Here is a 53,993-nt window from a genome sequence, read left to right as displayed (position 1 = left end):
GATCCTTGAAGGAGAAACAACGATCGATGAGTCGGCAGTTACCGGTGAATCCAGACGGGTACCTAAAACCATCGGCAGTACTGTCATTGGAGGATCTGTCAACGGCAATGGTACCATCACGATGGAAGTCACAGGAACTGGCGAAGACAGCTACTTAGCGAAAGTCATGGAAATGGTGCGAAAAGCCCAAGCTGATAAATCCCGCTTAGAAGCACTTTCGGACAAAGTGGCAAAATGGTTGTTTTATATTGCGTTAGTTGCTGGTGTCTTGGCCTTTGCTGTGTGGCTGTTTGTTGCTGACCTACCGACTGCTCTTGATCGAATGGTCACGGTATTCGTCATTGCCTGTCCCCATGCGTTAGGCCTAGCGATTCCCCTCGTGGTGGCTCGTTCAACATCGATCGCTGCCAAAAATGGCTTGCTCTTAAAAAATCGCAACGCACTGGAGAATGCGCATCATGTTGATTACCTGATCCTCGATAAGACCGGTACGTTAACAGAAGGAACGTTTACCGTAACTGGCATCGAGGCGACAGGTAGCCTTTCTGCATCAGAAGTACTCGCTTACCTAGCAGGTCTTGAGAAAACCGCCAATCATCCGATCGCAGAAGGCATTTTAGCCCAAGCTGAAAAGGAAAACATCACGGCCAAAAAGGCGACTGATGTTCAAACAAGGACGGGGATTGGTCTGGAAGGCGTGATCGATGGACAGAAGTGGTTGATCGTCAATCAAAAAGGATTGGAGCAATTAACCATTCAATATCAAGGGAACTCTTTGAAAAATTATCAAGAACAGGGCAATACCATCAGCTATTTGGTTCATGACGGCAAAGTGGAAGGGATCGTCGCATTAGGGGATAAGGTGAAACCAGAAGCGAGTCAATTTATTCAAAAAGTGAAAGAATTAGGCATCACGCCAGTTATGGCTACTGGGGACAACCAAGCAGCGGCGCAAGCCGTAGCCGATTACCTAGGAATCGAAGCCTCCCACGCGGCAATGTTGCCGGACGATAAAGAACGTCTAGTCAGTGACTATGTCAAAGAGGGCAAGCGCGTCGTAATGGTAGGCGATGGGATCAATGACGCCCCAAGTCTTGCAAGAGCGACGATCGGGATTGCGATCGGAGCGGGTACCGATGTAGCGATCGATTCAGCCGATGTCGTTTTGACGAATAGCGAACCTCAAGACATCTTGCACTTCTTGACTTTGGCGAAAAAAACACGGCGCAAGATGATTCAAAATCTCTGGTGGGGCGCAGGATACAATATTTTTGCCATTCCTTTGGCAGCTGGCGTCCTCGCACCGATCGGAATCATTTTGAACCCAGCAGTCGGAGCTGTCTTGATGTCTATGAGCACGATCATCGTTGCCATCAATGCAATGACCTTATCAATTGAAAAAAGCGGCGATTAGCCGCTTTTTTGTTTCTTTTCCTAGGAGCAGTGAAATACCTCTATAATCTGCTTCTGGATTTATGCTATAATGTGTTCGTTGAGACAAGGAGGACGTTGATTATGGAACTGAAGAAGTTGGATGTTCCCACTACTTCAATTACTGAAGTAAAAAAATCTCCGATGGATGTATTTAATCAAGCGCGAGAAGCAGGAACAGCAGTATATGTATTCAATCGTGAAAAAGTGGCGGGGGTCATGTTGACACAAGAACAGTATGAAACGTTATTGCAGGAATTAGATTATTTGCGTCAGCGACCGCTGATGGAAGAAGAACCCGAACAGCCCCCAGTGGCAGGGCTAGAGGAATTCTTACAAATCATGCGACAAGCACTGATCACCGGTGCCAGCATCTCGGCAAAAAATTTAGATGAGCGGATGGTGGCGTTAGGCTTCATCACTCGTAAAACAGGTTTTGGCGGTGTCGTCGATATGGTGAACGAATTGAAAGAAACAGGCAAGATTGTTTATCAGTTGCGCAAAAAACAAGACGGCAAATCGGTGACTGCTGAAGTCATTGGGGAACAAGACAATCAAACGCAATTATTTGATAAATTGATCATCAAAAAAATCTTTCTAAAAGAAAAATAAACGCTGGAACTTGTCCCAGCGTTTCAGACAGTAGACAAAGTACGGGTGTTTTCGTACTTTGTCTTTTTTTTGTAAAAAAATGGAGCTTTTTGACTTTTTAACACTGTGAAAGATACTGTCCATCCAACCAACAAAAGTTCCATCCAGTTACAGACTAGGTTTTAAGTCAGCCAGTAAGTTTTCCCGTCTTTCGTCCGTTGCATAAATCCGTATTCGATCAAATAACGTCGGACAGTGACGTAATCGGTGATCGCTTGTTTTAATACATCGTTGACGGCAGCTTCTGAATAATTTTTCTTCGGATCAAATTTTTGTGCCAGTACACTCAAGACAACGATCTTGCGCTTTTCTTTGCTGGGAAACTGTTTGATAAACCCCGTTTCATCAAAATAAGTAGCAATGATCTTTTCTCTTTCACTAGCCGTAATGGCATAGCGATCATCAAGCATCGTTGCCCCTTTGTGAGGCGGCAGCAACGGGGGATCTTGCAACAAGGACATGATACTTAGAAAAACAGTCGCTTGTCGCTGCTTTTCTTTTAGTTTAAAGCGATGATTCCTGACAGTCGAAGAAGAGATACCTAAGCGCTGGGCAATCACAGTATCGCTAACATCTTGAGCAAACAATTGTAAAATCTCCTGTTGGCTCTCTGATAAGCCTGTTTGTTCTTTGGGTAAAGCCAACAATGCGGATAAAACGGTTCCGTGATGCTCATTGATATGCTGTATCATTCGTTTTTTTGCCGTAAAAAAGGCGCCATCAACGGGATAGATTTCTTCTTTGTCGAAGGTCTCCTGACAAAATACGCAACAATAATCCGTTGTTGTTTCGACATATCCTTGCTGGTAATCAGAAATGGTAAACTCTTGATAAGGTTTCATTTTAGGTTCTCCTTTTATTGTTTATATATATGCTAACATAATTTGATTTTGTTTGTAAATAAGTAAATGAATTTATCGTTAGTAGATTAATTTCATCCGTTGCTTAAAATCGTCGCCTTTTTGTGTTAGGATTAACAACAATAGCGAATGAATTTGCTTAATTCAAAGGAGTGATACTATGGCAGACGTAAGCCAACGCTTCAATCACGAAGTGTACAATATAGCTGTTTCATTGATTCGTAAATTTGATGAACGGGTTTCTTCAATTCCTGATATTTTAAAGTTAACGTTAGGCGAGCCGGATTTCAACACACCGGAGCACGTGAAAAAATCGGGTGTCCAAGCAATTGAACAAAATTTCAGCCACTATTCTGGAATGGCAGGCTTAGCAGATGTTCGGCAAGCAGCCAGTCTCTTTTTGAAAAATAAATATCAGCTTGATTACGACTTTCAATCAGAAGTATTAGTGACGATCGGTGCAACGGAAGCAATCTCAGCTTCGTTATTAGCCACGCTGGAACCTGGTGATAAAGTAATTCTACCAGCACCAATTTATCCAGGCTATGAACCAGTCATCCATTTAGCTCATGCCCAACCGATTTATCTTGATACGACGAACAATGACTTTGTTTTAGCGCCAGAAGTTTTAGAAGCAGCCTTAAAAGAACATGGGGAACAAGTCAAGGCAGTCATTTTGAATTATCCCAGCAATCCAACAGGGGTCGTTTATACCCGAGAACAAGTCAAAGCATTGGCAGAAGTTTTAGAAAAATACCCCGTTTTTGTTATTAGCGATGAAATTTATAGTGAGTTGACTTATGATGAAACCCATGTATCCATTGCCGAATACTTGCGTGACCAAACGATCGTGATCAACGGCTTGTCGAAATCTCACGCGATGACTGGGTGGCGCGTCGGCTTCATTTTTGCACCAGAAGCCTTGACTGCTCAGATCATTAAGGTCCACCAATACTTAGTGACTGCGGCATCAACGATTTCTCAAAAAGCCGCAGTGCGGGCATTGATCGAAGGCATCAATGATGCAGAAGTCATGAAAGCCGATTACCGTGAACGCCGAGATTACTTGTTTGAAAAAATGACTGCCCTTGGTTTTGAAATGGCGAAGCCATCTGGTGCATTCTACATTTTTGCCAAAATACCAGCAGGTTTCAACCAAGATTCAATGGCTTTTTGTGTCGACTTAGCCGAAAAGAATCAATTAGCAATCATCCCGGGTATCGCCTTTGGTCCCGAAGCAGAAGGCTATGTTCGTTTAAGCTATGCGGCAAGTATGGAAAACTTGGTGGAAGCGATGGATCGCTTGACACGCTATATGCAAAGCAATTGATTCTACAAACGTTTCTTTCGTTTTTAGATAAAGTAAGCCCCCTCTGATGGATGCAGCGGGGGCTTTTTTAGGCAATCGACGAACTTTACAAAAGATTTACATCGCTTTATCGATTCTTTACATGAAATCCATCAAGGGTTTACACCGCCTTGCTAAACTAAGCATATAACGAAAGGAGATTTACTAAATGAAAAAATTGGGACTTTTATTTTTTGCAACTGGTTTATTATTAGCTGGCTGTGGGAGCGGTGGCGCAAGCACTGAGAGCAGTCAAGCATCAGGCGGATCTTCATCAGGTGCCGCATCAAATGAAAATGTAGAAATTTTAGCGGTAGGCTCAACTGCATTGCAACCCTTGGTTGAAGCAGCAGGTGAAAGCTTCTCAGCAGACAATCCCAATTATACAATTACTGTTCAAGGTGGCGGTAGCGGAACTGGCTTAAGTCAAGTAGAAGCAGGCGCTGTGACGATCGGTAATTCCGATGTTTTTGCGGATGAAAAAGATGGTGTGGATGCCAGCAAATTAGTTGACCATAAAGTAGCTGTAGTTGGTATGGCACCAGTGGTGAATAAAGACGCAGGCGTTACGGATCTTAGCCAACAAGATTTAATCGATATCTTTACAGGCAAAGTGAAGAATTGGTCTGAACTAGGTGGAGCAGATCAAGAAATCTCTGTAATCAACCGCGCATCAGGCAGCGGTACGAGAGCGACCTTTGAAAAATGGGGCTTAGATGGTGCAGAGACGATCCAAACACAAGAACAAGATTCTTCTGGAACAGTCCGTAAAATTGTTGCTGAAACACCAGGAGCAATCAGCTACCTTGCTTTATCCTATTTGGACGATTCGATCCAAGCGCTATCTCTTGATGGGGTAGAAGCGACTCCTGAAAATATTGCAGATAACAAATGGCCAATCTGGTCTTACGAGCATATGTACACGAACGGCGAGCCAGATGCTAACGTCAAAGCCTTTCTTGATTACATCATGACAGACGATGTCCAACAAGGAATCGTTATCGAATTAGGATATTTGCCAATCACTGATATGAAAGTAGAACGCAGTGTAGACGGCGAAGTAACGAATGTTGAATAGTGAAATGACCGAAGAAGGAGAATGCTCCTTCTTTTTTTTGTTTAAAGCATCAAGAAGATGGTATTGGCTGGTGCTTCATTAGGTAATGAAAAACAATGACAAAAACAGCCGATAACAATTATTCACCTGTTATCGGCTGTTTTTTATCAATAATCATCTTTTTCATGAAGTGGCAAAGTCACCGTAAAGGTAGAACCAATTTTGGGGAAACTGTCAACCTTGATGCTGCCGCCTAATAATTTGGTATAGTCTTTGACGATAGCCAGTCCGAGTCCAGTGCCGCCAGAATTGCGGGCGCGGGCTTTGTCTACCCGATAAAACCGTTCAAAAATCCGTTCTTGATCTTCTTCATCGATGCCGATGCCTTGATCCTGCACTTGGAATAGCAGCTGGTCATCTTGCTCGGAAAAGGATAATTTGATGGTTCCATCAGGTTTTGAATAGGTGACCGCATTTTCAACTAGATTTTTTATGATGGGCTGCAGCAGCTCTTTTTTGGTAGACAAAATGTAGTGTTCTGGTCCTTCAAATTGAAAGGTCAATTGCTTCTTAGCAGCTGCGGGACCATAGGTTTGAAGGACTTGTTGCAGCAGTTCGGAAAAGTCGATTGGCTGATTGATATACTGGAAAGAATCGCTGTCTTGAGACAATTGGATGATATCTTGTATTAGATTTTTCAAGCGATAGGCATCTTTTTGGATGATCTCCAGAAAGGTTTGTAATGTCTCAGGATCTTCTTTGGCACCGTCCAGCAATGTTTCAGTAAACCCGATCAAGGAAGTTACCGGCGTTTTTAATTCATGGGAAACATTGCCGACAAAATCTTTTTGCATCTTTTCTAATTGTCTGATGCGCGTCAAGTCATAGGAAATACCAATCAACTGGTTTTCTTGGAAACTCCGCAAGGTAACATCCAGGACTTTTGAACGTTCTCCGCTAAGGGTAGTCTCCGCATGGAAAATAGGGGTCTCGTCATTAAATTGATAGATCAACTGGATCAATTGTGTGTCATGAATCACTTCAGTAAAAGGTTGCGGCAAGGTGGGCACAGTTTCCATCCCCAACTGATCTTGCATCGTCGGATTCAACAGCAGCAGTTGATTTTCTTCATTGATGATAAAGACACCGATCATCAATTCACTGAGCAATCCGTAAAGTTGTTGTTCAGATGCTGCATAGGCACGATAGGTCTGGCTCATTTGTTCGCTCAGCTGATTGATCAGTTGATACAACTCATCATGTTCAGGTGTTTCTTGCATAATGATTGCTTGTTGATCGGGCGAGCTGATCATTTTCTTTACGACGGGCAGAATCGTTTGGATCGGACGATTCCGCTGACGCAAGGTATGGAAAATCAGTAGGCTGATCAAGAAACAAAAGACAAGATAGACAATCAAGATCGACTGCTTAATTCCTTGGTTTTTTGCAAAAAAAGCAGCAGTCGGTTCGGCGATTCGTAAGATTTGCGTCAGATTTCCTTCCTCTTTGACAGGGACTGCCACGTAGAGCAATTCTTCATGTAAAGTATCACTTTCCCTCAGAGACTGACCGACGGCGCTTCCGCGCAAAACGGCTTGGACTTCTGGACGATCGGAGCGGTTTTCATGCAGTGTATGATCATAGGTATCGAAAATAATCTGACCTTGATCATCTAACAAAGTGATGCGACTATTGCTATCTTCCACATAGGTATCTGCAAATTGTTCGAGCGCTGCGGTTTGGTTATCTGAGAGATTCAAAAAAACGGTAGCTTTTTCTTGAAGGAAATCCACTTGTTGAGCAATGACTTGTTGACGGTAAAAACTGCTAAGAACTTGCCAGCTTAGAAAAAAAATCAGCAATAGGCCAATCGACCATAAACCATAGCCATAGCGTTTTTTCATTAGACTGGCTCCTGAAATTTATACCCGAATCCCCGAACCGTTACTAAGTATTCCGGCCGTTTTGGATCAGCTTCCAATTTTTCTCTTAAATGACTGATGTGAACATCCACGATGCGACTTTGTCCATCAAAGTCGAAGTTCCAAATGCGATTGAGCAAGGTATCGCGATCGATCACGCGGCCTTTTCGTTTCATAAAGTAAACTAGCAGCTCGAATTCTTTTGGCGTTAGGAAGATTTTCTCACCATCCACACTGACTTGGAAATTCGTCAGGTCTGTTTGGATCCCACCGACTTGCAGAATCTCTGCAGGTTGATCTTCTTCTCGTGTTTGTTGACGGGGTTCTAAACGACGGAAGATGGCTTTCATTCGAGCCAATACTTCTCGAGGGCTGAAAGGCTTCGTCAAATAGTCATCGGCGCCGATTTCTAAGCCTAAGATCCGATCGATTGGATCATCTTTTGCGGTCAAAACGAGAATTGGGGTCTCGATTTTTTCTTGGCGCAATTTCTTCGTGATCTCGATACCGTCCATATTTGGCAGCATGACATCTAAGATGATAAAGTCAAAAGGCTTAGACAAAGCTAATTCGTAAGCTTTTTTTCCATCTGCGGCTGAGACGACTTGGTAGCCTTCTTTTTCTAAATTAAAGGTTAAAAGTGTGACGATGGAAGGTTCATCATCGACAACGAGAATTTTTTTCATGATACACTCCTTTCGTTTCTTTTTTTCAAGAAACGATTAAATTTCAACGAACAAGTCCTATTTTAGCATGAATAGACAATTGGTACTATTGCAACCACTAAATAAATGCTATAATAAAGGACGATTTCATAGGAAAGCTGAGGGTGCGAAATGATCGGAATCAGTGCGTGTCTAGGCGGTGCACTTTGCCGCTATGATGGAAAACACCAAGCAGTGCCACAATTGATCGAACTGGTAAGAGCAGGTCAAGCCATGATGGTCTGTCCAGAAGTTCTTGGCGGTTTGCCGATCCCACGGGAACCGGCCGAAATCGTCGGTGGTGATGGGGTGGATGTTTGGGCACAACGGGCGAAGGTCGTCACCATCTCAGGAGAAGACGTGACCGAAGAGTTTACTACCGGCGCGAAAATTGCTTATCAAAAATTACAAGAGCAAGGCATCACCCAACTGATCCTAAAGGAGAAAAGTCCCTCTTGTGGCAGTCAGACGATTTATGATGGCAATTTTTCTGGAATCAAAAAAACAGGGGTCGGTGTCGCTTGTGCGTATTTTCGACAACAAGGCATGACTGTTTTGTCCGATGTCGAATGGCTTGCAAAACAGGAGGAAGCAAATGGAAATTGAAAAGACCAATCGCATGAATGCGTTGTTTGAGTTTTATTCCACGTTATTGACGGAAAAACAGATGAATTACATGGAATTGTATTACGCAGATGATTTTTCTCTAGGAGAAATCGCTGAAGAGTATCAAGTAAGCCGTCAAGCAGTCTATGACAACATCAAACGCACCGAACGTATTTTAGAAGACTATGAAAAAAAACTACATATGTTTTCGGACTATATCATGCGGGAAGACTTGCTGGATCAGCTAAGCGAGTATACGAAAACTCACTATCCAAAAGACGAAACCTTACAGGGGTTTATTCAACAGCTCCAAGAAATTGAAGAATAAAGGAATGAAAAAAAATGGCATTTGAAAGTTTAACTGAACGCCTCCAGCAGGCAATGAGCAAACTGCGCAGAAAAGGAAAAGTATCTGAAGCAGATGTAAAAGAAATGATGCGTGAGATTCGTCTAGCTTTATTAGAAGCCGACGTCAATCTCCAGGTTGTAAAAGAGTTTACCAAAAATGTTCGTGAACGAGCAGTTGGGGTAGAAGTATTAGAAAGCTTATCTCCAGCGCAACAGATCGTTAAAATCGTTGATGAAGAATTAACTAAAACATTAGGATCAGAAACAGTTGGGATCGAAAAATCACCGAAGATTCCAACGATCATCATGATGGCTGGTCTGCAAGGGGCAGGGAAAACCACCTTTGCTGGAAAATTAGCCAACCATTTGATCAAAACCGAAAACGCTCGCCCATTAATGATCGCTGGTGACGTGTATCGTCCAGCCGCGATCGACCAGTTGAAAGTATTAGGGCAGCAATTGGATGTACCTGTTTTTGATATGGGAACAGATGTCAGTCCAGTTGAAATCGTGCGTCAAGGACTGTCTTTGGCTCGGGAAAAGAAAAATGACTATGTTTTGATCGATACGGCAGGTCGTTTGCATATCGATGAAAACTTGATGGAAGAGCTAAAACAAATCAAGGACCTGGCACAGCCAAATGAAATTTTACTGGTAGTTGATGCGATGACCGGACAAGATGCTGTCAACGTGGCAGAAAGCTTTAATCAACAACTGGGGATCACAGGGGTGGTCATCACCAAACTAGATGGTGATACTCGTGGCGGGGCGGCATTGTCGATTCGTCAAGTTACTGGCGCTCCAATCAAGTTCACTGGTACCGGTGAAAAATTGACCGACCTTGAAGTATTCCATCCAGATCGGATGTCTAGTCGGATTCTCGGTATGGGTGATATGCTGACTTTGATCGAAAAAGCACAGCAAGATTACGACGAGAAAAAAGCAGAAGAACTTGCTCAAAAAATGAAGGAAAACTCCTTCGACTTCAATGACTTTGTCGAACAGATCGATCAAGTCATGGGCATGGGCCCAATTGAAGATCTCTTAAAAATGATTCCGGGAATGAGCCAAATGCCTGGTATCGAAAATGTCAAAGTTGATCCGAAACAAATTGCTCGGCAAAAAGCCATGGTTTATTCTATGACCCCAGCTGAACGGGAAAATCCAGATTTGTTGAATCCAAGCCGCCGTCGTCGGATTGCCGCCGGTTCTGGAAACAGTGTCGTTGAAGTCAACCGTATGATCAAACAATTCAAAGAATCTCGCAAAATGATGCAGCAAATGAGTAAAGGGAATATGAACATTCCTGGCATGGATCAAATGTTTGGCGGTGGGGTCAAAGGGAAACTTGGAAAAATGGCCATGAACCGCATGGTAAAAAAACAAAAGAAGAAAAAGAAAAAACGCAAATAACAATTCTGATGCTAAAAAGGATTGCGTAAAAGACCTGATTAGCGAAGGATTCCAAAAGACATGACCGAAAAAAGGCGCTCAGAGAAAGCTCCTTGCTAGAATCAGCAAGAACAGCTTCTCGAATCAAAGCCTTCGACGGTCCTGTTTTTTTATGCAAGCAATGTTTTTTATGGCCTCCTAAAAGGGGAAGCACTTTTTATCGTGTGAGTATGATATCTATGAAAGGCCAAAAATTTTCCACGATTTAAAAGAAACTAGCACCTGTAAAAATAGTAGAAGCAGAACATTCGTGCTTTCTGTCAAATGATGCTACTATTAACTTATAGCAAGTATGAAAGGAGTTTTTTACGATGACAAACAAAGATCGCATTGAAGGAAAAGTAACCGAAACAAAAGGGAAACTTACAGGAGATGACTCCGAAGAATTAAAAGGAAAAACCCAAAATAAATATGGGAAAGCCAAAGATAAGGTTGAAGATTTTGCGGATGATGTTTCTCGCAAAGTAAATGACTTCTTTGACAAAAAAGACGACGACAAACCTAAACATTAAATATAAAAGCGTCCCTACAACAAGAAATTGTTGCCGGGACGCTTTTTTAAATATTGCTGACCTGTTTGTTTTTTCGTTTGTACCACCAATTCATCAGTGCTTTAGGATAGACAAGCAACAAACTGATGAATAAGCAAGCAACCAGCAACAAACCAAGCCGGAGGGCGATATTCCAAAGACTGACATCATATCCTTCGTAAAGATCACGGTAAAAAATTTCTAACGGGTAATAAGATATCATGGATAGATAGAACCAGGTTCCCAAAGAAAGCAGCCAATAAACCGGGGCGCGCAATTTAGGGATCGTTAAATAATCACCATCATTTTCTAAAGAAATTTTCGAGAACACTTTTTCGGCAGCAAGAATCAGCAAGCCGCTCAAGCCGAGGTAAAGGAGCAGCAGCCACCAAGGGTAGACATATCCTTGCGGCCAATCGATCCACGTTTGAAAAGGAAGCAGAAAATCCCCATGACCAAGAAACACAAAACTAAAAAACTCGCGGGTACATTGGAAAAAGCTATACCCCATTGATCCTAGAGAAATAGTGAAGAACACCGATAGCACGCCAGTAAACAGATTCCCCAGCAAAACGCCCAACAGGAGGCCTGTAGCAAATACGAGCAGATTCGTTGCCAAGGTACTAAGGGCAGAAAGCAGCACGTCTTGAAGCGGCACAGCGAGATAACGAGCTGGAATCATCGTGTATTCGATCAGGATATGACCTAACAGACCCAACACTAAACAAGCCGTCAAGGGTAAGCCGATAAAAAGCAGTTTCTTGCGAAAGACCTGCTTTCTGCTAAAGGGTAAAGCAAATAAAAAGCGGTTGAAATGAGTGCGGCCATCGACAAAAAAGGACAAAAAGCCTATAAGAAACAGAAAGACAATCACAAATTGATTCATGGTAGTCATATAAGGGTGATTGTAATAAATCTCATCAGAGTACTCTTTGTTGACCGTCAATGCCGCATCGCGGTACTCTGCCGCCGAATCAAAGTAAACCGGGGTTTCACCGTTGTAGCTTTTGACATAGTACTCTCGATTTTCGTTGAAATCTTTGATAAATTCTTCAGACGCCAAATAGCGTTCTTGCTGATGCCAGGCTTTTTGTGATTGCCAGCCAGCACTAATATACATGAAGAGCACGACAAAACAAAAGCCGATCAGCAGCTTGCCGTAGCGTTCTTTAAATAAATTGCTTAACATCGTTTTTCACCTCTATCCTTCCACCAATGCTTCTTGTCGTAAATTTGCTTCAAACAGATCTTCCAAAGTCAAAGGTAATTCTTCAAAAACCAAAGGATCAAGTTGCTGAATCTCAGCCGCCAGCTCCTCTGTGTAATTGTCAAACAAAGCGGTCAAGACTCGGCCTTGCTTTTGAATCAGCTTGGAGTGCTGCTTGATAAGGGGAGGAATCTGTTTGCTGCGAAAGACGAGTTGGAGTTTGCGAGATTGCTCGCGAATCGTTTCCAAACGGTAGTCTCCTTCAATCGTTTTCCCTTTGATCAACAAGGCACGATCAATAATATGTTCTAATTCATTTAGATTATGAGAAGCGATCAATGCGGTACGATTCGATTCGCTGAGGCTTTCCAGCAATAGTCCGATCACTTTTTTACGGACGATCACATCAAGCCCATCAAAAGGTTCATCTAAAAGTAAGAACGTCGCATTTGAGGCAATCGCAAGAATCATTTTATAAAGACCTTGCATACCTTTTGACATCCGTCGGTAGGAAAGCGTCAGAGGAAGACCGTGACTTTGCATCAATTCTAAGTAAAGATTTTGATCGAAATTTGGATAAGCAAGCCGATAAAATTGATTGAGCTTTTTCAAAGAGTAGGCCGAAAGAAAGTTTTCTTTTTCATCAATATAAAAAAGTTGTTCTTTTAATTGCGGGTGCTGATCTAGGCGTTGGTTATCGATGGAAATTTCGCCATCATCTAATAAATAATGTCCAGCGATCGTTCGAAACAACGTGGTTTTCCCAGAACCATTGCGGCCGATCAATCCTACGATTTCTCCTTTTTCCAAGGAGAAGTTCACGTTTTCTATGATAGTTGTTTGCTCCATTTTCTTGGTCACATGTTCGATCTTCACTGTGGGTCGCCTCCTAACTCTTGTTCAAAGCCATTCATCCAATCGGTCAACTCGCGTATGCTGATCTGTAAATGGCGTGCTTCAATCATCAATTCTTTCAAACGTTCTTTCACTTGTAAGATCCGAATCTCATCGCGAGGCAAGTCCTCGGTGACTTTCACAAAAGTGCCTTTTCCTTTGATGGTGACAAGGACTTGCTCATTTTCCAATACTTTGTAAGCTTTGCTGACGGTATTTGGATTCATCAACAGGTGCTTGGCCATTTCACGAACTGAAGGCACTTGGTCTCCGGCGGTTAGAACACCGTTCAGAATATCTTCTTTGATACTTAAAACCAATTGCTCATAATAAGGTTTGCTGCTGGCTTTGTTAATGCGAACCACAAAATCAGCTCCTTTCATTTATGTGTACTAGTATACGTAGTACACTAGTGGAAGTAAAGTCTTTTATGATAAAATAAGCAAAAAGGAGCTGATGAGAACAATGAAGCGATGTGAGTGGGCCAACAGTACGCCAGCAATGCAAGAGTATCATGATTCGGTCTGGGGAAAACCTGAGTATGAGGATCAGCAGTTATTTCGAAAACTGGTGTTAGATATGAATCAAGCAGGATTGAGCTGGCAAACGATTTTAAATAAAATGGCAAATTTTGATGCGGCATATGATCAGTTTGAAATCACCAAAGTAGCGAACTATACGGAAGAAAAAGTGGAAGAGCTGATGATGAATCCAGGAATCATTCGCAATCGACGAAAGATTGAAGCAGCGATCATCAATGCCCAAGAAGTTTTAAAAATCCAGCAAGAATACGGCAGTTTCTCTGCATTCTTGTGGCGATATGTCAATCATGAGCCGATCATCAATGAATTTCAGCAGCAATCCGATGTACCAACCCATTCGGAAATCTCCGATCAGCTAGCAAAAGACTTGAAAAAGCGAGGCTTTAAATTTGTCGGAACGACAACTATTTACGCCTTTATGGAAGCGGCTGGTATGGTCAACGATCACTTAGTTACTTGTGTTTGTCGAAGGTCAGAAGCAATCGTAAAATAAAGGAGTGAGATTAATGGGAAAAGTGATATTTTATGGTGCAATCAGCCTAGATGGCTATTTAGCAGGGCTAGAGGATCAACTGGACTGGCTGTTTCAAACCGACACCGGTGTTGCAACGACCTATGAAGCATTTTTTGCGACTATCGACACGACCGTAATGGGAAGAAAAACCTATCAAGAAGCGAAAAAACTGATGGATGAGGGACCGTTGTATCCTGAAACGACAAATTATGTTTTTTCCCATACCCGAAAAGAACCGCTGCCGGATGCAACCTTAGTGGCATCGGATCCAGTTGCATTTGTTTCAGCATTGAAACAAGAGAAAAACGTATGGGTAGTGGGTGGGGGTTCCCTATTAAAACCCTTACTAGAAGCGGATCTGATTGATGAATGGTTTATTCAAATCGCGCCGGTGCTTTTAGGAGAGGGCAAGCCACTGTTTGAAGCGGGGGATTACGCGAGGCGCTTGACGTTTGTTGAAACAAAACAGATGGGGGAACTGACAGAACTTCATTATGTTCGAAAAGCTGAGCAAGTAAGCAAGTAAAAAATACAAACTATTTTTCTACGCAAAAAAGACCAAGAAACTCAACGCTGAGTTCCTTGGTCTTTTGATACAGATTCATGGATTAGTTGAATCGTTGAAAGAGTTCAATATATTTTGCAATGATCGTTTCAAAGAAGCTTACTGTATCTGGATTGATTTCCTTGTTTTCATCAATCAAGTTGGTGATTCCACCGATATAGGCTTCTGGTTGTTGCAGAGTAGGCATATCCAAAAAGACTAATGATTGACGTAGGTGATGGTTTGCACCAAAGCCGGCGATCGCTCCAGGAGAAACGCTGACAACCAATGCTGGTTTACCACCCCAGCTGCTAGCACCATAAGGACGAGAACCGACATCCAAAGCATTTTTCAACGCTGCAGGAACAGAGCGATTGTATTCTGGTGTAAAGAAGAAGACACCATCAACGGCGCTTAGTGCTTCACGAAATGCTGTCCATTCAGCAGGAACTTTTCCTTCAACTTCCAAATCTTCATTGTAAAATGGCAAGTTGCCGATCTCAATGAAAGATGCTTCAAAACCTTCTGGTAATAATGATGCGAATTTTTTCGCTACGAGTTTATTAAATGAACCTTCCCGTAAACTGCCGACGATAAAACCAATTTTTTTTGTCATGTAAAATTCCTCCTTGTTGTTTTCTACTCTTTTAGCTTACCAAAAGTAAGTGAATGGTGCAAATAAAACGATTTGACTTTAAAAAGTTTCTCTATTACTAATGATACGCGTCCAGATTCATTCTGGCAAAAGATAACCATGCTTAAAAAATCAGGAAAGAAAAACTTTTTTTAGCTGTAAAGAAAAAACTCTTTACACCATTGGAAAAACCTGTTAAACTAGCTCTTGTGATTAAATCAATGGAGGTGTAAATAATGGCAGTAAAAATTCGTTTAAAACGCATGGGTTCTAAAAAGAAACCTTTTTACCGTATCGTCGTAGCAGATTCACGTTCTCCTCGTGACGGACGTTTCATCGAAACAGTTGGTACTTACAATCCTTTACTAGACCCAGCTGAAGTGACAATCAAAGAAGATCTAGTTCTTGATTGGTTATCTAAAGGTGCGCAACCTTCAGATACAGTTCGTAACATCCTTTCTAAAGAAGGCGTTATGAAAAAACACCACGAAGCAAAATTCACTAAGAAATAAGGTGACTTTGGATGAAAGATTTGCAAGAATTAGTCTTAACGATCGTTTCACCACTTGTTACCAAACCTGAGGATATCAAGCTTGAGCTGGTAGAGTCAGATGATTTCTTGGAATATAATCTTACTGTGGCACCAGAAGATATTGGTCGTATCATCGGTAAACAAGGGCGGGTTGCCAAAGCAATTCGAACGATCGTTTACAGTGTACGGACAAATGGACCAAAGAAAGTTCGTTTGAATATCATTGATGGTAAATAAGCAAGAATGAAAAGCATTTCTCTTTGAGGAATGCTTTTTTTGTAAAATTCATGCTTAAGATGGAGGACAAAAAAAGGTGGTTTTGAGATAATCAAAAGGAGGAGGTGCTTGTATGTCTCAACTAATCGCATGGATCGTCGTTCTTTTGATCCTCGTCTTTATTTATAAAATTGGTTCTTTTCTTTGGCGAACGCTAGGGATCTTGTTGTTGCTCTTTTTAATTTGGGTCTATCGTGACGAGATCATGACGCAATTGAACCAATGGACACAAAACTTTCGTTGGGGCGACCTATCGACGATCGCCAATCAAGTTTGGCAATGGATCAAGGATGGCTTTCAATCACTGCAAAATTGGGTGACAAATCTTTAAAAAATCAACAAAAAAATGACAGAAAATCTGACTTGTTTGTCATTTTTTTTATTGAGGGGTATCCTTTGTATAAGGAGGGGAACATCATGAAAAAAGAACTAGGATTATTCGTTACGCTGCTGACGATGGGCGCCTTAGCTGGCTGCAATAATCAACAGGAACCAGAAACAAGTCAAGCCAGTAGTGCCGAAACAACAGCGACGAGTATGGTGGAAAGTACCCAAACGCAAGCAAGTAGTCAATCAGAAACCAGTCAATCAAGTACGTCTTCTAGTCAGGCGGCTTCTAGGGATTCTTCAAACACGAATAGTACTGCAGATATCTACGCTCAAATACAAGCGGTATTCCCTGATCTTGTCTTACCCAAGGACATTCCACTTGCTTCAGGTAAATTGTTGAATGCAGCCACAGCTGGCAGTCAAGCCGATGCCTCAATTCTTTATTATGGACTTGATCAGCAGTTGCCTCTCAATGACAAGGCTTTGAACGAGGAAACACCGATTGCTGCTTTTCAATCAAAAGAGTATCAATCAGTGGATGAAGCTGCCGCAGCGGTCAATGTAACAGCTGATGATGGCGGACAAGCCGTTGATCTCGGATATGGGATTACTGGGCATATGCAAGGAGCTGCTGGCTCCAGTTATTTGAGCTGGCAAGAAGGAAATTGGTCATTGACTGTTCGAGCAGTCAACCAAGAAGAACAAGATCCTGTGCCGGTTGCCAAAGAAGTGGTGGCGTATCTGGAAGAAGCTATGCTCCCAGCGCCTGAGGTCGGTCAAATCACCATCGATATGGGAAAAAATGACCATACAGCAACTACCGTGGTCTGGCAACAAGAAAAGACCCTTCGAACGGTGCAACATCAAGATGCACGTTCGGCATTGAAAATGGCCGTTTCTATGAATCAATAAAGCTTATATTAGGACAATGCCCCTTTGATCAAGCGTCGAAGGGGCGTTTTTCGCGCGATGATTTTGAGGAAAACATGGGGCGCTAGGAAACGGCTAGAATTCGCTACTTTGCTATGCTAAAATAGAACAGAAGTTAGAAGAAATGGGGAACGAACGTGACAGAATATTTAAACGTAGGGAAAATCGTCAATACACATGGGATCCGTGGAGAAGTACGAGTGATATCGCAAACGGATTTTCCAGAAGAACGCTACCGTAAAGGGGCTGAATTGACACTTTTTCGTGAAAATAAAGAGCCATTACCATTGATCGTTTCAGGTCATCGCAAACATAAAAATTTTGATTTGTTAACGTTTGAGGGCTATCCCAACATCAACGACGTTGAACCGTTTCGTAACGGCATTTTAAAAGTTACCAAGGATGATTTGGTGGATCTAGCAGAAAATGAGTTTTACTACCATGAAATTATTGGTCTGGAAGTCGTCGAAGAGGATGGCACAGTCATTGGTAAAGTCAAAGAGATCCTTTCACCAGGCGCCAATGATGTTTGGGTGGTACAGCGAAAAGGGAAGAAGGATGCCTTGATTCCTTATATCGAGTCGGTTGTCCACACGATCGATCTTGAAAATGGTCAGGTCACTGTGGAAATCCCAGAAGGGTTGTTAGACGATGAGAATTGATGTGCTGACACTATTTCCACGAATGTTTGAAGGGCCTCTAGGAGAGTCGATCATCGGCAAAGCACGGGAAAAGGAACTGTTAGAAATCAACGTCTCTAATTTCCGTGATTATTCTGACAACAAACATCAAACAGTGGATGACTATCCTTATGGTGGCGGAGCAGGAATGTTATTAAAAGTCCAACCTGTCTATGACAATATCAAAGCGATCGAAGAAGCAACACCAGAAACGAAAAAGCGGGTGATCCTATTAGACCCAGCGGGAAAACCCTTTGATCAAAAGATGGCGGAAGAATTCTCTACCGAAGAGCACCTTGTTTTTATTTGCGGTCACTATGAAGGCTATGATGAACGAATCCGTTCATTGGTCACTGATGAAGTGTCACTGGGGGATTACGTCTTGACTGGCGGCGAATTGGGGGCAATGGTCATGATCGATGCGACGGTCAGGCTATTACCAGAAGTTTTGGGCAATCAAACCTCCGCACAAACTGATTCTCATTCCACTGGTTTATTAGAGCATCCGCAATATACACGCCCGGCAGAGTTCAAAGGCATGAAAGTGCCGGAAGTTTTGATGAATGGCAATCATAAACTGATCGAGCAGTGGCAATTAAAAGAATCATTGCGCCGAACGTATCAGCGACGTCCAGATATGCTGGAAACTTATCCGCTGACCGCTGAAATGCAGAAGCTTTTAAAAGAAATTGAAGACGAAGCGAAGACTGGCAACTAAAATAGTGCCAGTTTTTTTGATATTCTGCGCTATGACAAGAAAATTCTCTTTACAGCCTGTGGTCGACTGTGGTAAGATATTTCAGTGAGTGTAAACTCAACTATTACGATGTTCCGCTGGAGCTTTCATGCTTTAAGAATGTTTGGGAATAAGGAGAATGATAAACATGAATCCATTGATTCAAGAACTAACTCAAGAACAATTACGTACTGACATCCCAGCTTTCCGTCCTGGGGACACTGTTCGCGTTCACGCGAAAGTTGTCGAAGGAACTCGCGAACGTATTCAGTTATTTGAAGGTGTTGTCATCAAACGCCGCGGTGCTGGTATCAGCGAAACTTATACAGTTCGTAAAGTATCAAACGGTGTAGGTGTTGAACGTACCTTCCCATTGCACACACCACGTGTTGCACAAATCGAAGTTGTTCGTTACGGTAAAGTACGTCGTGCAAAATTGTACTACTTGCGTGCATTACACGGAAAAGCAGCTCGTATCAAAGAAATTCGTCGTTAATCATTTATTATCAGATGAAGCAAAAGCCCTTGATTTCAAGGGCTTTTTTCTTTTGACTAAGGTGAAAAGAACTTTTCATTTGTTGTGATAAAATGAAGAAACGACTATACAAATAGGAGGGGTTTCATTGAATGAAAGAAGTAACAATCTTGGACGAGAAGAAATAATCATCGAAAAGGAGTTCGTCAGACGGCCAAAGGTTCCATGGTCGAAGGACGTTCAACGCTTTTTACGTTTTTTGCATGATCAGCAGATAAATTATGTGCCGAAACCATTAGGGTTTGATCAGGAAGAACATGAGTTAGTTTCTTTTGTTCCAGGGGAGGTATATGATCAGCCATTGCCGGATGAGCTTTATACTGATGAGGTTCTTTGTTTAGTAGCTGAACGATTAAGAGATTTTCATGATCGAAGTGTTGGTTTTCTGGAAAGGTTAACTGGTGAGGAACAGTGGATGTTGGATTACTCTGGCCCAATACAAGTGATGTGTCACAATGATTTTGCTCCGTATAATATGACGATCGTGGATGGGGAGCCATTTGGTCTTTTTGATTTTGACACAGTAAGGCCAGGAAGCAGGTTGTGGGATGTTTCTTATGCTGCTTATCGCTGGGTACCCTTGTATTTTGATGGGAACAGTCGTCTGAGTGAAACACAATGCCATCGATTGAAACTTTTTGTGGATACTTATCGGCTGTCCAATAATGACAGGTTACAGATTGTCGATTGTTTGACCGACCGCCTTTCAGCGCTAGCTGCTTTTATAATCAGAGAAGGAGAAGAAGGGAATGGAAATTTTCAGAAAAACATTGACGAGGGACATCTCGTTAAATACCAATATGACATTCAGCGCCTGAAAGAAAATAAATCACAAATCATCGACTTGATAAAAAAATAGAAGGATAGGGAATGATTTAAAAAAAGTTTACAAGATAGCGGAAGTCTCTCTTGATATTTCTAATTATAGAATCGTTATTTATATCGGTGATTTCACTCATTTTTTCTTCTTCATCTTTTATCTAATTCGGTATTAAAGAAAAAAACTTGAATTATTTCATTATTTTTTTCTAATAAACGATTACAGAAAAAAAGCAATATATTCCCCTTTTTTCGATGATTTCTATGGTAATCTTCTCGATAGAGAACTTTCTTTTATCTAGCTATTACTGACCTCTGTATGTTAGTTAATTACTTCACAAATAAAAGGAAGTTCTTTATTTAAACGAATTGAAAGAGGTGTCTTTGTGAAAGCAGCTGTAGTATCAAAAGATAAGGTTGTAAAAATCGAAGAAAAAGAATTGAGAGCGCTTCGGCCGAATGAAGCATTATTAGAAATGGAGTGTTGCGGTGTCTGCCACACTGACTTGCATGTAAAAGATGGCGACTTTGGCGATGCATCTGGAATCGTACTTGGTCACGAGGGAATCGGTAAAGTTGTTGCGATCGGTGATGATGTTACTTCTCTAGCAATTGGTGACCGTGCAAGTGTCGCCTGGTTGTATGAAAGCTGTGGATCATGTGAATACTGTGTGAACGGGAATGAGTCATTATGTCGTTCTGTTAGAAATGCCGGTTATTCTGTAGATGGTGGTATGGCTGAAGAGTGTATCGTTGTAGCTGACTATGCAGTGCAGGTGCCTGAGGACTTAGGTTCTGCTGAAGCCAGTAGCATTACTTGTGAAGGCGTAACGACATATAAAGCGGTGAAAGTTTCTGATATTAAACCAGGTCAATGGATCGCCATCTATGGTTTAGGCGGATTAGGAAACTTAGCCTTGCAATATGCAAAAAATGTCTTCAATGCAAAAGTGATTGGGATCGACATCAACGACAAGCAGTTGGACTTTGCAAAAGATCACGGCGCTGACCTTGTGATCAATCCTGCGAAAGAAGATGCAGCGAAAGTCATTCAAGAAGCAACCGGCGGCGCACATGCAGCTGTAGTAACAGCTGTTTCAAAAGCAGCCTTCAATTCTGCTGTCGATGCCGTTCGTGCGGGCGGTACGATTGTAGCGGTCGGTCTTCCACCAGAAAGCATGGACTTGAACATTCCTCGACTTGTATTGGACGGTATTAAGATTGTTGGCTCTCTTGTCGGAACACGAACTGATTTAGCAGAGGCTTTCCAATTTGCAGCTGAAGGAAAAGTCGTTCCTAAAGTTGTTATGCGTCAGTTAGAAGAGATCAATGATATTTTTGATGAAATGCTCTCTGGCCAAATCAAAGGGCGGATGGTCATAGATTTTCAAGAGAAATAAATGGAAAGAGAAATACCAACAGATAAATTTTAAACGAAGGAGAAAATTTCGTGTGTAATTTATTGATCATTGACAGCAATGAGCGAGGAGCAGTTAATGATATGATTCGTTTGATCGATCGTCATTTCCCAAATGTCATCTTACTTCCGACGGTTGATTCGAAAAAAGCGCTTCAGCGAACATGTCTTGAGCAAACGGTTGAAATTGCAGTGATCAATGCGGATGGCGAAGGAGACTGTTTTGAATTATACAAAGAATTGCTCTCTTTTTGCCCGAATGCAAAAGCAATTTTGTATTCTGCAGTAGAAAGCTTTGCTATCGCTCAAAAAGCGTTGCGTTACGGCTTGATCGATTATTTAGTGGAACCGATCACCAATGATTTTGTTTATGCATTGGACCGAGGGATTCAATCCATCAATCAGATTTCTTTGCTGCACGTCGAGAAAAACAATGAGGCTTCTCCTTCGCTTTCTTTAAGACATAAGATATTGCGCTATATTCATGAAAATTATAGAGAACATATTACATTAGACACTTTAGCAGATCACCTGCATTTAAGTCAGTATCACACCAGCCGTTTGATCAAGAATACCTTAGGGATGACCTTTTCATTGTACTTGATGATTTATCGTATTGAGGTTGCTAAAAAAAAACTTTCAACAAGTGATCGATCAATCAGTGAAATCTCTGTCAGAGCGGGATTCAATGATCCAAATTATTTTAGTAAGAAATTTAAAAAAGCAACTAGTTATACGCCCAAAGAGTATCGAAAAATTTATCGTGGGAAAGCTACCGTGATCGATTCAAGACTTGAGTTTTGAGTATTAAAAAAAGTAGAGCAGCTTGCGTTGAATTGATCAGCGAAAAAATGGCTTCTATGCGATGCGTATTTGGTTACTTTTTCATAGGTAAGAAAAGCAAAAAGGTCTTGCATACAAAGACCTTTTTTTACTTAAAAAAACATTTTTGGATGAGCTGATAGAAACCAAGAGCAAATGATAAGGTTTGATGTTTTTGTGAATCAACTGATAGGTGGTATAATGAGAGCGGATTCGTTAATGCAGCTTATCAAAGAAAAGAGGCAAGAAAATGGCGAACAAAATGGTGTTTATAAATTTGCCTGTCACTGATATCAAACGTGCAACCTCCTTTTATGAAGCGTTGGGATTTGTCAAAAATGAAGAGTTCTCAAACGAGACTAGCAGCGGGATGGTTTGGAGTGAATCGATTTGGGTGATGTTGTTAGAACATGAGTTTTATCAACAGTTTCTGAATGGCAGACGTATTGCGGATACGAAGAACACAAGTGGTGCATTGATTGCGTTTAGCTTCGATACTCCAGAAGAAGCGAAGAATTTTGCGAAGATTGCAGAAGAAAATGGCGGCCAATCGTTCCAAGTTGACATGGGTATTCCAGAAGACGTGATGGTCGGCTATGAAATCGTTGATCCCGACGGCAATCAGCTTGAATCAGCGTGGATGAATGGCTATTAGCAAAGTGATCGTTTAAATAAAAAGTAAAAAAGTGGTTCAGTATGCAGTTCCTTCAAGAAGTTAGGCTTTTGTGCTAACTTTTTGAGGGCTGTTTTTTCTTGACGGGATTCTTGAGTTTTGTAAGATTGATCAGTCCCCTTTGTCTAAATGCTAAAAAAGAGGTATGATACAAGAAAAAGGAGTGGAGACGAAGTGAAATATTCAACCAAATACAGCGACGCCATTCACATCCTCGCTTACATCCACCTCTTTAAAGGAACTGATCTATCAAGTGATCGGATCGCCCAGAGTGTTGAAACGAATCCTGCCTATGTTCGCCGGATTATGAGTGATTTGCGTATTGCCGGATTGATCGAAAGCCAAAGAGGAAAACCAAACCCTAAACTAACGAAGGAACCAAATGAGATTTCTTTGTTGGACATCTATGCGAGTGTTGAAAAAGATCACCATCTTTTACATGCAGACAAAAAAACCAACCCCAACTGCTTAATTGGGGGGAATATTCAAGCGGTATTAGAAGAAACCTATGATGTGCTGCAAAAGAAAATCGAGCAGGAGATGAGTGCCATCTCGTTGCAATCAATCATTGAAGGCATTCGAGGAGAAGCCAAACAGTAGATTGAACGGACACAACACAGTAAAAAGAACTTTCACCTGCTAAGCAATTTCTTGACAGGAAAGAAAGTTTCTTTTATACTCTAGTTGTAACTTGATTAGTAACAACTATTTTAGTCAAACAAAAGATGAGGAAGGATGATTATCATGAAAATCGGTGTTATTGGCGCAACAGGAAATGCAGGTTCAGCTATTTATCAAGAAGCAGTACAGCGAGGACATGAGGTGACTGCTATCGTTAGAAATGAAGCTAAAGCCAAAGAACAATTTGGTGATACAGTCAAAACACTTACAAAAGATGCTTTTTCGTTAACAGAAGGAGACCTCGACGGGTTTGACGTGTTGGTCGATGCGTTTGCGACAAGTCCTGACCAAGCGTACTTGCATGTGGATCTGGCAACAAAATTGGTTCATTTGTTTCGAGAAAAGGACACACGCTTGTTCTTCATTTTAGGAGCTGGTAGCTTGCTCAATGAAGCGGGCGAACGCAATCTTACCGAATTGAAAAAAGCCCCAGGAAGTGAAAGCTGGATCGCGATTCCAGAAAACCAGTTAGATGAGTACCTCTTTTTAGAAACAGTCAAAAGTGTCCCTTGGGTTGGGGTTTCTCCTGGAAACGTCTTTCAAGAAGGACCAGCTAAACCAGCGATTTTAGGGAAAGATCACTTGCTATTCAATGACCAAAAGGAATCAGTAACATCCAGTGGTACGTTAGCCAAAGCAATCCTTGATGAAATCGAAACAGTGCGACATGAAAATACTCGTTTTACTGTGATTGATGCAGAGTAGTTCAGCGATGATTGAGAAGGAGAACCCAATCGATTAAGATCGGTTGCTGACAAAGGTTAGTAAGTAGACTGATTCAGGCGACTTCTCTTTATTCACATTTTTTGTTTCCAGTACCCAGCAATTTAGACGAGACAAATCCTCTGTGTTTGCTTATAATCAAGGACAGAGGTGAGAAAATGAATAAAAAAATCGAAGCGTATGAATTGATGCTTCTGCAATTAAAAGGGTTGTTAGAAGCGGAGAGTAATTGGATCGCCAATCTAGCCAACTCTTCTGCTTTACTGAATGAAACATTGGAAGATACAGTATTTGCCGGCTACTACTTATTTGAAGAAGGCGAACTGATCTTAGGCCCATTCCAAGGAAGAGTATCTTGCACCAGAATCACATTAGGCAAAGGGGTTTGTGGGGAATCAGCGGAGAAAAAAACCACATTGATCGTACCCAATGTCAAAGAACATGAAAATTATATTTCTTGTGACTCAACAGCAATGTCTGAAATCGTAGTTCCCATGGTAGCTGGTAATCAGCTGCTTGGCGTGCTGGATATCGATAGTGGAAAAACAAACAGCTATGATGCGATCGATCAGAAATATCTGGAAGAATTTGCGGCGTTATTGGTAGCAATTCGCCAATAAAGCACTTGTTTTTTAATATTAACGTAAAAACAACATGATGTTTTGAAGCGAAGCGTTCATTGAATATGAACGCTTTTTTTAGTTATTATTTACAAATTACGGGCATATTGCTTTATTTAATTAAAATCAGATGATAATATGATAATACAATTAGAAAAATGAATTTTTAAGGAGAGAATTATGGAAGCAGAAACAATTGTATTAGGTAAAGCATATGAATGTAAACCAGTTGGCTTACAAAGCCGTGTGATCGGTGAAGTGGTCAGAAAAATGGAAAGGTGTGTCGTATTAAATGTGATTCGCTATGATGGAATCGATCATGAAGATATCGAAGAACGTTGCGGACGAGTAGTTGAAAAATACAATGAGATCTATCAACCAGCACTAGTTGAGTGCTTTTTTAGCTGATCCATTGGTAATCACCCAATCAAAATAAAATGAAACCATGCACGTAAACCAATTCCCTTAAAAAAGGGGCTGTTTCTTGGAAGCAGCCTCTTTTTTTGATTCTTGGACACAGCTGCGTAGAAAAATACATGCTATAATGGGCGAGAAACTAGCAGAAAGCAGGGAGCAAAATGGAATTAGAAAAAACGGTCATTGATGACAAACAGATGCTTTTTGAATTGCCGCAGGAAGCAGGGCAACTGCAAATTGTTAAAGGAAAACTTATTGAAGCAAAAGACAATACCGTCCTCTTAGCCATAAAAAAAGGCCAATTACTATCAGTAACAGATGAGAAAACATTTGATGACAAACAAGAATATGACCGCTTAATAATCCTTACACCACCTTGGGAGATCATGGCGCCATACTTAGCGGCCTACTATCAAGAGAAATACCAACTGTCCAATGCTTCCAACGCACCTATCGTGATTCCACAGGAACTGCAACAAAAGGTCGCTGTTTGTGCGGAACCATTTGATTGCTTGATCGATTTTCTGGGTTATGTATCCACCAGCAAAAAGGAAACGAAAGAGGTGAAAAAGGGGGGCAAACCTCGTCATAAATGGTCAAAAGAATTACAAGATGAACCCTTTATGGTGGATTATCAAGGAAGTACAGCAACGGTCTATTGGCAGAAACGCAACGAGGTTCGAATTGAAAAAGGCGCTACCTTGCGTCAAGAGGTTCCTTTGAACAAAGACGGCTCGGTGGGCTTTTCAGCTCGATTAGCAGAAAAGATACGGCAAGAGAATCAATCAGCGATCAAAGAGGGACGAACGATTGAAGACGTCGTATTAAAAAGTGTCAATGAGGTCGGCATGTTTCTTTACTATGGGGGGACCAATGGCTGGCTTCAATTAAAAGATCAGCAAGGAAGAACCCTGAACGAGCGAACGGTGGAATAGAAAAGAGAGATACTGAACAAGAAAGCGATCCACCAAAGCGAACGGAATCAGCTTTGGTGGATCGCTCGTATAGTTTAACTAGGAGTAGTCTCTTCATCAATCAAGACAAATTCTTGGCCGGTCTTGGACAAAACAAGGCTCGGTTTTGCAGTTCCTTCCTTTTCAGCTCGATACGCCTCTCGGTGCTTTTGCAGATGTTCGGGGCGTTTTAACCAAGCTTGAAAGGCTTTTTTCTCAGTCCATTTTGACACTAACTGGAAAACGAGGCGGTCTTTTGATTCTGAAAACCAAGCTTCAGCAGAGTGACACCCAGCAAATGTTTTCATTGAGGCGGTATCTTTTTTCATTTTAGCAAGAAAGATGTCTTTGCCTTCTGGAATGACTTCAAACGCAACGGTACGGATATACATGAAATTCCTCCTTGCTGTGAGTGATTTCATTTAGTATAGCGCTAATTGAGAATCATTGTCAATTAGCATTGAGAATTTGTACGTTTGTATCGATTTTTGCTTTTTGATTAAATCCTTCAAAAGCCTTGAACAAATGAAAAAAGTACGTATAATTAATATACGTACTGAAGAGTCCGAAGAGTATTGGAGAAAATGGATACTTGGGGAAGTCTTTCTTTTCTCACGTGCAATACTCTTCGTTTGTTTAGTGTACCACTCCCATTTTAAAATAGATACGTTTTTTTTTACTTTCTGAGGAGATTTCTTTTATTCCTTGAGTTGAAAGGCAAAAAAGTGGGAAGGTTCTGAGAAAGCGCTATGAAGACGAAATTTGTGTCTTCTTTTTTTGTATGAAAGGTAAGGAAAATTAAGAAAGTTTTTTATCCATTTTACCTGCGAAATGATGTATAAGAGAGTAGCCAAAGTACTGATCACTAGAAGATCAGTACTTTTTTGTATGCTTTCTTGGCACGACTCCTGTCAACGATATTCAGCATAAAGTCGCACTTTTCTAATTTTTACATTCAGAAGAGCGCTTCTGACACAACCATGTAACCTCTTACATTTTTTGGTCGAGTTAAATTGACAGGCTGCATAAACATGCGGTAAACTCGGTACAACAAACAGAATTTTTTGAATTATCTGAATGTTAGAAGGGGATGAGTAGAAATGGGGAAACGTAGCAAGTATGCAGTATCGCTTGTGTTACTAGGCAGCTTCTTTTTAGCAGCTTGTAAAAATGGCGCGCAAGAAAACGAGACGGATTCATCAGCAGCTTCTTCTGCAGAGCAAGTGATCAATGTGCAATTTTCAGCAGAGATGGGCAGTGCCGATATTTCTTTAGCAACCGACTCTTATAGCTTTATTACTCTGAACAATGCTTATGAAGGCCTTTATCGCTTGGATGATAACAATGTTCCTGTAATTGCTGGGGCAAGTAAAGACGCTGAAGTCAGTGAAGATGGCCTGACCTATACCATTTCACTGCGAGAAGAGGCAAAATGGTCCAATGGTGATCCAGTTACAGCGGCTGATTATGTTTTTAGCTGGCAGCGAACCGTTGATCCAGCTACAGCTTCCAATTATGCCTATATGCTAGCACCCGTTAAAAATGCATCTGCTATTTCAGATGGCACGCTAGATAAAAGCGAGTTAGGGATCGAAGCAGTCAATGATCATGAGTTGAAAATCACGTTAGAAAAACCAACACCTTACTTTTTATCTTTACTGGCTTTTCCAACCTTCTTCCCACAAAACGAACGTGTCGTGGAGGAATTTGGTGATCAATACGCCTTAACAAGTGAAAACGCGGCGTACAATGGACCATTCCTATTGACCAATTATGCTGGCCCAGGCACCGATATCCAGTGGTCATTGGAAAAAAATCCGGATTATTGGGATGCCGATTCAGTCAAACTTGAAACAGTTAATTTCGATGTCGTGAAAGACTCATCGACTGCTTATAACTTGTACGAAAGCGGGCAAGCCGATGACATTATTTTAAGCGGTGAATTGGCGATGCAGAATGTGAATCATCCTGATTACATTGTTCAGCCTAGTGCAACCACTCAGTATTTAGAAATGAATCAAGCACCAGAAGATTCGCCTTTTCGAAATGCAAATTTGCGGCAAGCCATTTCTTATAGCATGAATCGGCAACAAATCGTTGAGAATATTTTAGGCAACGGCTCATTACCGGCTGTCGGTTTTGTTCCTTCTGACCTAGCTTTCAATCCAGAGACAAAAGCTGACTTTGTTGAGGATGCGGCAACCACGTTAGCCTTTGACGAAGAAAAAGCCCAAGAGTATTGGGAAAAGGCCAAGGCAGAACTGGGTATCGATACATTGTCTTTTGAACTGCTGACCTCAGATACCGACCAATCGAAAAAAATGGCGGAATACATTCAAGGAACCTTGCAGCAAACACTGGATGGATTGACTGTCGAAGTCACAAACGTTCCTTTTTCTGTTCGTTTGGATCGTTCCAATAGCGGCGATTTTGAGATGGTCATGAACAATTGGATCGGGGACTATGCAGATCCAATCAACTTTTTGGAATTGTTCAAAAAAGACAGTTCCTACAATCGTGGGAAATGGCTAAATGATGACTACGACCAATTGATCGAACAAGCCTCCAATGAAAATGCCAACGACCCAGAAGCCCGTTGGGAAAATATGGTGGAAGCAGAAAAAATCTTAAATGAAGATTTGGGCGTTATACCGCTTTTCCAAAGTGCAGAAGCACATCTGCGGTCGCCTAAGATCAAAGGCCTCATCGTTCATAGTGTCGGTGCTGCCTATGATTATAAAAATGTGTTTGTCGAAGAATAAGTAAAAAAAACAATTCTTTCATACATCTACCGACTGACGTAGTCAAACAGTACTGCAGAAAAGAGGAACGCCAAGCGTTCAGCAACTAGAGCAAGGAATAAAGCCGTTCTTTATCTAGCAGTGAAGAGGAATGATTCATTCCAGCTAGATAAGAACGGCTTTTCCTTTTGGGAGGAACACGAATGAAAATCACAGCAGTTGAAACGAAGCTAATTCCGATCCAGCTGAATGCACCGTTTAAAACGGCGCTCAGAGAAGTGCACGCCGTCGAAGTGGTTAGAGTGCTGCTTTCTTTTGATAATGGGATCGTTGGCATCGGAGAAGCAGCACCTACCGAAGTGATCACCGGTGACACGAAAGAAAGTATTTTAAAAGATATCGAAACTGTTTTTGCCCCTTTCCTGTTAGGTAGAAAGGTAGATGCGCAATTGTCGGTAATGGATGAGCTTCATGCGTTGATCCAGCATCATACGAGCCCTAAAGCGGCGATCGATATCGCGTTGCATGATGCACTGGCAAAAGCGGCTAACTTACCGCTTTACCGTTATTTAGGAGGTTCTGTCAATACACTGACAACCGATTATACGATCAGTGTCGGCTCACAGGAGCAGATGCTACAGGATGCGCAAGCAAAAGTCCAAGCGGGATTTCGCTCCTTGAAAATCAAACTAGGGGCAGGAACGATCGAAGAGGAAGTTGCGAAAATTCGCCGCATCAATGAACGCTTGGCGGGAACGACCCCCTTTCGAATTGATGCCAATCAAGGCTGGACCAAAGAAGAAGCGGTGCAGATTTTAGACCAATGGCAAGACATTCCGATCGAGTTTGTTGAACAGCCAGTAAAAGCCCATGATTTTGCTGGACTCAGCTATGTGACTGCTCGTACGACGATTCCGATCATGGCCGATGAAAGTCTTTTTTCCTATGAGGATGCCAAACGTTTGATTGCTGAAAACTGCTGCAATTATTTGAACATTAAATTGATGAAAAGCGGCGGGATCAAAGAGGGACAAAAAATTTATCAATTGGCAAAAGAACATCAAGTGCCGGTGATGGTCGGTTCGATGATTGAAGGGTATGGTGGAATGGCTGCCGCCGCCCATTTTGCCTTAGGGATGAACGATGTCCAATTTTATGATCTGGATGTTCCTTTTATGTGGGAGACCCAAACGACTTCCCCTGAAACGCAAGGGATTCTTCAGCGTCCAGGAAGCTTGAGCGTCACCGAACGCATCGGACTAGGAATCAACGAATAAACAGTTATGAGAGGTGCAAAGATGAAACAAATTGTTCAGGCTGGCTCTTCCTTCTTATGGAAGGAACCCAAAGAAAACAAAGTACTAGCAAAAATCAAAGCATTCCCTTTAGAAGCACTGCACACTTTTTTGACTGATGAAGATACGATGCGGCTTTATCAGGAAAGCTTAGTGGACTCCGAAGTATTATATGGGACGATTGTAGAAGTCATCGACCAAACGGATGGTTGGGCCCATGTGATCGTCTTGGATCAAAAAAGCAATAAACACCCACTTGGCTATCCCGGCTATCTACCAAACGAGGTATTGAAGCCATTGCCACCAGACTATGCAACAGCTAAAAGAATGCTCGGCGTGACTGCCAAAGAAGCTTTGCTTGTTTTTGACTCTGCTACACGGATCGTTTCTTTTGGGACGGTTTTACCCCTAGTTGGGGAAACCACAGATTCCTATCGAGTGGCTACGCCTAATGGACCAGCAACGATCGCTAAATCCTTTGCTCAAGTCATTGTGGATACATGGACAAATCTGCCCGAGAAAATGATTGCACTAGCAGAACAATTTTTGAATCAGCCCTATGTCTGGGCAGGCATTAGCGGCAGTGGCTTTGATTGTTCTGGATTCATGTATTCGCTGCATCGACTTCATGGTATTTTGATCCCCCGAGATACGATTGAGCAAGCACAACAAGCAAACATTGTACCTTACAGTCAGGCACAACCGGGAGATCTGTTGCTATTTGCTTATGAAGAAGGAAAAGGTGAAGTCCATCATGTTGGGTTGTATTTGGGGGATGATGAAATGATTCATTCAAGAACACCCGGATCGCGGGTCATGAAAACCAAAATCGCTGGTTCTAATTATGAACCGGAACTAGCAGTTGTGGCGCGCTATTGGCAAGACAAACCAAATACACCAATTGAACCGGGCACATAAGCAATCCTTTACTGACTTTGAGGAAAGGAGCGTTTGATGACAAAAGATGACGTTTATTTAGAAATAAATCATATCCTAAAAAAATATCAAGCAACATTGGAAATGGGGTTATGGATTGGTACGCCAACGAAATGTCTTGTTGACTATCAGAGTCATAAGTCATTTCCAGCAGCAAGTATCAGTAAGCTTGTATTGTATGCCTATTACCTTGAACAAATCATCGAAAAAAAGATCGATCCCCAACAAGTAATTTGTGTGAGCCCCGTTGATCTGACAGGTGGCGCTGGGGTCCTCCGTCTTTTTCCTCAGAAAAAAAGCTGGGCTATCAGTGAACTGCTTACAGCGATGATCGCCGTATCTGATAATACCGCCACCAATGTACTGTTGGACTTAGCTGGGTTGCCCACACTTCAAGCATGGATCCAGGAGCCGGAGATCCAATTTGAACGGTATATGATGCGACCGATTAAAGACAAGGAGAACCGCTTGACCCCTTCGGCGGCTGCCAAACTACTACTAAGGTGTGTTAAACAAGAAGAAGCTGCCCTAGGATTTTCAGCCTTAAATCAGCAGCAATTTCAAGAGGGCATACCAGGGACTTTTGCTGAAACAACGCATCCTGCGTGCCGCATTTTTAATAAGACAGGCCGTCTTGACCGCATCGAACACGATGTAGCGTATTTACAAGCCAATGAAACGACGATCATCATTGCGGCGTTTTCCTATGATAAAACCGGTAGTGGTCAAGGGATCAGTTGGCTAAGAGAAATTGGTCAAACAGTCTATCAGCAATGTTTTTAAGTAAAATACGCTGCGTATCGATCCTCACTCAGAGGTACTCGATACGCAGCGTATTAATTATTTACGACGATAAAATCTCCCATATCATAACGATGCCGTGACTGAGAAAATTCAAAAGGCGTCCCATCGCCGAGATAAACCGTTTGTTCCACTTCTAAGATGGGATCGGTGGCAGCACAAGCTAAGTATTGCTGATCATAGTTATCTGCACGATCCGCTTTGATGCGACGGACAGATGTCCCAATCGAGGAGTGTAGCTGGTTGGTGATATAACCGTAGACCGATGAGTTTAAGACTTCCTCGGTAATCCCGGGAATGACATGAAGCGGCATGATGGTATATTCTAAAACAACGGGTATATCGTCAAACAGGCGCAAACGAACGATATCATAAATTTGTTGGTCACTGCGGATTTTTAGTTTTTCTTGTTCTTTCTCATCGGGAAAAAGAATGGCAAAAGAAATGATCTTGCTGGTGATCTTTCCTGTTTCCCCAAGACGTTTGGTCAATCCACGATTGATCTTGGCGTTGTAATCGAAGGTTGAATAGGCGTCGCTGATAAAGGTACCCGTGCCTTTTTTACCGTAAATAATGCCTTCCATTTGTAAAATATTCAATGCTTTTTGAATCGTCACGCGGCTGGTCTGATAATGGACAGCCAGTTCGGATTGCTTCGGCAATTTTTTCTCTTCTTCGTAAAACCCGTGATTGATTTTGCTCCGTAGATCGGCAGCGATGTCATGGTAGTTCGCCATTTGCTTCACCTCAAAATAATAATAAGTGATAAAACGAAGTATGTAAACTTGGAGCTTTACATACCTTGTTTTAAAGGCTTTTCCTGCGTTTACATTCTTCAGGAAATGAATTACATTTGTAATGTAATCGTTTTCTAGCGATTGAAGAATAGGGGTATAGGAGGGAGTTTTATGCAAGGATTTATGGATCGACTCGCTGACGTTTTAGGAAAGTTTGCCAATAGGATCAACAATTTACGCTACATCATGGTCATTAAAAATGCCTTTGCTGCTTTGATTCCAGTAATCATTACCGGAGCATTTGGTACTTTGTTTTCAGCAATGGTTTTTGATGCTGAAAATGGATTGGCACAAATCGAGGCACTGCGCTTTTTAGAAAGTTTAAAACCGATCTCATCTGCGGTCAGTTATGTGACGTTGAGTTTCTTAACGATCTATGCAGTGTTTCTGATTGGGATTGAGCTAGCAAAATTAAATAAGATTTCGGGGGTCTTTCCAGGAATCATCGCCGTGATGTCTTATCTTTCTGTTAATCCAATGATCTTTGAATTTTTGCACGAAGATGCGACGGTGGTTGCTGAAAACGTGCTGGCTAAGCAATATACGGACACGAAAGGTCTATTTTTAGGCATGTTCGTTGCGATCGTTTCCATCGAGCTTTATGCGTGGCTAGGAAGACAAAAACGGCTGCAGATCACGATGCCTGATAGTGTTCCAGGGAATGTTTCGGCAAGTTTTTCGGCATTGTTTCCAACGATTTTCACCGTGACCATCATCGCCACCGCTGGTTTTACTATCAAAGCACTCACAGGGATGTATGCTTACGATATCATCTACAATGTCGTCCAACGACCACTGGAAGGGATCGTCCAAGGATTACCAGGTATCTTGTTGTTGATGTTTATCGCACAAGTCTTTTGGGTCATCGGGATTCATGGGAACCAGATGGTCAAACCCATTCGTGAACCATTGTTGCTGGCAGCAATCGCCGTCAACACGGAAGCTTTTGAAGCTGGAAAAGAAGTACCCAATATCATTACGATGCCGTTTTGGGATATGTATATGAGTATGGGCGGCTCTGGCGTGACGATTGGGTTGCTGATTGCGATTTTGATCGCCGGCAAGCGGGAGGACATGCGCCAAATCACTAAATTGTCATTAGCACCTGGGATTTTCAATATCAATGAGCCAGTGATCTTCGGAATGCCAATTATGTTGAATCCCATTTTGGCGATTCCCTTTATCCTGACACCATTAGTAACAGGAACGATTGGGTACGTGGCCACAAGCCTAGGCTTTGCCGCTAAAGCAGTGGTAATGGTCCCATGGCCAATGCCACCGATCGTCAATGCTTATCTAGCTACTGCTGGGGATATCGGGGCTGTGATCACGCAAGTTATCTGTATTGTCGTGGCGATTTTGATCTATCTCCCTTTTGTTTTGGTAATGAATCGCACGACCAATGAAGTTGCATAAAGGAGTTTTGAAAAAATGGTAAAAATACCTGAGACATTTATTTTAGGGGCTGCTTCGTCTGCTTGGCAGACAGAAGGCTGGCAAGGAAAGAAAGAAGGGCAAGATTCGTATCTCGACCGCTGGTACAAAGAAGAACGCTTTGTTTGGCATAATGGCTATGGACCGGCTGTTGCGACGAATTTTATGGAAAAGTTTTCAGAGGATATTCAACTGATGCAGGAGGTTCATTTGACCCATTACCGAACATCGATCAACTGGGCGCGCTTCTTTACCGACCATGAACAGCTGATCGTTGATGAAGACTATGCTGCTCATATCGATCAGCTTATCGACCAATTGCTTGCGGCTGGAGTCGAACCGATGCTTTGTTTGGAACATTATGAACTGCCAGCTAGTTTGATGGATGCCTATGATGGCTGGAGCTCGCGGAAAGTGGTCGATCTGTATACCCGTTATGCCGAGATCGCCTTCGAACGTTACGGTGATCGAGTCAAACATTGGTTTACCTTCAATGAGCCGATCGTTATTCAGACTCGTTGTTATCTCGATGCGATCCGCTGGCCCCATGAACAAAATACGAAAAAATGGATGCTTTGGAACTATCACAAAGTATTGGCATCCGCCCAAGCAGTGGCTGCCTATCATGAAAAAGGCTATGAGGGACGCATCGGTTGTGTGCTGAATCCAGAAATGGTTTACGCACGCTCTTCCTCACCGGAGGATCAAAACGCGCAAAAAATGTATGATCTCTTTTTCAACCGGATCTTTTTTGATCCAATGGTCAAAGGTCATTATCCAGAGGAACTTATCACACTTTGCCAAACCTATGGCATCTACTTTGATCCGACAGAAGAAGATTTGGAAACGATCCGCACCCATACGGTGGATTTCTTAGGGGTCAATCAGTACTACCCGAAACGCGTGCGGGCACCACGGTATCAATGGCATTCGGATACACCGTTTCATCCGGAAATGTTTTATGAGACCTTTGATTTGCCAGGAAAACAAATGAATAACTCTCGTGGCTGGGAAATCTATCCGAAGGTCATGTACGATATGGCTAATTACCTGAAAGAGAATTATGGGAATATTCCATGGCTGATTACTGAAAACGGTATGGGGCGGGAAAATGAAGAACAGTATATGGATGCAACAGGACAAGTTCAAGATGACTATCGAATTCAATTTATTACTGAACATCTTTACTGGCTGCTAAAAGCTGTCGAGGAAGGTGCCAACTGCGAAGGCTATATGCTTTGGGCATTTACCGATTGTGTTTCACCTATGAATGCATTTAAGAACCGCTATGGTCTCGTCCGAATTGAGTTAAATGAAGAACGGACCCGGTCATTAAAAAAATCAGCCGCTTGGTATCGTTCCCTGATTGATGAACGGTGGCTGCCATTTGAAGAAAAACCATTGATTCTGTAATAAAAACCCACGTTGATTTCCTGATAGTAAAGGAAATCAACGTGGGTTTTCAGTTAAAAGGGTTGTTTATGAGGAGCAAGTTTCTCCCAGTCAAAGGTGACGCCAATCCCTGGTTCTTCTGGTGCAATCGCGCAGCCATCGGATGGATCGATCACCAACGGTCTCGTGGTGTATTGATCGATTGGAAAACTGTGCATTTCGAGATACCCAGCATTAGGCATCGCTGCTAAGAGACTGACGTGTAATTCCTGCATGCCGTGAGTAGAAACCGATACGTTGTTCGCTTGTGTTAAGGCAGCAATTTTCAACCAGCCGGTGATCCCACCGCAATTGGAAGCGTCGGGTTGTGGAAAATCGACATTGCCATATTTGATCATATGAGCAAATTCGATAGGGGTGCGCAAGTTTTCCCCGCCTGCGACCGCAATTTGCCCTTCTTTAGCGATACGCGCGTAGCCTTCGTAATCTTCGGGGATCGTTGGTTCTTCAAGGAACAAAATGTCATAAGGCGCCATCAGTTTGGCGGCTTTGATCGCTTTTTCAACCGACCAGCTCATGTTGGCATCCACCATAAAGACCACATCGGGACCAATCAATTCTCTGACCGCTTTTATGCGAGCAATGTCTTCGGCAAGGGTTTTTTGCCCCAATTTGATTTTGACCGCTTTTAATCCCATGTCTAAATATTTTTGATTATTGGCTAAGAGTTTTTCAAGAGGAAAGTTTAGATCGATCGCACCACCATAGCATTTGACTTTGTTACTTGCGCCGCCTAAAAGTTTGTAGAGGGGTTCTTGTGCTTTTTTCGCACGTAAGTCCCATAAGGCGATATCACAAGCAGCAATGGCGAAACTCGCTAAACCGCCTCTGGCAACATAATGGATGCCCCAGTTCATCTGATCCCACAAGGCTTCCACACATGCTGGATCTTTCCCTAAAAGGATTGCTTTTAGTTCTTTATCGATCAGTTTGGCGATCGACTCACCACCAAAGCCACCGGTGTACGTATAGCCCACACCTTCGCGACCATCATCAGTAACGATCTTGACGATAGGCACTTCAAAGTGGGTGTGTAGGCCATGTTTTGCGTCTTCCATGATTTCCGGAAGCGGAATCCGATAATACGCTGTTTGAACATCTGAAATTTTTGCCATAAAAAATCCTCCTTAACATTAATGTTCACGTGTGCATTTTGGATTGTTAACGTTTGCATAATCATGTTAGCATGAGAACACTCGATTGACAAGACAAAATCACTCAAATTCAATACTTAAGAAACAGAAATGCTTCTTTTTTACGAGTTCATTCAGTTAGGAGAGAAGGTAAAGGGATCGAGAATATAAATAGAAATAGGAAAGATGTTATTAGAAATGAATTGAAAACCCTATAAATTGTCATAAAAAGGCATTTTTTATGATTTTTGGACATATTTATTGAATAAAAATCATTTTTGTATTATTATTAAAGTAACAACGAGCAATGAAGAGTACTGGGGCAAATGAAAGCTTGGGGAAGTCTTCCATTTGAACTACCTAGTACTCTTATCTTTCTTAAACGACGAGAAAAATACAAGCGAACGACTGGACTTTTTTGGTTCAGTCGTTCTTTGTGTTTATTGAGGTGCGCAATAGGGATGACTAGATTATGAAGCAAAGGGTTTCTCTTATTTGACGAAGAAATAATCATTGTCGGTTAAAACCGTACGAGCTTGTTCTACTTGATGTTCCTTGATTAAAATGTAATCAGTATTGAAGGTAGAAAGAGCAAAGATACTAATCGATTCTTCGGCTAGAAGGGAAGAGATTCTTGCAATGATACCGATCATACTGAAGTCCAATACACCGATTATTTTAATGGCTTTCCATCCATCCTCTCTGTTTATCGCTTCAGAAGGGACGTTGGTAGTCGGCAATACCAAAGAAAGTTCTTCTGAGGTCTGGGCAAAAAATAGTGGAACGATCTTCAGCATCGAAGGATCGATATTCTTTACTTGGATGACAGAAAAAGAGGGTTCTAATAAGGTCAATTTCATCTAATCACGTCCTACGTTTGATGCTTTCATCATATCAAATGGGAAGAACGAAAGGAACAAGCTGTTTAACATTTTCAATTTTAACCCAAAATAGCAAAGGGAACGATAGTCTATAGCTTTATAGGAGCTTAACCTATCGTTCTTGTATTAAACTTTTCTTCGCGTTTTTAACTCACCAATCTGATGTTCCATTTTTTCGAGGGAGCTACCAAAGTCTGTGAGAAAAACATTGAATAATAAGGAGCAGACATGATAATCTCGGATGATTTTCTGCTTATTCGTGGGTCTTTTTTTGTCACTGAAAAATTTTTCTAATACACAGAGCGGCTCTTGCCAAGATCTTAATTGCTCCAAAGTATCTCCTAAACGATACATGTCCTGGTAGCTAATTTCTTTTACCGGCTGCTTATTACTCGTCTTAATACCTATCTTTTCTATTTCTTTCAACGTAACGCCTCCATTCTGATTTTATTGATGTTTGTATAGACACCACTTTTAATCCTATTTTACTATATGATGGCTCTAGGAACAACATCTGTTTGCAGAAAAGGTGGGAATACATGAACAGAAGAATAGAAATAGGCTTAAAAGAGCTTGTAAAAAGCAGAGGAATTTCTCTAAGAGAGTTAGCACGCTTATCGGACATTGAACCTTCGATTATTAATAAGCTGGCAAATGGAAAACGAGAGAAAGTTTACCTTCAACATATTGAAAGAATCGCTAATGCATTAGAAATTGACGATATTTCAGAAATTATCAGACTCACGAAAAAATAACTTTTTGAAAAGTAGGCTAAGGCAAAAAAGAGAACACTTAGAATATCGTAATCACACTGTAACGACGCGACTATTCTAAGGTGTTCTTTGTTTTTACATCCTATAGAAATCAGAGAAGGCGACACAGAAGGATTTAGGAAGCACGCCAGCGGACGGCATCACCTCAAGCCCATCACTTTTCGAAGTGGTGGACTTTTTTGCGTGCTTTTGAAAAAACTATTTAGAAAACTATTTAGAGTGGTAGTCAAATAGTGTCACATACTGGCACAAGTAAAAAGCCAAAACCCTGTAAAATCAAGGTTTTGGCTCTTAGTGTCACTTACTGACAGTTTAAAATGGAGATGGCGGGAGTCGGTAAAACGTTGATATCATAATACTTTCAGATTTTTGACTACCAAATTGACTACCAAAATTAAAAATCCACATAAGTATTGAATCTATTTGCCAGCTGTTCTTTTGCAGTTTTTGAAACGTGAGTATACACATCCATCGTGGTTTGAATGTCTGAATGACCTAATCTCGATTGAACATCTTTGATAGATGCCCCGGCTTCAAATAGAAGAGAAGCATGAGTATGACGAAAACCATGTATTGAGATCTGTTTGAAATCTTCGGGTAATTTCTTCATTGTGACTAAATACCATTTTCTTGGTTTGGCTGGCGAAAGAATTCCACCGTCTTCACTTTGGAAGATTAAACCATCTGGAGAGTTCTTTTTGAACTCCTTTAAAATAGCGATCGTTTTGTCATCTAATGAAATCCTGCGAATAGAAGAAGGAGTTTTTGGAGTTTGAATATAAAGTCCGGTAGCGCTTCTTGATACGGCTTTATTAATGTTGAGTGTTTGATTTTTGAAATCAATGTCAGTCCATTTTAGCGCTAGTGATTCACCTTTTCGTATGCCGGTGAAAGCCAAGAGACGAAAGTAAACATATGCTCTGAAATTGCTGTCACTTTCTAAAGCAGACATAAATTGTTTTAACTCTTCTTTATCGTAGAAGTTTAAATCCTTATCCTCGGTTACTTCTTTTTTTCTAACAGGTTTCTTTATTACCTTAGTTGGGTTCATGTTGATCAGTTGCATGCGAATGGCGTAGTCAAAAACTAGACCAGCATAATTCATGACCATGCTTGCTCGAACCAATTTTTTATGCCAAATATTCATTTGGGTTTGTACATCCATAGGCTTTATTTCTAGAATATTTTTTTCTCCAAAGGCAGGAAGTATATGATTCTTAAAAACACGTTCGGTCTTTAAAAGAGTTGAGGCTTTAACTGTTGATTTGTATTCCTCATACCATAAGTCATATATTTCTTCATACGTTTGAATCTCTGGTTTCTCAGCAACCTCTTGTTTTTGCATACCATTTACTTCTAAATCAGCTATTGCTAAACGAGCTTCTCTTGTAGTTTTGAAACCACGCCTTGTTGTGCGAATTGGCTTTCCTGTATCTGGGTCTGTCCCTAGGTACAGTTTAAACATATAAGCTTTTTCGCCATTTTTTTTGATGTACTCTTTTATTCGGATGTCTTGCTTATTCTTAGCCAATTGCTTCAACTCCTAGAATTTGTTACAATAGGCGTAACCTATTGGTTATTTCTGTTTGCACGCCCCCTGTCTGCCAAGAAAGAGGGGCGTGCTTTTTTTATTTTGGTAAATTATCTAAGGCATATTGTGCCTCAGATTCAGTAAAACCTTCAAACAAAAGTTGATCGTATAAACCTTGATTTGAAAAAGAAGAATAATCCAGATAGTCTTGTGCTTTTAATAAGGCTTGTTCATTCCAATCTACTACTATATGGTCAACAGCGAATTGAGCTGCATCTTCAGGGAATTGCTCAAAAATTAGTTGATCACGCAATCCGGATTTTGAAAAAGCGGTGTAATCTAAATAATCTTCTGCCTTGGAAACCGCATTTTGATATTCTCTGGAAGAATTCGTTATGGCGTTTATTCTATCGTTCTCTTCTTGTTGCTTTTTAGCCTCAGCTTCTTGCTTTTTCTTTTCTTCAGCTTCTTTTTCCTTGCGTTCTTTTTCTTCAGCTTCTTGTTTTCTTTTCTCTTCAGCTTGTTTTTCTTCTTTTTTCTTTTGTTCTTCTTTAGCTAGGGCTTCCAATCTTGCTTTTTCTTTTTCCTCAGCTTGCTTTTTTTCTTCTTCAGACATAGCTTCGAGTTCTAACGTTTTCTTAGATTTAACCATAACCGATTGAGTAGAATCGTCTACCTCAACTCTGTATGATCTGTTATCGACTGCTGGGAGAGAACTTTCATATGAAAAGTTTCCTTCCTTATCGCTGATCAATGTTTCTAAATAGCTATCTTCAATAAACAGCTTTATCTTTGTGTCAGGCTCAGTTTTACCGGATAAACTGAATTTGTTGTTTTCTAAATCGTGAATAGGTTGTTTTAATGAAATATCAACCTTCTTTTCTGATGAAAGTGTAGCTATTGTGGTAGAGGTAGTTTCTTCGGCTCCGGCTCCATCTTCACCTTGGCTGCCACACCCAGAAAGAATTAACAAACTGAACAGTAACCCATAAACCGCTTTTTTCATTTCTTTTCCTCATTTCTTTGATATAATAATTTTGTAATCTCTCAGAAATGAGTTTCCCTTATCGAAGCTATAACTTCGGTAGGGGTATTTTTTTCATCCATAGTTTAGCATGCTTTCACGAACACAGCTTTCGAGATTCCATGGTATGTTGTAATACTCCATGAACTTTACTGCATTTAGTTGCTCTCTCTCGAAATCATATTCATTTGACCAAATAAATAAAAGTATTTCTATAGCAATCCGATTTGCTTCAAATTCTAATTTTCGCCTGCTGTAATCTGTTGCGTTGTAATAAGCAGAAAGTTCTTCATGTTTTTTAATGCAATGACCTAGTTCGTGGGATATCTCAAAATCTGATATATTCTCAAGTAGTTTATCGCTTAAAAAAATCACTTTTTCATCTGCAAAATAAATACCGCTTCGATCCATGTCCGTAAAGATCAGATCCAAACCCATATCATTTACTATTTTTAGCAAATGATGATTAACCTCGCACATATACACATCACATCGCTTTACTTTTTCTCTGCAGCTCTTTTGGCGGCTAGAACTGATTTCAAGAACTCTACTTCTTCATCTGTTACAGGTTCTCCATCAAATGCAAATACACCATACTTCTCCGCCAATGTCTTTTTGTCTTCACGATCCAGAAGATAATCAATTGATACTCCAAAATAATCTGATACTTTTGCTAACCCCTCTGAATTCGGCGAAACCTTTTTCCATTTGCTGAAATATCCATTCGAAAAGCCTAATCTTTTCTCTAATTCTCTTACCGATATTCCGTTTTGCCTAGTTAATTCTTTTATTTTTTCGTACGGATTCATTGATATGCCAACCTTTCTAGACTGACAAGAACTAAGTGTAGAAAAAAACTCTATCATACGGTTGACAAAATAGAGTTATAACTCTATACTTGTTCTTGTAAACAAGTTTAACAACAAAGACAACAAAACACCGTTGATTAATAAATGCCAACCGCCAAGAAAGCCTTTAAATCAATGTTTATATGTCTTATTTAGCTATGTCTAAAGTATAGAATAAAACTCTATCTTTTGTCAACATAATTTCTAAAGCGGTTGTTAAATTTGTTTACAGACATATAAGAAAGGAGCCTTAAAATGGCTGATATTGCTGAAATTACACTTAAAGATAGGGAGAAAATCAAAGCGTATGTTGAAAACTCCAACATCTTAACATACAAAATGCTTGCTGATCGATTCGGTATCGACAAGAGCAATTTATCTTTGATTTTAAATGGAAAACGTACTTCGGCTGAGGCGAATCGAATTATCGATTCAATTATTGCTATGTATGAACTTTGAAATAGGAGGGAGAACATGCCTGAAATGGATGAAAAAACCATTCAACTTATTTTGAAAAAGTATGTTCCTAAGCGATACCTGAATCAGCGTGAGGCTTGTATCTACGCTGGGACAAGTCCAAAGACAATGAATGCATGGATTAAGCGAGGACTTAAACAAATAGTATTTGATGATGAGAGTAACCCCAAATACGATGTGCGAGATATCGATTCTTTTATGGAAGAACATAAAATCGGGATTGGGAAGTGATTTTATGAAATACACATTATCCCAAGAAATACTGATACATGATCTTATTAAAGAAAAAAATAGAAGTTTACACGATCAACTTAATGATCGCAAAAGACCGTTAACCGAAACACACCGAGATTTATCGACTCGAGAACTCCAAAGTTATCAGGAGTTAATTTATCAGAATCAGTTAAATAGAACGATGGAAGTGAGGTGAGGAAGGTGGATAACTATTTGGAACGTATAACTATCGCTTTAGAAAGTACAGCAAAAAGCCTCAGTATTTTGGCAGAAGATACCAAGGCTAATATAGATTTGAAAATAGAGGTATTGGAAAATCTTGAAGGTATGGAAAAAACAATTAGTGAATTGCAAGAGAATCCATTTAGTTTAAATAAAGGGAATTAAACTTTTGATTTTGATTGCGTAATCCAGAATTAAATCAACTCTATCTTTAAATTTAGTTTCCATAATGGCTATGGATTCAGTGCGCAAAGTAATTCTTACTATCGTGTCTCCTGCAGGAACACCAGTAATTAATTCATGCTTTCTTAATTCAAAACACGTTGATTTTACATCTTCCCTGGGCCATTCGGGCATAATATCTCGATGTAAATCATCTAGATTGCCAAAGTATATTGCATCTTTTTTTAAAGAACCAGCTTTGCGTTTCTCAACATATGATTTGTACATTGAGGTCAGCAAAAACTTGGCATCATTTGTAAGCAAATCTAATGTTCCCAATTAAATTCCCCCTTAACAATAATTCAGCCGACCACTGACTGATAAGGAGATTATAACAAAGAAAGGAAAGTTTATATGAATAAAAAATGGTTAGCAACACTTCATAACAATCCATTGTATAAAGCACGTCAATTACAAGGGATTGCTTACGCCAGCTTATTGTTAAACGGTATTTTGATAGCTATTTGTTTTCTATTAATGATTGGAGGGTAACTAGATGTTTAAAGAAAGAGAAATTATTTTCACAACCAATCGAATGTTTGTTAAGCCATAAACTCAAAAAATTAAGTCGATTATCTGGAATAAGTTTGAATCGACATGTGAAGTAGAGGATCGTTCATTTGATAGCGATGAGGCACCTACGATTGCTTTATATTTCGTTGTTTCAGATGATCAGTTTCAAAAGTTACAAATGGCCATTCCTAAGTTGCTACCGGATTTAGTAAGTAAAGGAGGAATTCAATATGAATAATGACAAGTTAGCACTGACATTAGCCGATAAGTTGATGGCAAAAGTCAACAGTTTGCTAGATGCAGAAGTTCGAACAATTACTGCCGATTTACAGGATACTCAAAAGGATATTGAAGCAAAACGCACGATTTCAATAAAAGCTGGAATCAAAGTCACTAGTGATCATCGAGGAATTACCATCGATGCAGAATCAAATCATGGATTACCGAAACGAGAATTGGAACCAGTTGTTTATCCAATTGATGTCAATAATTCTGGACAGATAAATTTGTTCGAAGATGAGTGAAAGCAGCAGGTGATGTAGATGTTATCAAAGGCGATCGATTACTTGGAAAAAATGCCTGCAATTGTAATGCAGGTTCGTATGAGGAAACGTGGCGAGAATTATGTATACAGTATTGAAGCGAAAACTGAACGAGGTAGAGTAGAGACGTTTCAGCTGCGTGGAAGGACGTTGTATCACCATGTTTTTCATCTGGGAAAACAAACCGAAGAAAAGGTTCTTTTCCAGTTTTCAGAATAATAAAAAAAGCCGCCAAAACTGGCGACTTCTGAGAATGGTATTTCTTATCTCCGACAAGATAAGTATACCATCCTCAGACTATTTTTGCAAAAAACGCTGCTATTTCGGCGTTTTATCGTCCTTGTATTAGATACTAACTTAACGGACGTAGAAAATTCTGGGGTGTTTGTCATGAAGAAATCATTTGTTAGAGAACGCAGAGTGGAAGCAGGACCTTATAAAGAAATCCGACTTTACAGTAGGACGATCGAGCAGGAACGAAAATGCAGAGAACCCAGAGGTAGGAGGAAAAAAGTAACTGGCTTATCTCAAGCAAGATGGAATCAAGCCCAAAGTAAAAGAAAGGCTGCATTGTTTCTATATGCAAATTTTGGAGAAAAAGATTACTATGCCACGTTCACTTATTCCGATCAGTTTCTCCCTGAAAAGCCTGCTGACGCCAAGCGTGATCAAGAAAACACTTTGAAAAAACTAAAAAGACTCTATGAGAAAGAAGGGTTAGAACTCAAGTACATGTGGTTTACCTCTTATCAATACGATGAGGAAGTAGGCTATATCACTCGAATCCATCACCATATTGTTTTAAACAATGGACCATCAAGGGATGCAATCGAGAGTGTTTGGTCTAAAGGGCGAGGAAAGAAGAAGCAGCCTCTTGGTAGAAGGCAAGTGCAAAACATTCAATACGATTCAGATGGGATGCAAGGCTTGGTCAATTATTTAACTGGTCAAGAGAAATGGGAAAATCGCCAGTGGAAAAAAGGTCAAAAGCGATGGTCCAAGAGTCGAAACCTTAAAGAGCCACACGAAACAACGAACGATGATTATTGGTCATTTAGAAAACTAAATAAATTAGGTATGTCCAATGATGATGGAGCAGAGGAAATTCTTAAGAGGTTTCCTCAATACCGAATTTTAGGAGATATATTGAAAATTTACGATGAGGATCGTGGATGGTATTTCAAAATCGAACTGTTCAGAAATGATGATGGATAGAGAAAGAGGTAGAAATGGAAAGTAAACAAACGTATCTGGTCGCCTGCTTTGATAAATCAGATTGTATCGACATGATGCAGGAAGTCTTTTTGATGTTAAACATTGATGATCAAAACAAAGGTAAATTTTCTCCATGTATTAAAAAATTGGAAATTAAATCAGAAGCAAAGGAAATCCGATTTCTTCACAATCAGCAAATTTGCGATGCTGCATCAAACAAGTTAAATGATCAGTCAGTATATACAGGAATAGTTAAGAGTGATCGGTATTCACAATTCGTTTGCTTTGAAGATAAAGCACACTATGAGCGCATTTACCGAAGAACTTTAGATACATTTGGACAAAACGACAAAGAAGGATTTATTACTGAACTAATGCAGAAAGTAGGTAGAAATGATGTCTTCAAGAAATTACCAAAATAGAATCAACAATGATTTGGGCGATATCTTTGAAAAAATGATTGATCAAGGTTGTTGGTACTACAGAACAAAAGAAATTGCTTTAATTGAAAAAATACCTGAACCGTTTCGTGTGAAGCAGATACTCGGCGATGGCAGAATGATCGTTTATCCGATCGGGAAAGCTCAACCAGATTACAAAGGAACTCTATGGGATGGACGTGCCATTGTTTTTGAAGCAAAGATGACCACAACGGATCGATTAAAAAAATCAGTGATCACACAAAATCAAGAGGCGTTATTGGATCTTCATCAAAAATTAGGAGCGATGGCAGGTGTTTGTTGCATGATCAAAAAGACCGTTGGGTTTATCCCATGGAGTGATTGGCAGAACATGAAAGCAAAATATGGCCGTCAGTACATTCTTGAAGAAGAGTTGGAAGAATATCAGGTTGCTACGCCAGGCTACATCGATTTTCTGAAAAAAACGAATTGGTGATCCTATGGATGAAAGAATAACCAGTTTCAAAGTAGCACGTGTCGAATTCACTATGTTTTGCGAGGTACGAGGATGGACGGTTGAGTATTTTTCTAACAATTCCAAGAATTACCGTCAATACTATGCAAGATGTTACGTTCCGGAAAAGGCAGATACCTATCATTTTATTATTACACTTGCTGGGAAGTACTATCGCCTTCTCGGAAATAAGAAGTGGGAACCTTATGAATATGTGTATAAGCCAGCAGATGCAGGAGGTGATCAACATGAAACAGAACCAACAGGCGATGAAGCAGAAACAACATGAAAAAAAGAAGCGTCACAGAGAACGTGCTTTTAAACTACAACGATTGCTTTATCTTTCTAACCTTGATGATCGAGAGATTGATCCAATAAGCGAGGAAGAGCGGGAAGCATTGCGTGTTGAACTCTGGAGAGGGGAGCAATCCCATTTGCGAATTGTAGAGGTTCTTTATAAAGGCAAAGTGATTTTCACAGGCACTCGGAAAGACGTATGTCGGAAGTGCAAAAAAGCAAATCGAACGATGAGCGATTTATTACGTTATGGTCATGAAGATAAACAAGGAAGGACATACCGCTATAAGGATTGGAGTGGAACCATTGACGAGGTGGTTGATTACGATTAATCAAAATAATTGGAGGGAAATTCATGAATGAGTTAGTTGAATTAGTAGAACAATGGTCAAAAGAAAAAGGATTGGATAAATCAGATTCTAGCAAACAAATGTTGAAAGTTGTCGAAGAAACTGGTGAAGTTGCAGCTGCATTAGCAAGAAACGATCGAGATGCACTAAGAGATGGTATTGGCGATGTAGTAGTAACCTTGATCATCTTGGCAATGCAAAATGATCTGGACTTATACGAATGTTTGAATTTTGCTTATGACGAGATCAAAGGACGGACTGGAAAGATGGTCAACGGCGTTTTTGTTAAGTCCAGTGACCTGAAATAATTCCAGAATCGGAAGAGATAGCGGAATAGGAGTTTAAAAATGATTGATACAAAGATAGCAAAAAAATACAAAGATGAAATGTTCAAGGTTGAAGCTCAAGTAATCCTATTTCTCAATCAGTTTGAGGTTTTGGAATGTTCAGCCAGCGGAGAAGAATTAGAGTATGTTCTAATTTCTGAAACAACATAAAACGTTCAGAAGCTAAATGAATTTCTTTGCTTTATGAATCATTGGGCTATAGTGCCAGAACATTATGCTCCAGCAATTTATGAATTCTTAGAATGTTGTCATGCAGAGGGAGATGGAACCTTAGATTTAGCTTATCTGGTATACAACTATCTAAATATCAATACAGAGCATTTGTGGTTCGGCACCGCTGAGAGAAAATGGTTGTTATACTTTTGAATTTGTATGATAAAAAACTTCACTTTGGACAAGTGAAGTAGAGGAATATACATATAACTCTAAGTGTTCATACCAAGCTTTGAAATAGCTAAAATTTGAATTGCTTCAACACAGTTTTCACGATAGAGAATTGCGTCATCAGGAGAAACTTGAATGTTTTTGTTGTGGACTACTTTGTTTCTCAATTTTGAAAGAGACAAAATATATTGTGCAGCTCCACTAGAAATGGTTTTATTCTTGTTCATTTCTCGGAGAATAGACGCTATGGGCGTATATTTATTTTGGGTTCCTGCTAACTTTTGAATATACTCCTCAACAGTTTGAAAAGAATTTAGAACAGCATAATCAGGTCTCAAATTTACCAATTCACGAAATTCAACTTCAGGAGTGAATAGTGCTCTGATAGAGTCTATATTATTTGGTGAATCAGAGTTACTTGCAGATTTATTTTGCTCTTCTGGGGTAATGAACTCACTTTTCTCAATATTAACTTCTTGAAGATAATCAGAAAAGCTAATTGAAATCCCAGCAGCGGAAAGGCTTCTAATACTTTTTAAAAAAGCTACAAACGTAGGCGAAAGATTTTTTATCTTTTTCCTATTTAAATAGATTAAGAAAATTATGATTAGGAAAAAAATTGGCCAAGTCAGATATTTCATCAAGTTACTAATGAAATCAAGCTTAATTTTTAAATATTCTATGTCCTCCATTGTTCGAGAGGCATTTTCAACAATGTTAGTGTCAGTGGTCATATTTAGAATTCTCCTTATAGATATAGATTCATATTAACAAAATAAAATGAAATAAAAAAGGCTGTTTTAAATTTTCCAATATCCACCAAAATAACCAACTAAAGGAGTGAAGCCAATTGGCAATTTACGGAGTATATGAACGAGATCAATTTGTTTTTGAGGGAACGCCATAAGAGGTGGCTAAACGACTAGGCATCAAGATTGACACTGTTTTGTGGTATAGCACGCCGACTGGGATTGCGAGAATGAGCAAACTTAAGAAGAGACGGCGTGAGATTGTGAAATTGGAGGATTAGATTATGAAAGATGAAGATGTAGTTTGGCTTTATAGAGTTTTTGATACAAGTGAGATGGGAAAAGATGAACTTCAAAAAGAACTAGATAAATTTTCAAACAGCTTAACACCGCATGAAATTGCACACAGTGATGGACATTTATTAGTTGCAAGGTTTCAATCAGCGCTTAATCGAAATGCTTATTTAAAAGCTGCGGCTAATACGATGAGTTTTGGTGCATAGTTAGCTATCCGACGAAGGGAGAATAACAATGGAAAATAAACTGATGTTTTCGAGTGAAAAGATGGACTGGGAAACGCCAGCGGATCTATTCCTGAAACTGCATAATAAATAATCGTTTGATCTAGATGCAGCTGCAAGCAATAAAAATGCTAAACTACCAAACTATTTTACCGAACAGGAAGATGCTTTAAAGCAACTTTGGGAGGGGAATGTCTTTTGTAATCCGCCCTATGGCAGAAAGCTTGGAAAATGGATAGAAAAGGCATATGCAGAACATGAACGGGATCCAAATAGGGTTATTGTCTTTCTTATACCGGCGAGAACGGATACAAGTTATTGGCACAATTATATTTTTGGAAAAGCTAAGATTGAGTTTCTAAGAGGTAGATTGAACTTCGAACAAAATGGAGAAAAAGTTAATCGCGCCCCGTTTCCTAGTGCATTAGTGATATATGGTGAGAGTTAGCTATCCGACGAAATGCTTTAATCAGAACAGATAATTAAAAGGATTCAAAATCTCTAGAAATAAGTTTAGAAAAACTGTCTTAAATGTCGAATAAAAGGGTTCTTTTCTAAATACGAATCTAAAAAAACTGAATAAAAGAGAAATGATGAGACACAATAAAGAATATACCAAAAAGAATATAGGTACTATTAAAAGTATTTCTTTAATTTTTTCCATAAATAGGGCTCCTATTAAATTTAATAATCAAAGTATATCACTATAAAGAGTGAGCAAACGTTACAGTATTGCAAGGTGGAAATATTTTTACTTCCGCAATCGTCAGCAATTACTTACTAAAAAAAGCCATTAATCAATTAAAATTGATAATGGCTGAAATAACTATCTAAATTGATATTTTTGGAAAAAGCTAGTTACAACTTATTTAAGTTTTTTTAACTCTTCAGGATCTATAAATAACCTTACATCACCTGTTTCTAAATTTACATCTGCTTTTATTTCTGCTGTGTCTTTTTCTTTTAAAAATTTACTTACTTCTGGATTTACTTTCAAAGGTAAATTTCCAAAAGTAACAGTTTTAAAAACTTTATTCATAATATAGCAGCTCCTTTTATTATTTAACTACAAAAAAGTTACACAAATACTATATATTCAAGTCTAAAGCTGTTTATAGATAATGTAAAGAAATTGATTTTATGCGAAAAACTAGATGTATTGGCAATTAAAAAGAAATTAAAGATAAAAATATGATTAATCAGCACTCCAACGAAGTAAGGAACTATAAGTTCTTTAAAGGATCACACATGAATGTAACTAATTTAAAAAAAGTTCTTTTGAAAGTCTGTTTAGCAGGCGCATCTTCACTAACTAATTTATACAAACTAATAAAAAGAGACAATAAAATGCATATTATAAGGCAAATTAATACCAAAAAAAAGATAAAGAGAAAAGATAAAATCATAACTTTTAGGGTTTGCATAGGTACTCCTTAAGTAATTGTTGTTAAGGGGAATATTATCATAGTACCTATTTACTTGGCGTGACACTAATATAACAAATTTGAAAGATAGCCACATACATTTAAAACAACAAATCAACCTTTTTTGATTTTCTTTTCATAAGCTTCAGTAAAGAAGATAGTAAAAAAATAGCCAAAAAAAAGACCGGAAAATATAAATAGATGTTTCAAGAATGTAGAAACATTCAAGGTGATTTCAGTGAACAAACTAACAACACCAACCATAGGTAGAAAACAAAATAAAGATATAAAAAAACTTTTTTTAAATAATTTCATAATGCTACTCCTCTAAATATATTTTGAAGAAACTTTCGTTATAGAATCATTTTCAAAAATATCACATATCTTTATATTTTTGTAAGGAAAAATTATTTCATACCATACAATATACATTTCTCTATCATAGATACCTTGAAGCAATAAGTCGTTTATATCTGCGCTATTTGAATCAAATAAATCACAGATATCAATTCTCTTACAGTTATCCATAAAAGCACTTTCGAAGTAAAGGATAACAGAACAAAGTGTGTAAGTAAAAAAATTATATATATGCGAAAAAAAACCAGTACCTTGGAGCATTCGGGTACTGGAAAGGCTAAATTTAAAATGAATCGGGCCTCAATTGCATTTAGTTAGGAGTTGCCTTTTTTTAAATATTACTTTAATCAGTCTTTTTGAGCAAATAAAAAAACCAACAACTATAAAGTTGCTGGCAATGCCTAAAAACTTGAAAGGGTTAGTTAAAAGAATATAGAGGCATTACAGACATTCTAAAGTAAATATTGAGTATCCGTCAAGGAAACTGCTAGGTACAAAAAAGAGATGGCAAATTACTTACCATCTCAAACAGTGAACTGTCAGTTTTCCGCCTGACAGTTATATTGTATCAAATCAATGTGTGAAAAGACTATTAGTAAGGAAGGATGAAATGCTTCGGATGAAGAATAAATCTTTTATTGTAATAATACTATCGGCAATAATCGCTACAAGTTGGCTATCCTATACAATAATTGATCAACAAAAGCAGATTGAGCAGTTACAAGAACGACTGCAGCATGAGCAGATGAAATACAAGATTATCATCAATGATCCGCTAGTCAGGGATGTGATGGAAGCAGGAGGATGAAAGATGGACTTTGCGGTATTGGTAGTCGTAGCACTTTTTGCAGTAGTATTCGCAAGTGTGATTTTCGGTAAAGAATTAGATGAAAAGGAGAAACAAGCCATTGCCAAAGAAAAAATCGAAGGTAAAAAAGAAGAAGCGCAAGTTACTAGAAAAAGCCAAGGCGAACGGAACCATAAATAAAAAAGCTTTTGGTAAGACATTGAAGAGTTTGATCATTGATGAAGAACATCAACAGGGCTCACTTTTTGATAAATAAAAAAAGCCACTACCTTTTGGGTAAGTGACCTGTTACAAGACTATTTTACCATAAAGGGGTGGCGTTTGTGAGATTTCAATGGCTTAAAAACTACCAAGATTTAGAAGAACAAATACTCTTCATGAAATGGAATCTTAACAAGAGTAGGTTGGAATTAGATCGATGGGTCAACGGTGATTTAGCAAACGTGCGCCTTGAAAAGAATTCAAGATCATCATCGTTGGAAGAAAACATTAGAATCATAGAGAATGAAATAGAGCTGCTTGAAAAAGAAAAAGTTGAACTATTGGAATTAATCAATTCATTCAGCGGAGCAGACGTCCAAATTGTAAAGTTAAAGTATATTGATGATATGGATGTTTATGATATAGCAGATGCCACTGGTTACAGCGTGTCTTATATAAGAAAGCGGCATACTGAGATTCGCAAGACATTATCATTCGTGGATGAGTATCAGGCAAGACGAGAGGAACGCTTGAAGAAGCAAGAAGAAATGGACTACTATTCAGCAGACCAAGATCAGTTGAGCTTGTTTTGACATTGCCACAAAATGCGATCTCAAAGCCTGTGTATATTTCTTGATTTAAACGGGTTATAGTAATAGCGTAGAAGAAACGGAGAGACGGTTATTGGACTACTCACACTATTCCATAACTGAAAGGGGGCTAATCCCTCATCGCTTTACTTCTTTGACGGATAAATAAAGACAGCACAATTTTTCGAAAGAGGTGGATTATCTCATTCAGATTTTGCTAGTGCTGTCTTTTATTTATTCACTTCTTTTCCTTTGTTCGGTATGATGTTTGTATCGAAGAAGAGGAGGGTGTTTTAATGTTTAAACAGTTTGTTTTAGATTCATTAGAGATGAAATTTTTAACCGGTCTTGTTTTTCTCTCTTTAATTGTCTTTATTTCTCTTTCAGTAATAATTCCGGGTAAATACGAAAAAGCTAGACTTTCTAAAATTGAAAAGGATAAAATTAGAAGAACAACAGAGAAAAAAAGAAATACTATGCGATATTATTTCTTTTTAAGAAGACTTTCAGTTTATTGCATATTGATTATTTCTATCTCACCATTAATTTTGCAAATGATTACAAGCTTCGACAGCGACTCCAACAAAATTTTTGAAGAAATAAAAAATGAGTTTGTGTCAACTGAAAACAATGTTGTACAAAATACTGAAATAAACGCCGAAGAGGAAGTTGAGGATGATAAACCATCAAAAATTACAACTGAAAAACAAAATGAAATCATAAAAAAAACCACGGAAAAGCTAAGGGAAAGTTTTAATTTGTATTTTTTAATATTTACCATAGGGGCAGTATTACTTTTTATTAAAAGTGTAGATGATTTAAGGAAAATTTCAGAAGAAGCAGTAGATAGTGGTATAAAAATTAACTGCGAGCGAAATGAAATAGTAAAAGAGAGATTTAACACCTAAAAAGCCTTAGGTGTTTTTTTATTATGATCAAAAGGAGTGATAAAAATGAGGAAATCGAAAGATCACAAAAAGAAATCTGTGCAAGAAATACAAGATGACTTCATTGATCTTCTAACTCAGCTACGAGAAGAGAAAGACATTGATGCTATCGCTGAATTGTTTTGGAAAATCATTACAGCATACGGATTAAAGGTAGACGAACTTGCAACACTGAACTACTACACGATGAAGCGATCGCTTGAGGCGCCTGTTAATGCAACCCTTCTGAAAGAGCGAATGAAGTTGGATGTTACTCAGCTTGGAGTAGATGGAATCTTACAAGTGCAGCGTGCGTTGATCACTATCTACACAGAGCAATTAGCCAAAGAACAATGATACCTGTTGTCAAAACCAAAGCGGATCGAGCTAGGTTTTATGGATCGACCAAGTGGCGCAACTTAAGGAAGGCGATACTTGAGAGAGATCACTACGAATGCTTGTGGTGTAGAGCCGAAGGCGGACTGACTACACAGTATGATTCGATACTGGAGGTCGATCACATCAAAGAGTTAAAAACAAATCCAGAGTTGGCGTTTGATCCAGACAATCTAAGAACATTATGCAAGGACTGTCACAACAAGCGACATGATCGGATGAACTATCGTGGGCAACCAAAGAAAAGAAAGTGGGATGATGAATGGTGG

General features: G+C 39.9%; 72 protein-coding genes and 1 pseudogene (1 of these 73 running past the window's edge). 53 read left to right on the top strand and 20 right to left on the bottom strand.

Going from position 1 to position 53,993, the window contains the following annotated elements:
• A protein-coding gene (locus IAE45_RS15095; RefSeq protein ID WP_325123428.1) for a heavy metal translocating P-type ATPase crosses the window boundary here: on the top strand, positions 1–1,414 show its 3' portion. 986 nt of this gene lie to the left of the window's left edge; only the last 1,414 of its 2,400 coding nucleotides appear in the window; its start codon lies off the left edge, out of view; the stop codon is at positions 1,412–1,414.
• Between the two features lie 101 nt (positions 1,415–1,515).
• A complete protein-coding gene (locus tag IAE45_RS15090; protein ID WP_005237249.1) occupies positions 1,516–2,043 on the top strand; it encodes a type II toxin-antitoxin system Phd/YefM family antitoxin in 528 nt (175 codons plus the stop codon).
• Positions 2,044–2,204: 161 nt separating this feature from the next.
• Here IAE45_RS15090 and IAE45_RS15085 read toward each other — a convergent pair whose 3' ends face one another.
• Positions 2,205–2,924, bottom strand: coding sequence for a DUF2087 domain-containing protein (locus tag IAE45_RS15085; protein ID WP_200126907.1), 720 nt, complete (start codon positions 2,922–2,924; stop codon positions 2,205–2,207).
• 178 nt (positions 2,925–3,102) lie between these two features.
• On the opposite strand from IAE45_RS15085, the gene IAE45_RS15080 reads away from it, so the two are divergent.
• Positions 3,103–4,272, top strand: coding sequence for a pyridoxal phosphate-dependent aminotransferase (locus IAE45_RS15080; RefSeq protein ID WP_096742372.1), 1,170 nt, complete (start codon positions 3,103–3,105; stop codon positions 4,270–4,272).
• Between the two features lie 187 nt (positions 4,273–4,459).
• The gene (locus tag IAE45_RS15075; RefSeq protein ID WP_016608721.1) at positions 4,460–5,368 is read left to right on the top strand and encodes a phosphate ABC transporter substrate-binding protein PstS family protein; all 909 of its coding nucleotides are present in this window, start codon (positions 4,460–4,462) and stop codon (positions 5,366–5,368) included.
• Between the two features lie 146 nt (positions 5,369–5,514).
• On the opposite strand, the gene pnpS is transcribed toward IAE45_RS15075, so the two are convergent.
• Together pnpS and IAE45_RS15065 are read right to left on the bottom strand one after the other, a co-directional pair.
• The gene (pnpS, locus tag IAE45_RS15070) at positions 5,515–7,251 is read right to left on the bottom strand and encodes a two-component system histidine kinase PnpS (RefSeq protein WP_200126905.1); all 1,737 of its coding nucleotides are present in this window, start codon (positions 7,249–7,251) and stop codon (positions 5,515–5,517) included.
• Positions 7,251–7,955 (bottom strand): response regulator transcription factor, encoded by a 705-nt coding sequence (locus tag IAE45_RS15065; RefSeq protein ID WP_142425440.1) that lies wholly within the window; start codon positions 7,953–7,955, stop codon positions 7,251–7,253. Before IAE45_RS15065 ends, pnpS begins: the two co-directional genes overlap by 1 nt.
• A gap of 150 nt (positions 7,956–8,105) precedes the next feature.
• On the opposite strand from IAE45_RS15065, the gene IAE45_RS15060 reads away from it, so the two are divergent.
• From IAE45_RS15060 to IAE45_RS15045, 4 genes are all read left to right on the top strand, one after another.
• Entirely contained in the window at positions 8,106–8,579 is a 474-nt protein-coding gene (locus IAE45_RS15060; RefSeq protein WP_077453503.1) for a DUF523 domain-containing protein, read from the top strand.
• On the top strand, positions 8,569–8,907 hold the full coding sequence (locus IAE45_RS15055) for a putative DNA-binding protein (RefSeq protein ID WP_005228897.1): 339 nt from the start codon (positions 8,569–8,571) through the stop codon (positions 8,905–8,907). The genes IAE45_RS15060 and IAE45_RS15055 overlap by 11 nt, the downstream gene beginning before the upstream one ends.
• A 14-nt stretch (positions 8,908–8,921) precedes the next feature.
• Entirely contained in the window at positions 8,922–10,340 is a 1,419-nt protein-coding gene (ffh, locus tag IAE45_RS15050) for a signal recognition particle protein (RefSeq protein WP_077453502.1), read from the top strand.
• Between the two features lie 350 nt (positions 10,341–10,690).
• Positions 10,691–10,891 carry a CsbD family protein gene (locus IAE45_RS15045; protein WP_008377398.1) on the top strand — a complete coding sequence of 67 codons (201 nt, stop codon included), beginning with the start codon at positions 10,691–10,693 and terminating at the stop codon, positions 10,889–10,891.
• A 46-nt stretch (positions 10,892–10,937) separates the two neighbouring features.
• Here IAE45_RS15045 and IAE45_RS15040 read toward each other — a convergent pair whose 3' ends face one another.
• The 3 genes from IAE45_RS15040 to IAE45_RS15030 are packed head-to-tail and all read right to left on the bottom strand — an operon-like array spanning position 10,938 to position 13,375.
• A complete protein-coding gene (locus IAE45_RS15040) occupies positions 10,938–12,098 on the bottom strand; it encodes an ABC transporter permease (protein ID WP_194195544.1) in 1,161 nt (386 codons plus the stop codon).
• Between the two features lie 12 nt (positions 12,099–12,110).
• The gene (locus tag IAE45_RS15035; protein WP_194195543.1) at positions 12,111–12,992 is read right to left on the bottom strand and encodes an ATP-binding cassette domain-containing protein; all 882 of its coding nucleotides are present in this window, start codon (positions 12,990–12,992) and stop codon (positions 12,111–12,113) included.
• A complete protein-coding gene (locus IAE45_RS15030) occupies positions 12,989–13,375 on the bottom strand; it encodes a GntR family transcriptional regulator (protein ID WP_170920129.1) in 387 nt (128 codons plus the stop codon). Before IAE45_RS15030 ends, IAE45_RS15035 begins: the two co-directional genes overlap by 4 nt.
• 100 nt (positions 13,376–13,475) lie before the next feature.
• On the opposite strand from IAE45_RS15030, the gene IAE45_RS15025 reads away from it, so the two are divergent.
• Positions 13,476–14,045 (top strand): DNA-3-methyladenine glycosylase I, encoded by a 570-nt coding sequence (locus IAE45_RS15025; protein ID WP_200126937.1) that lies wholly within the window; start codon positions 13,476–13,478, stop codon positions 14,043–14,045.
• A gap of 13 nt (positions 14,046–14,058) precedes the next feature.
• Positions 14,059–14,592, top strand: coding sequence for a dihydrofolate reductase family protein (locus tag IAE45_RS15020; RefSeq protein WP_096742377.1), 534 nt, complete (start codon positions 14,059–14,061; stop codon positions 14,590–14,592).
• Positions 14,593–14,674: 82 nt separating this feature from the next.
• Here IAE45_RS15020 and IAE45_RS15015 read toward each other — a convergent pair whose 3' ends face one another.
• Positions 14,675–15,226: an NADPH-dependent FMN reductase gene (locus tag IAE45_RS15015; RefSeq protein ID WP_200126903.1), complete on the bottom strand. Its 552-nt coding sequence runs from the start codon at positions 15,224–15,226 to the stop codon at positions 14,675–14,677.
• Between the two features lie 254 nt (positions 15,227–15,480).
• On the opposite strand from IAE45_RS15015, the gene rpsP reads away from it, so the two are divergent.
• From rpsP to IAE45_RS14935, 16 genes are all read left to right on the top strand, one after another.
• Complete coding sequence (rpsP, locus tag IAE45_RS15010) at positions 15,481–15,756, top strand: 30S ribosomal protein S16 (protein ID WP_005228917.1); 276 nt, start codon at positions 15,481–15,483, stop codon at positions 15,754–15,756.
• A gap of 11 nt (positions 15,757–15,767) precedes the next feature.
• Positions 15,768–16,013 carry a KH domain-containing protein gene (locus IAE45_RS15005; protein ID WP_005228918.1) on the top strand — a complete coding sequence of 82 codons (246 nt, stop codon included), beginning with the start codon at positions 15,768–15,770 and terminating at the stop codon, positions 16,011–16,013.
• A gap of 112 nt (positions 16,014–16,125) precedes the next feature.
• Entirely contained in the window at positions 16,126–16,383 is a 258-nt protein-coding gene (locus tag IAE45_RS15000; RefSeq protein ID WP_200126901.1) for a hypothetical protein, read from the top strand.
• A gap of 86 nt (positions 16,384–16,469) precedes the next feature.
• A complete protein-coding gene (locus tag IAE45_RS14995) occupies positions 16,470–17,294 on the top strand; it encodes a hypothetical protein (RefSeq protein ID WP_200126899.1) in 825 nt (274 codons plus the stop codon).
• A 155-nt stretch (positions 17,295–17,449) separates the two neighbouring features.
• Positions 17,450–17,974 (top strand): ribosome maturation factor RimM, encoded by a 525-nt coding sequence (gene rimM, locus IAE45_RS14990; protein WP_005228921.1) that lies wholly within the window; start codon positions 17,450–17,452, stop codon positions 17,972–17,974.
• Positions 17,964–18,710 carry a tRNA (guanosine(37)-N1)-methyltransferase TrmD gene (trmD, locus tag IAE45_RS14985; protein ID WP_074536035.1) on the top strand — a complete coding sequence of 249 codons (747 nt, stop codon included), beginning with the start codon at positions 17,964–17,966 and terminating at the stop codon, positions 18,708–18,710. The genes rimM and trmD overlap by 11 nt, the downstream gene beginning before the upstream one ends.
• 166 nt (positions 18,711–18,876) lie before the next feature.
• Positions 18,877–19,224: a 50S ribosomal protein L19 gene (gene rplS, locus IAE45_RS14980; RefSeq protein ID WP_002357176.1), complete on the top strand. Its 348-nt coding sequence runs from the start codon at positions 18,877–18,879 to the stop codon at positions 19,222–19,224.
• Positions 19,225–19,351: 127 nt separating this feature from the next.
• Entirely contained in the window at positions 19,352–20,122 is a 771-nt protein-coding gene (locus tag IAE45_RS14975; RefSeq protein ID WP_144771790.1) for an aminoglycoside phosphotransferase family protein, read from the top strand.
• Positions 20,123–20,468: 346 nt separating this feature from the next.
• A complete protein-coding gene (adhP, locus tag IAE45_RS14970) occupies positions 20,469–21,482 on the top strand; it encodes an alcohol dehydrogenase AdhP (protein ID WP_200126897.1) in 1,014 nt (337 codons plus the stop codon).
• Between the two features lie 101 nt (positions 21,483–21,583).
• Positions 21,584–22,303, top strand: a complete 720-nt coding sequence (locus IAE45_RS14965) for a response regulator transcription factor (RefSeq protein ID WP_200126935.1) — start codon at positions 21,584–21,586, stop codon at positions 22,301–22,303.
• 268 nt (positions 22,304–22,571) lie between these two features.
• The gene (locus IAE45_RS14960; RefSeq protein WP_081118438.1) at positions 22,572–22,976 is read left to right on the top strand and encodes a VOC family protein; all 405 of its coding nucleotides are present in this window, start codon (positions 22,572–22,574) and stop codon (positions 22,974–22,976) included.
• A gap of 192 nt (positions 22,977–23,168) precedes the next feature.
• On the top strand, positions 23,169–23,594 hold the full coding sequence (locus IAE45_RS14955) for an Rrf2 family transcriptional regulator (protein WP_200126895.1): 426 nt from the start codon (positions 23,169–23,171) through the stop codon (positions 23,592–23,594).
• A gap of 135 nt (positions 23,595–23,729) precedes the next feature.
• On the top strand, positions 23,730–24,380 hold the full coding sequence (locus IAE45_RS14950; RefSeq protein ID WP_200126893.1) for an NAD(P)H-binding protein: 651 nt from the start codon (positions 23,730–23,732) through the stop codon (positions 24,378–24,380).
• A gap of 176 nt (positions 24,381–24,556) precedes the next feature.
• Positions 24,557–25,018 carry a GAF domain-containing protein gene (locus IAE45_RS14945; RefSeq protein ID WP_200126891.1) on the top strand — a complete coding sequence of 154 codons (462 nt, stop codon included), beginning with the start codon at positions 24,557–24,559 and terminating at the stop codon, positions 25,016–25,018.
• 180 nt (positions 25,019–25,198) lie between these two features.
• Positions 25,199–25,426 (top strand): hypothetical protein, encoded by a 228-nt coding sequence (locus tag IAE45_RS14940; protein ID WP_200126889.1) that lies wholly within the window; start codon positions 25,199–25,201, stop codon positions 25,424–25,426.
• Between the two features lie 170 nt (positions 25,427–25,596).
• Positions 25,597–26,370 (top strand): hypothetical protein, encoded by a 774-nt coding sequence (locus IAE45_RS14935; protein ID WP_200126887.1) that lies wholly within the window; start codon positions 25,597–25,599, stop codon positions 26,368–26,370.
• 74 nt (positions 26,371–26,444) lie between these two features.
• Here the strand turns inward: IAE45_RS14935 and IAE45_RS14930 are convergent, their stop codons facing one another.
• Entirely contained in the window at positions 26,445–26,780 is a 336-nt protein-coding gene (locus tag IAE45_RS14930; protein ID WP_200126885.1) for an antibiotic biosynthesis monooxygenase family protein, read from the bottom strand.
• Positions 26,781–27,488: 708 nt separating this feature from the next.
• Here IAE45_RS14930 and IAE45_RS14925 point away from each other — a divergent pair.
• From IAE45_RS14925 to IAE45_RS14910, 4 genes are all read left to right on the top strand, one after another.
• Positions 27,489–29,150, top strand: coding sequence for a peptide ABC transporter substrate-binding protein (locus tag IAE45_RS14925; RefSeq protein ID WP_200126883.1), 1,662 nt, complete (start codon positions 27,489–27,491; stop codon positions 29,148–29,150).
• Positions 29,151–29,332: 182 nt separating this feature from the next.
• On the top strand, positions 29,333–30,406 hold the full coding sequence (locus tag IAE45_RS14920) for a dipeptide epimerase (protein WP_200126881.1): 1,074 nt from the start codon (positions 29,333–29,335) through the stop codon (positions 30,404–30,406).
• Between the two features lie 21 nt (positions 30,407–30,427).
• Positions 30,428–31,342 carry a C40 family peptidase gene (locus IAE45_RS14915; protein ID WP_189372293.1) on the top strand — a complete coding sequence of 305 codons (915 nt, stop codon included), beginning with the start codon at positions 30,428–30,430 and terminating at the stop codon, positions 31,340–31,342.
• A 36-nt stretch (positions 31,343–31,378) separates the two neighbouring features.
• Complete coding sequence (locus tag IAE45_RS14910) at positions 31,379–32,143, top strand: serine hydrolase (RefSeq protein ID WP_140965858.1); 765 nt, start codon at positions 31,379–31,381, stop codon at positions 32,141–32,143.
• 53 nt (positions 32,144–32,196) lie between these two features.
• On the opposite strand, the gene IAE45_RS14905 is transcribed toward IAE45_RS14910, so the two are convergent.
• Positions 32,197–32,898 (bottom strand): GntR family transcriptional regulator, encoded by a 702-nt coding sequence (locus IAE45_RS14905; protein ID WP_081119486.1) that lies wholly within the window; start codon positions 32,896–32,898, stop codon positions 32,197–32,199.
• A 171-nt stretch (positions 32,899–33,069) separates the two neighbouring features.
• Between IAE45_RS14905 and IAE45_RS14900 the strand changes: the two genes are divergently transcribed.
• Together IAE45_RS14900 and IAE45_RS14895 are read left to right on the top strand one after the other, a co-directional pair.
• Complete coding sequence (locus IAE45_RS14900) at positions 33,070–34,374, top strand: PTS sugar transporter subunit IIC (RefSeq protein ID WP_081119487.1); 1,305 nt, start codon at positions 33,070–33,072, stop codon at positions 34,372–34,374.
• 15 nt (positions 34,375–34,389) lie between these two features.
• A complete protein-coding gene (locus tag IAE45_RS14895; RefSeq protein ID WP_081119488.1) occupies positions 34,390–35,805 on the top strand; it encodes a glycoside hydrolase family 1 protein in 1,416 nt (471 codons plus the stop codon).
• A gap of 53 nt (positions 35,806–35,858) precedes the next feature.
• On the opposite strand, the gene IAE45_RS14890 is transcribed toward IAE45_RS14895, so the two are convergent.
• The 3 genes from IAE45_RS14890 to IAE45_RS14880 form a co-directional block, all read right to left on the bottom strand.
• Positions 35,859–36,959 carry a mandelate racemase/muconate lactonizing enzyme family protein gene (locus tag IAE45_RS14890; protein ID WP_200126879.1) on the bottom strand — a complete coding sequence of 367 codons (1,101 nt, stop codon included), beginning with the start codon at positions 36,957–36,959 and terminating at the stop codon, positions 35,859–35,861.
• Between the two features lie 509 nt (positions 36,960–37,468).
• Positions 37,469–37,837, bottom strand: coding sequence for an ACT domain-containing protein (locus IAE45_RS14885; RefSeq protein WP_077454228.1), 369 nt, complete (start codon positions 37,835–37,837; stop codon positions 37,469–37,471).
• 147 nt (positions 37,838–37,984) lie between these two features.
• The gene (locus IAE45_RS14880; protein ID WP_200126877.1) at positions 37,985–38,284 is read right to left on the bottom strand and encodes a hypothetical protein; all 300 of its coding nucleotides are present in this window, start codon (positions 38,282–38,284) and stop codon (positions 37,985–37,987) included.
• A gap of 113 nt (positions 38,285–38,397) precedes the next feature.
• On the opposite strand from IAE45_RS14880, the gene IAE45_RS14875 reads away from it, so the two are divergent.
• Positions 38,398–38,613 (top strand): helix-turn-helix domain-containing protein, encoded by a 216-nt coding sequence (locus IAE45_RS14875; protein ID WP_034872498.1) that lies wholly within the window; start codon positions 38,398–38,400, stop codon positions 38,611–38,613.
• 412 nt (positions 38,614–39,025) lie between these two features.
• Here the strand turns inward: IAE45_RS14875 and IAE45_RS14870 are convergent, their stop codons facing one another.
• From IAE45_RS14870 to IAE45_RS14855, 4 genes are all read right to left on the bottom strand, one after another.
• A complete protein-coding gene (locus IAE45_RS14870; RefSeq protein ID WP_233619086.1) occupies positions 39,026–40,162 on the bottom strand; it encodes a tyrosine-type recombinase/integrase in 1,137 nt (378 codons plus the stop codon).
• 97 nt (positions 40,163–40,259) lie between these two features.
• Positions 40,260–41,168 carry an Ltp family lipoprotein gene (locus IAE45_RS19005; protein ID WP_233619085.1) on the bottom strand — a complete coding sequence of 303 codons (909 nt, stop codon included), beginning with the start codon at positions 41,166–41,168 and terminating at the stop codon, positions 40,260–40,262.
• 93 nt (positions 41,169–41,261) lie between these two features.
• Positions 41,262–41,645 carry an ImmA/IrrE family metallo-endopeptidase gene (locus tag IAE45_RS14860; RefSeq protein ID WP_233619084.1) on the bottom strand — a complete coding sequence of 128 codons (384 nt, stop codon included), beginning with the start codon at positions 41,643–41,645 and terminating at the stop codon, positions 41,262–41,264.
• Positions 41,646–41,683: 38 nt separating this feature from the next.
• Positions 41,684–41,995 carry a helix-turn-helix domain-containing protein gene (locus IAE45_RS14855; protein WP_200126867.1) on the bottom strand — a complete coding sequence of 104 codons (312 nt, stop codon included), beginning with the start codon at positions 41,993–41,995 and terminating at the stop codon, positions 41,684–41,686.
• A gap of 294 nt (positions 41,996–42,289) precedes the next feature.
• Between IAE45_RS14855 and IAE45_RS14850 the strand changes: the two genes are divergently transcribed.
• From IAE45_RS14850 to IAE45_RS14840, 3 genes are all read left to right on the top strand, one after another.
• The gene (locus tag IAE45_RS14850) at positions 42,290–42,493 is read left to right on the top strand and encodes a hypothetical protein (RefSeq protein ID WP_200126865.1); all 204 of its coding nucleotides are present in this window, start codon (positions 42,290–42,292) and stop codon (positions 42,491–42,493) included.
• 15 nt (positions 42,494–42,508) lie between these two features.
• The gene (locus IAE45_RS14845; RefSeq protein WP_200126863.1) at positions 42,509–42,742 is read left to right on the top strand and encodes a DNA-binding protein; all 234 of its coding nucleotides are present in this window, start codon (positions 42,509–42,511) and stop codon (positions 42,740–42,742) included.
• A gap of 204 nt (positions 42,743–42,946) precedes the next feature.
• A complete protein-coding gene (locus IAE45_RS14840) occupies positions 42,947–43,132 on the top strand; it encodes a hypothetical protein (protein ID WP_140397116.1) in 186 nt (61 codons plus the stop codon).
• On the opposite strand, the gene IAE45_RS14835 is transcribed toward IAE45_RS14840, so the two are convergent.
• Positions 43,115–43,468 (bottom strand): hypothetical protein, encoded by a 354-nt coding sequence (locus IAE45_RS14835; protein ID WP_200126861.1) that lies wholly within the window; start codon positions 43,466–43,468, stop codon positions 43,115–43,117. The two genes, IAE45_RS14840 and IAE45_RS14835, sit on opposite strands and share 18 nt — an antisense overlap.
• Positions 43,469–43,543: 75 nt before the next feature.
• Between IAE45_RS14835 and IAE45_RS14830 the strand changes: the two genes are divergently transcribed.
• The 9 genes from IAE45_RS14830 (at position 43,544) to IAE45_RS19000 (ending at position 47,518) form a co-directional block, all read left to right on the top strand.
• On the top strand, positions 43,544–43,681 hold the full coding sequence (locus IAE45_RS14830; RefSeq protein ID WP_200126859.1) for a hypothetical protein: 138 nt from the start codon (positions 43,544–43,546) through the stop codon (positions 43,679–43,681).
• A gap of 251 nt (positions 43,682–43,932) precedes the next feature.
• The gene (locus tag IAE45_RS14825) at positions 43,933–44,226 is read left to right on the top strand and encodes a hypothetical protein (RefSeq protein ID WP_200126857.1); all 294 of its coding nucleotides are present in this window, start codon (positions 43,933–43,935) and stop codon (positions 44,224–44,226) included.
• A gap of 408 nt (positions 44,227–44,634) precedes the next feature.
• Positions 44,635–45,459, top strand: coding sequence for a rolling circle replication-associated protein (locus tag IAE45_RS14820; RefSeq protein WP_233619083.1), 825 nt, complete (start codon positions 44,635–44,637; stop codon positions 45,457–45,459).
• Positions 45,460–45,473: 14 nt separating this feature from the next.
• A complete protein-coding gene (locus IAE45_RS14815) occupies positions 45,474–45,881 on the top strand; it encodes a hypothetical protein (protein ID WP_200126853.1) in 408 nt (135 codons plus the stop codon).
• Positions 45,856–46,356 (top strand): Holliday junction resolvase RecU, encoded by a 501-nt coding sequence (locus IAE45_RS14810; RefSeq protein WP_442784174.1) that lies wholly within the window; start codon positions 45,856–45,858, stop codon positions 46,354–46,356. The genes IAE45_RS14815 and IAE45_RS14810 overlap by 26 nt, the downstream gene beginning before the upstream one ends.
• A gap of 4 nt (positions 46,357–46,360) precedes the next feature.
• Positions 46,361–46,663, top strand: a complete 303-nt coding sequence (locus IAE45_RS14805) for a hypothetical protein (protein ID WP_200126849.1) — start codon at positions 46,361–46,363, stop codon at positions 46,661–46,663.
• On the top strand, positions 46,623–47,003 hold the full coding sequence (locus tag IAE45_RS14800; protein WP_233619082.1) for a hypothetical protein: 381 nt from the start codon (positions 46,623–46,625) through the stop codon (positions 47,001–47,003). The genes IAE45_RS14805 and IAE45_RS14800 overlap by 41 nt, the downstream gene beginning before the upstream one ends.
• Positions 47,004–47,026: 23 nt before the next feature.
• Complete coding sequence (locus IAE45_RS14795; protein ID WP_200126846.1) at positions 47,027–47,329, top strand: MazG-like family protein; 303 nt, start codon at positions 47,027–47,029, stop codon at positions 47,327–47,329.
• A 39-nt stretch (positions 47,330–47,368) separates the two neighbouring features.
• Positions 47,369–47,518: a hypothetical protein gene (locus tag IAE45_RS19000; RefSeq protein ID WP_233619081.1), complete on the top strand. Its 150-nt coding sequence runs from the start codon at positions 47,369–47,371 to the stop codon at positions 47,516–47,518.
• A 275-nt stretch (positions 47,519–47,793) separates the two neighbouring features.
• On the opposite strand, the gene IAE45_RS14785 is transcribed toward IAE45_RS19000, so the two are convergent.
• Positions 47,794–48,486 carry a hypothetical protein gene (locus tag IAE45_RS14785; protein ID WP_200126844.1) on the bottom strand — a complete coding sequence of 231 codons (693 nt, stop codon included), beginning with the start codon at positions 48,484–48,486 and terminating at the stop codon, positions 47,794–47,796.
• 299 nt (positions 48,487–48,785) lie between these two features.
• Here IAE45_RS14785 and IAE45_RS14780 point away from each other — a divergent pair, with 299 nt between their 5' ends.
• Both IAE45_RS14780 and IAE45_RS14775 read left to right on the top strand, forming a co-directional pair.
• Positions 48,786–49,004, top strand: coding sequence for a hypothetical protein (locus IAE45_RS14780; protein ID WP_200126842.1), 219 nt, complete (start codon positions 48,786–48,788; stop codon positions 49,002–49,004).
• 127 nt (positions 49,005–49,131) lie between these two features.
• Positions 49,132–49,470: pseudogene (locus tag IAE45_RS14775) on the top strand (DNA N-6-adenine-methyltransferase); the annotation flags it as partial.
• A 417-nt stretch (positions 49,471–49,887) separates the two neighbouring features.
• Here IAE45_RS14775 and IAE45_RS14770 read toward each other — a convergent pair.
• Positions 49,888–50,061, bottom strand: a complete 174-nt coding sequence (locus IAE45_RS14770) for a hypothetical protein (protein ID WP_008377698.1) — start codon at positions 50,059–50,061, stop codon at positions 49,888–49,890.
• A gap of 499 nt (positions 50,062–50,560) precedes the next feature.
• Positions 50,561–50,761, bottom strand: coding sequence for a hypothetical protein (locus tag IAE45_RS14765; protein ID WP_008377702.1), 201 nt, complete (start codon positions 50,759–50,761; stop codon positions 50,561–50,563).
• A gap of 661 nt (positions 50,762–51,422) precedes the next feature.
• On the opposite strand from IAE45_RS14765, the gene IAE45_RS14760 reads away from it, so the two are divergent.
• The 6 genes from IAE45_RS14760 to IAE45_RS14735 form a co-directional block, all read left to right on the top strand.
• Positions 51,423–51,611 (top strand): hypothetical protein, encoded by a 189-nt coding sequence (locus tag IAE45_RS14760; protein ID WP_200126925.1) that lies wholly within the window; start codon positions 51,423–51,425, stop codon positions 51,609–51,611.
• A 3-nt stretch (positions 51,612–51,614) separates the two neighbouring features.
• A complete protein-coding gene (locus IAE45_RS14755) occupies positions 51,615–51,791 on the top strand; it encodes a hypothetical protein (protein WP_200126840.1) in 177 nt (58 codons plus the stop codon).
• A gap of 143 nt (positions 51,792–51,934) precedes the next feature.
• Positions 51,935–52,405 carry a hypothetical protein gene (locus tag IAE45_RS14750; RefSeq protein ID WP_200126838.1) on the top strand — a complete coding sequence of 157 codons (471 nt, stop codon included), beginning with the start codon at positions 51,935–51,937 and terminating at the stop codon, positions 52,403–52,405.
• Between the two features lie 293 nt (positions 52,406–52,698).
• Entirely contained in the window at positions 52,699–53,310 is a 612-nt protein-coding gene (locus tag IAE45_RS14745; RefSeq protein ID WP_200126836.1) for a hypothetical protein, read from the top strand.
• A gap of 45 nt (positions 53,311–53,355) precedes the next feature.
• The gene (locus IAE45_RS14740) at positions 53,356–53,685 is read left to right on the top strand and encodes a hypothetical protein (RefSeq protein WP_200126834.1); all 330 of its coding nucleotides are present in this window, start codon (positions 53,356–53,358) and stop codon (positions 53,683–53,685) included.
• The coding region (locus IAE45_RS14735; RefSeq protein WP_200126832.1) for an HNH endonuclease at positions 53,682–53,993 on the top strand (312 nt) is incomplete at its 3' end. The genes IAE45_RS14740 and IAE45_RS14735, both read left to right, overlap by 4 nt.

The organism is Enterococcus sp. S53 (assembly GCF_016516865.1).
Taxonomy (GTDB): domain Bacteria; phylum Bacillota; class Bacilli; order Lactobacillales; family Enterococcaceae; genus Enterococcus_D; species Enterococcus_D innesii.
Note: the sequence above shows the minus strand (reverse complement) of the source record. Positions and strands in the feature narration are given on the sequence as shown.

What these genes read in the sequence shown, in the direction of transcription:
- IAE45_RS15090 (WP_005237249.1), top strand. Translation starts at nt 1,516, where the DNA reads ATGGAACTGAAGAAGTTGGATGTTCCCACTACTTCAATTACTGAAGTA.
- IAE45_RS15085 (WP_200126907.1), bottom strand. Translation starts at nt 2,924, where the DNA reads ATGAAACCTTATCAAGAGTTTACCATTTCTGATTACCAGCAAGGATAT.
- IAE45_RS15080 (WP_096742372.1), top strand. Translation starts at nt 3,103, where the DNA reads ATGGCAGACGTAAGCCAACGCTTCAATCACGAAGTGTACAATATAGCT.
- IAE45_RS15075 (WP_016608721.1), top strand. Translation starts at nt 4,460, where the DNA reads ATGAAAAAATTGGGACTTTTATTTTTTGCAACTGGTTTATTATTAGCT.
- pnpS (WP_200126905.1), bottom strand. Translation starts at nt 7,251, where the DNA reads ATGAAAAAACGCTATGGCTATGGTTTATGGTCGATTGGCCTATTGCTG.
- IAE45_RS15065 (WP_142425440.1), bottom strand. Translation starts at nt 7,955, where the DNA reads ATGAAAAAAATTCTCGTTGTCGATGATGAACCTTCCATCGTCACACTT.
- IAE45_RS15060 (WP_077453503.1), top strand. Translation starts at nt 8,106, where the DNA reads ATGATCGGAATCAGTGCGTGTCTAGGCGGTGCACTTTGCCGCTATGAT.
- IAE45_RS15055 (WP_005228897.1), top strand. Translation starts at nt 8,569, where the DNA reads ATGGAAATTGAAAAGACCAATCGCATGAATGCGTTGTTTGAGTTTTAT.
- ffh (WP_077453502.1), top strand. Translation starts at nt 8,922, where the DNA reads ATGGCATTTGAAAGTTTAACTGAACGCCTCCAGCAGGCAATGAGCAAA.
- IAE45_RS15045 (WP_008377398.1), top strand. Translation starts at nt 10,691, where the DNA reads ATGACAAACAAAGATCGCATTGAAGGAAAAGTAACCGAAACAAAAGGG.
- IAE45_RS15040 (WP_194195544.1), bottom strand. Translation starts at nt 12,098, where the DNA reads ATGTTAAGCAATTTATTTAAAGAACGCTACGGCAAGCTGCTGATCGGC.
- IAE45_RS15025 (WP_200126937.1), top strand. Translation starts at nt 13,476, where the DNA reads ATGAAGCGATGTGAGTGGGCCAACAGTACGCCAGCAATGCAAGAGTAT.
- IAE45_RS15020 (WP_096742377.1), top strand. Translation starts at nt 14,059, where the DNA reads ATGGGAAAAGTGATATTTTATGGTGCAATCAGCCTAGATGGCTATTTA.
- IAE45_RS15015 (WP_200126903.1), bottom strand. Translation starts at nt 15,226, where the DNA reads ATGACAAAAAAAATTGGTTTTATCGTCGGCAGTTTACGGGAAGGTTCA.
- rpsP (WP_005228917.1), top strand. Translation starts at nt 15,481, where the DNA reads ATGGCAGTAAAAATTCGTTTAAAACGCATGGGTTCTAAAAAGAAACCT.
- IAE45_RS15005 (WP_005228918.1), top strand. Translation starts at nt 15,768, where the DNA reads ATGAAAGATTTGCAAGAATTAGTCTTAACGATCGTTTCACCACTTGTT.
- IAE45_RS15000 (WP_200126901.1), top strand. Translation starts at nt 16,126, where the DNA reads ATGTCTCAACTAATCGCATGGATCGTCGTTCTTTTGATCCTCGTCTTT.
- IAE45_RS14995 (WP_200126899.1), top strand. Translation starts at nt 16,470, where the DNA reads ATGAAAAAAGAACTAGGATTATTCGTTACGCTGCTGACGATGGGCGCC.
- trmD (WP_074536035.1), top strand. Translation starts at nt 17,964, where the DNA reads ATGAGAATTGATGTGCTGACACTATTTCCACGAATGTTTGAAGGGCCT.
- rplS (WP_002357176.1), top strand. Translation starts at nt 18,877, where the DNA reads ATGAATCCATTGATTCAAGAACTAACTCAAGAACAATTACGTACTGAC.
- IAE45_RS14965 (WP_200126935.1), top strand. Translation starts at nt 21,584, where the DNA reads ATGATTCGTTTGATCGATCGTCATTTCCCAAATGTCATCTTACTTCCG.
- IAE45_RS14960 (WP_081118438.1), top strand. Translation starts at nt 22,572, where the DNA reads ATGGCGAACAAAATGGTGTTTATAAATTTGCCTGTCACTGATATCAAA.
- IAE45_RS14950 (WP_200126893.1), top strand. Translation starts at nt 23,730, where the DNA reads ATGATTATCATGAAAATCGGTGTTATTGGCGCAACAGGAAATGCAGGT.
- IAE45_RS14945 (WP_200126891.1), top strand. Translation starts at nt 24,557, where the DNA reads ATGAATAAAAAAATCGAAGCGTATGAATTGATGCTTCTGCAATTAAAA.
- IAE45_RS14940 (WP_200126889.1), top strand. Translation starts at nt 25,199, where the DNA reads ATGGAAGCAGAAACAATTGTATTAGGTAAAGCATATGAATGTAAACCA.
- IAE45_RS14935 (WP_200126887.1), top strand. Translation starts at nt 25,597, where the DNA reads ATGGAATTAGAAAAAACGGTCATTGATGACAAACAGATGCTTTTTGAA.
- IAE45_RS14930 (WP_200126885.1), bottom strand. Translation starts at nt 26,780, where the DNA reads ATGTATATCCGTACCGTTGCGTTTGAAGTCATTCCAGAAGGCAAAGAC.
- IAE45_RS14925 (WP_200126883.1), top strand. Translation starts at nt 27,489, where the DNA reads ATGGGGAAACGTAGCAAGTATGCAGTATCGCTTGTGTTACTAGGCAGC.
- IAE45_RS14920 (WP_200126881.1), top strand. Translation starts at nt 29,333, where the DNA reads ATGAAAATCACAGCAGTTGAAACGAAGCTAATTCCGATCCAGCTGAAT.
- IAE45_RS14915 (WP_189372293.1), top strand. Translation starts at nt 30,428, where the DNA reads ATGAAACAAATTGTTCAGGCTGGCTCTTCCTTCTTATGGAAGGAACCC.
- IAE45_RS14910 (WP_140965858.1), top strand. Translation starts at nt 31,379, where the DNA reads ATGACAAAAGATGACGTTTATTTAGAAATAAATCATATCCTAAAAAAA.
- IAE45_RS14905 (WP_081119486.1), bottom strand. Translation starts at nt 32,898, where the DNA reads ATGGCGAACTACCATGACATCGCTGCCGATCTACGGAGCAAAATCAAT.
- IAE45_RS14900 (WP_081119487.1), top strand. Translation starts at nt 33,070, where the DNA reads ATGCAAGGATTTATGGATCGACTCGCTGACGTTTTAGGAAAGTTTGCC.
- IAE45_RS14895 (WP_081119488.1), top strand. Translation starts at nt 34,390, where the DNA reads ATGGTAAAAATACCTGAGACATTTATTTTAGGGGCTGCTTCGTCTGCT.
- IAE45_RS14890 (WP_200126879.1), bottom strand. Translation starts at nt 36,959, where the DNA reads ATGGCAAAAATTTCAGATGTTCAAACAGCGTATTATCGGATTCCGCTT.
- IAE45_RS14885 (WP_077454228.1), bottom strand. Translation starts at nt 37,837, where the DNA reads ATGAAATTGACCTTATTAGAACCCTCTTTTTCTGTCATCCAAGTAAAG.
- IAE45_RS14875 (WP_034872498.1), top strand. Translation starts at nt 38,398, where the DNA reads ATGAACAGAAGAATAGAAATAGGCTTAAAAGAGCTTGTAAAAAGCAGA.
- IAE45_RS19005 (WP_233619085.1), bottom strand. Translation starts at nt 41,168, where the DNA reads ATGAAAAAAGCGGTTTATGGGTTACTGTTCAGTTTGTTAATTCTTTCT.
- IAE45_RS14855 (WP_200126867.1), bottom strand. Translation starts at nt 41,995, where the DNA reads ATGAATCCGTACGAAAAAATAAAAGAATTAACTAGGCAAAACGGAATA.
- IAE45_RS14850 (WP_200126865.1), top strand. Translation starts at nt 42,290, where the DNA reads ATGGCTGATATTGCTGAAATTACACTTAAAGATAGGGAGAAAATCAAA.
- IAE45_RS14845 (WP_200126863.1), top strand. Translation starts at nt 42,509, where the DNA reads ATGCCTGAAATGGATGAAAAAACCATTCAACTTATTTTGAAAAAGTAT.
- IAE45_RS14830 (WP_200126859.1), top strand. Translation starts at nt 43,544, where the DNA reads ATGAATAAAAAATGGTTAGCAACACTTCATAACAATCCATTGTATAAA.
- IAE45_RS14825 (WP_200126857.1), top strand. Translation starts at nt 43,933, where the DNA reads ATGAATAATGACAAGTTAGCACTGACATTAGCCGATAAGTTGATGGCA.
- IAE45_RS14820 (WP_233619083.1), top strand. Translation starts at nt 44,635, where the DNA reads ATGAAGAAATCATTTGTTAGAGAACGCAGAGTGGAAGCAGGACCTTAT.
- IAE45_RS14815 (WP_200126853.1), top strand. Translation starts at nt 45,474, where the DNA reads ATGGAAAGTAAACAAACGTATCTGGTCGCCTGCTTTGATAAATCAGAT.
- IAE45_RS14810 (WP_442784174.1), top strand. Translation starts at nt 45,856, where the DNA reads ATGTCTTCAAGAAATTACCAAAATAGAATCAACAATGATTTGGGCGAT.
- IAE45_RS14805 (WP_200126849.1), top strand. Translation starts at nt 46,361, where the DNA reads ATGGATGAAAGAATAACCAGTTTCAAAGTAGCACGTGTCGAATTCACT.
- IAE45_RS14800 (WP_233619082.1), top strand. Translation starts at nt 46,623, where the DNA reads ATGAAACAGAACCAACAGGCGATGAAGCAGAAACAACATGAAAAAAAG.
- IAE45_RS14795 (WP_200126846.1), top strand. Translation starts at nt 47,027, where the DNA reads ATGAATGAGTTAGTTGAATTAGTAGAACAATGGTCAAAAGAAAAAGGA.
- IAE45_RS19000 (WP_233619081.1), top strand. Translation starts at nt 47,369, where the DNA reads ATGATTGATACAAAGATAGCAAAAAAATACAAAGATGAAATGTTCAAG.
- IAE45_RS14785 (WP_200126844.1), bottom strand. Translation starts at nt 48,486, where the DNA reads ATGACCACTGACACTAACATTGTTGAAAATGCCTCTCGAACAATGGAG.
- IAE45_RS14780 (WP_200126842.1), top strand. Translation starts at nt 48,786, where the DNA reads ATGAAAGATGAAGATGTAGTTTGGCTTTATAGAGTTTTTGATACAAGT.
- IAE45_RS14770 (WP_008377698.1), bottom strand. Translation starts at nt 50,061, where the DNA reads ATGAATAAAGTTTTTAAAACTGTTACTTTTGGAAATTTACCTTTGAAA.
- IAE45_RS14765 (WP_008377702.1), bottom strand. Translation starts at nt 50,761, where the DNA reads ATGAAATTATTTAAAAAAAGTTTTTTTATATCTTTATTTTGTTTTCTA.
- IAE45_RS14760 (WP_200126925.1), top strand. Translation starts at nt 51,423, where the DNA reads ATGAAGAATAAATCTTTTATTGTAATAATACTATCGGCAATAATCGCT.
- IAE45_RS14755 (WP_200126840.1), top strand. Translation starts at nt 51,615, where the DNA reads ATGGACTTTGCGGTATTGGTAGTCGTAGCACTTTTTGCAGTAGTATTC.
- IAE45_RS14745 (WP_200126836.1), top strand. Translation starts at nt 52,699, where the DNA reads ATGTTTAAACAGTTTGTTTTAGATTCATTAGAGATGAAATTTTTAACC.
- IAE45_RS14740 (WP_200126834.1), top strand. Translation starts at nt 53,356, where the DNA reads ATGAGGAAATCGAAAGATCACAAAAAGAAATCTGTGCAAGAAATACAA.